The following is a 57,671-nucleotide window of genomic DNA, read 5'->3' on the forward strand; positions in this document are numbered from 1 at the left end:
TATTTACCGGGCACTGAAATATCAGACCCCGACCAGGCTTTCTAAAGGAATACCAAATTGCTTATGAAGGCGGCGAATCATTGGCAGTGTCAGGCTGCGAGTACCGCTAAATATTTCATAAACACGATTTGGCTTCCCGATCGCAGATTCCAGATCTTTAACACTTAACCCTTGCTGATCCATACGGAATTTTATAGCTTCGACAGGGGTTGGTGGCTCGATGGGATAATGTTTTTTTTCATACTCTTCAATGAGTAAACACATTATTTCAAAATAATCCCCTTCTGGCGTATCCAGAGCGGGTTCATTGTCGAACATCGGTTCAACTGCCTGCAGGGCAGCTTCATAATCCTGTTCTGTTCTGATTGGTTTAATGTTCATAATCTACTCCAGTTCAACCATTTCAGCGTCTATAGCGTCATATTGTCTGTGAGTGCCGATAAACTTAACGAACAGCCATCCTCGTTGATAAGCAATTGCTACGATTAATCGGTAGTTATTTCCCTTAATGTTGAATACCACGCGTCTGTTTTTCAAAATAGTGGCGCTGCGGTACTGTTCCTTTATCTCTGCCGGGGTTTTCCAGTCTGCTTTTGTGACTTCATCTACCCAGGCCTTTAGCGGTTGCTCTGCATCGGGATTCTCCGCCCAAAAATCCCTTAATGTCTTAACAGAGATTATTTTCATGGCGCTATGATAGTCCCATTATGGGACTAAGTAAAGAAATAAGTCCCATAATGGGACTGATATTCATACATCATAACAAACCTCATCAAGCCTCGTAATCAGGAGTTTCATCCGGCGGGAAAATCTGCACCCGTTGCACGCGGTGGTTTTCCACCTCCAGCGTTTTCAGCGTAAAGCCATCCACCACCACTTCTTCTCCCGCCTGTGGTACCCGTTGCAGATGCTCCATCAGCAAACCGGCAATGGTGTGGTATTCCCGTTTCTCATCAAGAGGGATGGGGACAAACTGCACTAGATCTTCCAGCGGCATATGGCCGTTTGCAGTCCAGCTACCATCGGCGTTTTTCTGAATATCATGGCGTGCGTCGATCTCTTCTGCCTCGTTAGGCAGATTCCCGGCGATGGTTTCGGTGACGTCGCTGAGGGTGACAATCCCTTCCACTGAACCAAACTCATCCACCACAAAAGCAAAGTGAGTACGGGCATTGCGGAACTGTTCCAGCGCAGGCAACAGCGGCAACGTCTCCGGGAAGACCAGCGGCTGGCGAATCAGTACCCGCAGGTTGAGCGGCTCACCGCGTAGCGATTGCTGTAACAGGTCGATGATATGCACCACGCCCAGCAGATCTTCGTCATCGTCATTGCTGGTGACTACCAGGCGAGTGTGCTGGTTTTTCTCCAGCAGGGCGCGGATCTCCGATTCTGGCGCGTTGAGGTCGATATGCTCAATATCATGGCGCGAGGTCATAATGCTGCTGACGGTGCGCTGGTTGAGATTCAGCACGCGCTCGATCATCAACCGCTCCTGTGGATTGAACAGTTGACTGTCGTTGTGATCGGCAATCAGCAAGGCGGTTTCGGCGTCCAGCTCCGCATCCTCTTTCTGCCCACTTAACAGACGCATGACCGCTTCTGTGGTGCGCGCGCGCAGCGACTGGTTCGCTGACAGGAAACGGCGACGGTTGAAAATCGCCAGCTGGTTCAGGGCTTCGATCATCACCGAGAAACCAATTGCGGCGTACAGATAACCTTTCGGAATGTGGAAGCCGAAGCCGTCAGCAATCAGGCTAAAGCCGATCATCAGCAGGAAGCTGAGACACAGAATGACAATGGTCGGATGGTTATTGACGAAGCGGGTGAGCGGTTTACTGGCCAGCAGCATCAGGCTGATGGCGATAATTACCGCCGCCATCATCACCGCAAGGTGGTCAACCATCCCGACCGCGGTGATGACCGAATCCAGCGAGAACACCGCATCCAGCACCACTATCTGCGTCACTACGGCCCAGAATTTCGCTCCCCGTCGCTGCGTCGGGTTCTCGCTGTCTTTCCCTTCGAGCCTTTCATTTAATTCGACGGTGGCTTTAAATAACAGGAACAGCCCGCCGAACAACATGATCAGATCTCGGGCGCTGAAGCTGAGGTCGCGAATACTGAACAACGGTTTCGTGAGGGTGACGAGCCAGGAGATAGACGCCAGCAACAGCAAACGCATCAGCATCGCCAGAATCAGCCCCGTCACGCGCGCGCGGTCACGCTGCCCGGGCGGAAGCTTTTCAGCAAGGATGGCGATAAACACCAGGTTATCAATACCCAATACCAGCTCGATGACAATCAGCGTCATCAGACCGGCCCAGATTGAGGGATCGGCGATCCATTCCATATACGGATTAATACCTTTCGTAACGTAAAAAAATGACACAAGGAGATCATGGATAAAGCGGAGTTGAAATGCAATCTTTACCTGAGATTTATCTCAATAAACGAATTCCGCCGGTACCAATATAACCTTATTGTTTCAGGTATTTATTATTACCTTTTTGTATCGTTAAGCTGAAATGATCTTAGCGAAAAAGAACACTCGCAATTTGTCAATATAAATAAAATCCTAAAAGTATAAAAATGAGCGATTAATATTAATCTTAAAAACTCCATTTAGGGAGGTTGTTACCTTGCCTGATATTGGCTTAGCTGCAACAATTCTTCCAGCATATCGTGAGTAATAATCTTTTGCCTCTTTCATTAGTGTCGTATGAAAGCCTGAAAATGATTTCACAATATGCCTCAGGAATATTCTCTGGTAAGCCCTGTGAAGCAGGGTTGTATCTATTAATTATCTGATTTAACAGTGGATTGGTAACTGAAAGCCAAGGGCGGTAGCGTGCCTGAAGGCGTGACAACCTGCTTCGATTATTCTGTCAATAGCCTGCGAGTAAATAATGTCTTTTTAGGATAGATACCAATTATATTGCGTTTCGATTAAATGCATTCTGCTTCAACTAAGAATGGAAAAAAGAACGTTATATTTTATTCGCACAGGATAATTTTCTGCCAAAGTGATAAATAATCAATGATGAAATCCAAACTAAAATTGATGCCATTATTGGTGTCGGTAACCTTCATGAGTGGTTGTACTGTCCTTCCCGGCAGCAATATGTCTACCTTCGGTAAAGATGTGATCAAACAGCAAGATGCTGATTTTGACATTGACCGAATGGTGAATGTTTATCCGCTGACCCCGCGACTGATTGACCAATTACGTCCACGGCCGAATGTGGCGCAACCCAATATGTCGCTGGATCAGGAGTTAAACAATTACCAGTATCGGGTAGGGCCGGGCGATGTGCTTAACGTGACGGTCTGGGATCACCCGGAACTCACGACCCCGGCAGGCCAGTACCGCAGCTCAAGCGACACGGGTAACTGGGTACAGCCAGACGGAACGATTTTCTATCCGTATGTCGGCAAAGTGCAGGTGGCCGGGAAAACGCTCGCCGAAATTCGTTCGCAGGTGACGTCGCGTCTGGCGGCCTATATCAACGACCCGCAGGTCGACGTTAACGTCGCCGCGTTCCGCTCGCAGAAAGCCTACGTTTCCGGGCAGGTGAATAAATCCGGGCAACAGGCGATCACTAACGTACCGCTGACCGTACTGGATGCCATCAACGCCGCGGGTGGTCTGACGGAAGACGCCGACTGGCGCAATGTGGTGCTCACTCATAATGGCCGCGAACAGCGCATTTCGCTGCAGGCGCTGATGCAAAACGGCGACCTCAGCCAGAACCGTCTGCTCTATCCGGGCGACATTCTGTTCGTGCCGCGTAATGACGATCTGAAAGTCTTCGTGATGGGTGAAGTGAAGAAACAAAGCACCCTCAAAATGGACTTCAGTGGCATGACCCTGACCGAAGCGCTGGGCCAGGCGGAAGGCATCGACATGACGACGTCCAACGCCAGCGGCATCTTCGTGATCCGTCCGTTGCAGCAGGACAAGAACGGCAAGATTGCTAACGTTTACCAGCTCGATATGTCCGATGCGACATCGCTGGTTATGGCGACCAACTTCGTGTTGCAGCCGTATGACGTGGTGTATGTCACAACCGCACCAGTTGCCCGCTGGAACCGTCTGATCAGCCAATTGCTGCCAACCATCAGTGGCGTTCGCTACATGACGGATACAGCAAAAGACATCCATACGTGGTAATGCGCATGTTTAACAAAATACTGGTCGTTTGTGTGGGGAACATCTGCCGTTCCCCCACCGCGGAACGTCTGCTGAAAGCCTATCACCCCTCGCTGACCGTGGAGTCGGCGGGTCTGGGGGCGTTGGTGGGAAAAGGCGCGGACGACGCCGCCGTGAGTGTTGCCGCTGCCCACAATATCTCGCTTGAGGGGCACCGCGCGCGGCAGATTTCCGGGCGGATGTGCCGGGACTATGACCTGATCCTGGCGATGGAAAAACGGCACATAACGCGCCTGTGCGACATGGCTCCGGAGATGCGCGGCAAAGTCATGCTGTTCGGTCACTGGGATGACGAACGCGAAATCCCCGATCCGTATCGCAAGAGCCGTGACGCCTTCGAAGCGGTTTACTCGTTACTTGATCAGTCTGCCCGACAGTGGGCACAGGCACTCAAAGCTCAGCAGGGATAACAATGACAGAAAAAGTAAAACACGCTGCCCCGCAGGCCTCGGGCAATGATGAAATTGATATCGGACGCCTGATAGGCACGATTATTGAGGCGAAGTGGTGGGTTCTGGGTACGACAGCGCTGTTTGGGCTGGCGGCGGTGGTTTATACACTGTTTGCCACCCCCATCTACAGCGCCGACGCGCTGGTACAGATAGAACAGAACGCCGGTAGTTCGCTGGTGCAGGATATTAACTCAGCACTCAACAGCAAACCGCCCGCCTCGGAAGCGGAAATTCAGCTGATTCGTTCGCGTCTGGTGCTGGGCAAAACGGTCGATGATCTGAACCTTGATATCAGCGTCACCAAGAATACCTTTCCGATCTTCGGCGCAGGCTGGGATCGCCTGATGGGGCGGCAGAACGATACAGTACATGTGGAAACGTTCACGCTGCCTGCGGGCATGAAAGAGCAGGTATTTACGCTGGAAGTTCTGGGGCCAAAACAGTATCTGCTGACCAGTGACGGGGGCTTCAGCGCCCGCGGTGAAGTCGGTCAACCGCTCAGTAAAGCGGGGGTCACGCTGCTGGTAAGCAGCATTAATGCGGAAACCGGCGGTGAATTTACCGTCACCAAATTCTCCACGCTGGGGATGATCAACAATCTGCAAAACAACCTGACTGTCACTGAGACCGGGAAAGATACCGGCGTTCTGAGCCTGAACTTCGTCGGCGAAGACCGTGAGCAGATTCGCACGATCCTGGACAGCATCACCCGCAACTATCTTGAGCAGAACGTCGAGCGTAAGTCAGAAGAAGCCGGGAAAAGTCTCGCGTTCCTCGCCCGACAACTACCGGAAGTCCGAAGCCACCTGGATGTCGCTGAGAACAAACTCAACGCCTACCGTCAGGAAAAAGACTCCGTTGACCTACCGCTGGAAGCGAAATCAGTGCTTGATTCGATGGTAAACATCGACGCGCAACTGAATGAGCTGACCTTTAAAGAGGCGGAGATTTCCAAACTCTACACCAAACGTCACCCTGCTTACCGGACGCTGCTGGAAAAACGCCAGGCGCTGGAAGAAGAGAAGGCCAACCTGAATCAGCGTGTGACGGCGATGCCGAAAACGCAGCAGGAGATTGTGCGGTTGACGCGTGACGTCGAGTCTGGGCAGCAGGTCTATATGCAACTGTTGAATAAACAGCAGGAGCTGAAGATTCAGGAAGCGAGCACCGTGGGCGATGTCCGCATCGTTGACCACGCCATCACCCAGCCTGGTGTGCTGAAGCCGAAAAAGGCGCTGATTATTCTCGGCGGCCTGATCCTGGGCCTGATGTTGTCCATCGTTGGAGTACTGCTGCGCGCCTTGCTCAACCGTGGTATCGAAAGCCCGCAGGCGCTGGAAGAGCAGGGGATCAGCGTTTACGCCAGCATCCCGCTGTCGGAATGGCAGAAGTCGCATGACAGCGTCAAAACCATTCGCGGCGTTAAGCGTTACAAGCAGAGCCAATTGCTGGCGGTGGGTAATCCGACGGATCTGGCGATTGAAGCGATTCGCAGCCTGCGCACCAGCCTGCACTTCGCCATGATGCAGGCGAAAAATAACGTCCTGATGCTGACCGGGGTGAGCCCGTCAATCGGTAAAACCTTTGTCTGCGCCAACCTGGCAGCGGTGATAAGCCAGACCAACAAGCGTGTGCTGCTGATCGACTGCGATATGCGCAAAGGCTATACCCACGAGTTGCTCGGCACCACCAACGTTAACGGCCTGTCGGAAATTCTGGTGGGCAAAGCGGACATCGTCGGCTGCGCCAAAAAGACCGCTATCAACAATTTTGATCTGGTGCCACGAGGCCAGGTGCCGCCGAACCCGTCTGAACTGCTGATGAGTGAGCGCTTCGCAGAACTGGTCAAGTGGGCAAGCAGCAACTATGACCTTGTGCTGATCGATACTCCGCCGATTCTGGCTGTCACCGATGCCGCCGTGGTCGGTCGCCTGGCTGGTACTACGCTGATGGTCGCGCGCTATGCGGTAAACACCCTGAAAGAGGTGGAAACCAGCCTCGGTCGTTTCGAGCAGAACGGCATCGAAGTGCGCGGGGTGATCCTCAACTCCATCTTCCGCCGGGCCACGGGCTATCAGGATTACGGTTACTACGAGTACGAATATAAGTCTGACAACAAATAAGTTTTCCCTTCTCCCTGACCCTCGCCCCTGAGGATGAGGGCAGGGCGAAGGGTCAGATACTTACCGGGGAACATAATGACCAATCATCGTCCGCTTATTTCAATCTATATGCCGACATGGAACCGGCAACAGCTGGCCATTCGCGCGATTAAATCTGTTCTTCGTCAGGATTATCCGCACTGGGAACTGATGATAGTGGATGACTGCTCCGCCTCGTTCGAACAGCTGGCGCAGTTTGTCGCCGAACTGAACGATCCACGCGTGAACTACACCCGTAACGATTTTAACTCAGGCGCCTGCGCGGTGCGCAATCAGGCCATTTTGCAGGCAAAAGGGCAGTACATCACCGGCATCGATGATGATGATGAATGGACGCCAAACCGCCTGTCAGTCTTTCTGGAACACAAGCACCAACTGACGACCCACGCGTTTTTGTATGCCGATGATTATGTTTGCGAGGGCGAAGTCTACTCTCAGCCCGCCAGCCTGCCGCTGTACCCGAAGTCGCCGTATTCCCGCAAGCTGTTTTATAAACGCAATATTATCGGCAACCAGGTCTTTAGCTGGGCGTGGCGCTTCAAAGAGTCGCTTTTCGATACGCAACTGAAAGCCGCACAGGACTATGACATTTTCCTGCGCATGGTGGTGGCGTATGGCGAACCATGGAAAGTAGAAGAGGCAACGCAGATCCTGCACATCAATCACGGCGAAATGCAGATCACCTCATCACCGAAAAAGTTTTCCGGTTACTTCCATTTCTATCGCAAACACAAAGATAAATTCGACCGGGCCAGCAAAAAATATCAGCTGTTTACGCTCTATCAGATCCGCAACAAGCGCATGAAGTGGCGCACGCTGTTGACGCTCTTTTCGCTGCGTAACGGTAAACGTCTGGCTGACGGGCTGCGGGGGAAATAATGCTACTGGAAGATTGCCGCGCAAACAGCTGGAGTTTGCGCCCCTGCTGCATGGTACTGGCCTATCGTGTAGCTCATTTCTGCTCGGTGTGGCGCAAGAAAAATATCATCAACAATATCTGGGCCGCGCCGGTGCTGGTGCTGTACCGCATCATCACCGAGTGCCTTTTTGGTTATGAGATTCAGGCCGCCGCGACAATTGGCCGTCGCTTCACCATTCACCATGGCTATGCCGTGGTCATTAATAAAAATGTGGTGGCGGGCGACGACTTTACCGTGCGCCATGGTGTGACCATTGGCAACCGTGGTGCAGACAGCCTGGCCTGCCCGGTGATCGGCAACAGCGTCGAGTTAGGCGCTAACGTCATCATTCTTGGTGCTATCACTATTGGTAACAACGTCACTGTCGGTGCGGGCAGCGTGGTGCTGGATGACGTGCCGGACAATGCGCTGGTGGTGGGCGAAAAAGCGCGAGTGAAGGTCATTAAATGAATATCTTACAGTTTAACGTGCGTCTCGCCGAGGGCGGGGCGGCGGGCGTGGCGCTGGATTTGCACCAGCGCGCATTGCAAAAGGGACTGCATTCACAGTTTGTCTACGGTTACGGCAAAGGCGGTAAGAAAAGCGTCAGCCATGATAATTATCCGCAGGTAATCAAGCAGACGGCGCGCATCACTTCGATGGCCAATCTGGCGCTGTTCCGCCTGTTCAACCGCGACCTGTTCGGCAACCTCAACAACCTGTATCGCACAGTGACCCGCACCCGCGGGCCGGTAGTCCTTCATTTTCATGTTCTGCACAGCTACTGGCTGAATCTCGACGACGTGGTCAGCTTTTGCCAGAAAGTGAAAGCGCATAAAGATGATGTGACGTTTGTCTGGACATTGCACGATCACTGGAGCGTGACCGGGCGCTGCGCGTTTCTCGATGGCTGTGATGGCTGGAAAAGGGGCTGCCAGAAATGCCCGACGCTGAGCAATTACCCGCCGGTGAAAATCGACCGTGCGCATCAACTGGTCGAAGGTAAGCGCCAGTTGTTTCGCCACATGCTGGCCCTTGGTTGCCAGTTTATTTCACCCAGCCAGCACGTCGCGGACGCCTTTAACAGCCTGTACGGTGAAGGGCGTTGCCGAATCATCAATAACGGCATCGACGTAGCGACCGAAGCGATTCTTGCAGAACTGACGCCGCTGACGACAACGGCAGGCAAACCGAAAATCGCGGTGGTGGCGCATGATCTGCGTTACGACGGCAAAACCAATCAACAACTGGTGCGTGACATCATCGCGCTGGGCGAGACCGTGGAAGTCCACACCTTTGGCAAGTTTTCGCCCTTTGAAGGGAAAAACGTTATCAACCACGGTTTTCTCACCGACAAGCGCCAGTTGATGAATGAACTGAATCAGCTCGATGCCTTGCTGTTCAGCTCCCGCGTGGATAACTACCCGTTAATTCTCTGCGAAGCGTTGTCGATTGGCGTACCGGTGATCGCCACGCACAGTGAGGCGGCACAGGAAGTGTTACAGAAATCGGGCGGCCGGACGTTTGACAATGACGAGGTGTTACAGCTGGTGACGCTGCCGAAAGCGGAACTGGCGCAGGCGGTGTTTGGCGATTCGCTGCAGGCGTTTCGCGACCGCAGCCGCAAGGCTTACAGTGGACAACAGATGCTGGAGGAATATGTCTCGTTCTATCAGAGTCTGTAGCTATCTGCTGCTGCCGTTAATCTATCTGCTGGTTAACGTCAAACTGGCGCAGCTGGGCGAGAGTTTTCCGATTACCATCGTGACCTTTCTGCCCGTGCTGCTGCTGTTGTATGTCGAACGCCTGAATCTGAAAAAACTGATGATTGCGCTGGGCGCTGGTGCCGGACTGACAGCATTCAACTACCTGTTCGGCCAGTCGCTGGATGCCAGCAAATATGTCACCTCGACCATGCTGTTCATCTACATCGTGATCATCATCGGTATGATGTGGAGCATCCGTTTCAAAACGATTTCGCCACATAACTACCGCAAAATTCTGCGTTTCTTTTATCTGGTGGTGGGGCTGGTGGTGATGCTGGCCGCCGCGGAGATGGCGCAGATCATACTCAGCGGCGGCAGTAGTTTAATGGAGTCGATTTCGAAATATCTTATTTACAGTAACAGCTATGTTCTGAACTTTATCAAATTTGGTGGTAAGCGAACCACCGCACTTTATTTCGAACCGGCATTTTTTGCTCTGGCACTAATCTCAATTTGGCTCAGCATCAAACAGTTTGGTATCAAAACCCCAAAGACCGATGCTATGATTCTCGCAGGGATAGTTCTTTCAGGATCGTTTTCAGGAGTGATGACATTTATCCTGTTTTACCTGCTGGAGTGGGCATTCCAGTATCTGAATAAAGAGGCGATTCGTAAGAAATTGCCGCTGGCGATTATCTCATTGGCTGTTTTTTTGCTGGGGGTGATTTTCGCATTCCCGTATATTTCAACACGACTCGGCGATTTGGGCACTGAAGGTTCATCATCTTACTACCGAATTATCGGTCCGTTGGTGATGGTGGGCTATTCCCTGACCCATATTGATGGTGTGGTACGTTTTGGTTCTCTTTACGAATATGTTGCATCATTCGGAATCTTTAACGGTGCTGATGTTGGTAAAACAATAGATAATGGCTTGTATCTGTTAATTATCTATTTTTCCTGGTTCGCGGTATTACTGACAGCATGGTATCTGGTTAAGGTTGCAAAAATGACGATTAACGCCTTTGGTAATAACCAGAATTTTGGCGTGCAGTTGTACCTTTTTACACCAGTGTCACTGTTTTTTACCGGCTCAATATTTAGCCCGGAATATGCGTTTTTAATTGTGTGTCCCTTTATTCTGCGCAAGGCGTTGAATATTGTGCACAAAGTATGAGGTGGAAACGAATATGCTGCTGAGCATTATTACCGTGGCGTTTCGCAATTATGACGGGGTCGTGAAAACGAAAGCGTCACTGGCGCACCTGGCGCGCGAAACCGACCTCGATTTCGAATGGATTGTGGTGGATGGCGGCTCGACCGACGGCACCGCAGAGTATCTGGAAAACCTTAACGGGGAATACAACTTACGCTACGTCAGCGAACGCGACAACGGCCTGTATGATGCCATGAATAAAGGCATCGCCATGGCGCAGGGTAAATTCGCGATTTTCCTCAATTCCGGCGATGTTTTTCATGAAGATATTGGCCATTTCGTTCGCCAGCTGGCAGACAAAAAAGAAGATGCCATGTATATCGGCGATGCGCTGTTAGATTTTGGCGATGGCACGAAAATTCGTCGTGGCGCAAAACCTGGCTGGTATATTTATCACAGCCTGCCGGCCAGCCATCAGGCTATCTTTTTCCCGGTGACGGGACTAAAAAATCACCCCTACGATCTGCAATATCGCGTTTCATCGGATTACGCGCTGGCCGCCCGTATGTATAAATCGGGTTATCCATTTAAGCGTGTTAAAGGTCTGGTTTCCGAATTCTCGATGGGCGGCGTGTCTACCTCGAATAATCTTGAATTATGTCAGGATGCAAAAAACGTGCAGCGCAAAATATTGCGGGTGCCAGGCTTCTGGGCAGAATTGTCTTATTTAATGCGGTTGCGTACCACCGGTAAAACCAAAGCGTTATATAACAAAATATAAATATCGGGAAAACTTATGCAAGAGTTAAGCGGCTTCTCCGTGCCGAAAGGGTTCCGGGGCGGGAATGGTATTAAGGTGCAACTGTGGTGGGCTGTTCAGGCTACTTTATTTGCCTGGTCGCCACAAATACTTTACCGCTGGCGCGCTTTCCTGCTTCGTTTATTTGGCGCAAAAATCGGAAAAAACGTAGTCATTCGGCCGTCGGTAAAAATCACCTATCCATGGAAATTAACCCTTGGTGATTATGCCTGGGTCGGCGATGACGCGGTTTTATATACCCTTGGCGAGATAACGATTGGTGCTAATTCTGTCATCTCGCAGAAATGTTATTTGTGTACCGGCAGTCACGATTATTCCAGCGCGCATTTTGATATTAACGCGACGCCGGTTGTGATTGGCGAAAAATGCTGGCTGGCGACGGATGTGTTTGTCGCGCCGGGCGTGACGATTGGTGATGGCACCGTCGTTGGCGCACGCAGCAGCGTATTTAAATCGCTACCGGCAAATGCGATTTGCCGTGGCAACCCCGCAGTGGTGACGCGCGAACGCGTGGTAACAACTCAACCCTGATAAAACAGAGGAATATAATTATGTCAAAAGTCGCTCTCATCACCGGCGTAACCGGACAGGATGGCTCGTATCTGGCAGAACTGCTGCTGGAAAAAGGGTATGAAGTTCATGGGATTAAACGTCGTGCTTCTTCGTTCAATACCGAACGCGTTGATCACATTTATCAGGATCCGCATACCAGCAACCCGAAATTCCACCTGCATTACGGCGATCTGACGGATACCTCCAACCTGACCCGCATCCTGCAGGAAGTGCAGCCGGACGAAGTGTACAACCTGGGCGCCATGAGCCACGTTGCAGTCTCTTTTGAATCCCCGGAATACACCGCCGATGTGGATGCGATGGGCACGCTGCGTCTGCTGGAGGCTATCCGCTTCCTCGGCCTGGAAAAGAAAACCCGCTTCTATCAGGCTTCCACGTCTGAACTGTACGGTCTGGTGCAGGAAATCCCGCAGAAAGAGACCACGCCGTTCTACCCGCGCTCTCCGTATGCCGTCGCGAAACTGTATGCTTACTGGATCACCGTTAACTATCGCGAATCCTACGGCATGTATGCCTGCAACGGCATTCTATTCAACCACGAATCGCCGCGCCGTGGCGAAACCTTCGTGACCCGCAAAATTACCCGCGCGATTGCCAACATCGCTCAGGGGCTGGAGAAGTGCCTGTACCTCGGCAACATGGATTCTCTGCGTGACTGGGGCCATGCGAAAGACTACGTCAAAATGCAGTGGATGATGCTGCAACAGGATCAACCGGAAGATTTCGTCATTGCCACCGGCGTGCAGTATTCCGTACGTCAGTTCGTGGAAATGGCGGCAGCGCAACTCGGTATCAAACTGCGCTTTGAAGGCACTGGCGTGGACGAAAAAGGCATCGTGGTTTCTGTCACCGGTCACGACGCACCGGGTGTCAAACCGGGTGATGTGATGGTGGCGGTGGATCCGCGTTACTTCCGTCCGGCGGAAGTGGAAACCCTGCTCGGCGACCCGACCAAAGCGCACGAAAAACTGGGCTGGAAACCGGAAACAACCCTGCAGGAAATGGTTTCTGAAATGGTGGCAAAAGATCTGGAAGCGGCGAAGAAACATTCTCTGCTCAAATCCCACGGCTACGAGGTCGCCATCGCGCTGGAGTCCTGATCCATGACCAGAAAACGTATTTTTGTGGCGGGCCACCGGGGAATGGTGGGCTCGGCCATCGCCCGGCAGCTTGAGCAACGCGATGACGTGGAACTGGTTCTGCGCACCCGCGATGAGCTCAACCTGCTCGACAGTAACGCAGTGAATGCGTTCTTTGAAACGGAACGCATTGATCAGGTGTATCTGGCGGCGGCGAAAGTGGGCGGCATTGTCGCCAATAACACCTACCCGGCGGATTTCATCTTCGAGAACATGATGATTGAGAGCAACATCATTCACGCCGCGCATGTGCACAACGCGGATAAGCTGTTGTTCCTCGGCTCCTCCTGCATTTACCCGAAACTGGCGAAACAGCCGATTCCGGAAAGCGAACTGCTGCAGGGCACGCTGGAAGCGACCAACGAGCCTTATGCGATTGCCAAAATCGCCGGGATCAAGCTGTGTGAATCTTACAACCGCCAGTACGGTCGTGATTATCGTTCCGTTATGCCGACCAACCTGTACGGGCCGAACGATAACTTTCACCCGAGCAACTCGCATGTGATCCCGGCGCTGCTGCGCCGCTTCCACGAAGCCACGCAGGAGAATGCGCCGGATGTGGTGGTGTGGGGTAGCGGTACGCCGATGCGTGAGTTCCTCCATGTTGATGACATGGCGGCGGCGAGCATCCACGTAATGGAGCTCGACAGCGAGGTGTGGAAAGAGAATACCCAGCCGATGCTGTCGCACATTAACGTCGGTACCGGCGTTGACTGCACCATTCGCGAATTGGCACAGACCATCGCGACGGTGGTGGGCTACAAAGGCCGCATCGTGTTTGATGCCACGAAACCGGACGGTACGCCACGCAAGCTGCTGGACGTATCGCGGCTGCATCAACTGGGCTGGTATCACGAAATCACCCTTGAGGCAGGGCTGGCCAGTACGTACCAGTGGTTCCTCGAAAACCAGCAGCGTTTCCGGGGGTAACCATGTTTCTTAAGCACGAAGATTTTGCCACCGTGGTGCGTTCAACGCCGCTCATCTCTATAGATTTGATCGTCGAGAACGCGCGTGGACAATTTCTGCTCGGGAAACGCAATAACCGTCCGGCACAGGGCTACTGGTTCGTGCCGGGCGGGCGCGTGCAGAAGGACGAGACGCTCGCTGACGCCTTTGCCCGTCTGACCGGGGCGGAACTGGGCCTGCGCCTGCCGATGTCGGCAGGGGAGTTTTACGGTGTCTGGCAGCACTTCTATGACGACAACTTTTCCGGTACCGATTTCACCACTCACTATGTAGTGCTCGGTTTCCGCCTGAAAGTGGACGCAGACGCGCTGAATTTACCGGTCGAACAGCATAACGACTACCGCTGGCTGACGTCAGCGGAACTGCTGGCCGCCGATAACGTGCACGACAACAGCCGCGCCTACTTCCTCGTTGAGAAGCGCGCAGAGGTGCCGGGACTATGAAGATTCTGGTTTACGGCATTAATTATTCTCCCGAGTTGACCGGCATCGGTAAATACACCGGGGAGATGGTCGACTGGATGGCCCGCCAGGGCCACGAGGTACGGGTGATCACTGCCCCGCCTTACTACCCGGAATGGAAGGTCGGCGAGCGTTATTCCGCCTGGCGTTATCGTCGGGAAGAGGGTGTAGCCACCGTCTGGCGCTGCCCGCTGTATGTGCCGAGACAGCCTTCCACGCTGAAACGATTATTGCATCTCGGCAGTTTTGCCCTCAGCAGCTTTTTCCCGCTGATGGCCCAGCGACGCTGGAAACCGGACCGCATCATTGGCGTGGTGCCGACGCTGTTCTGCACGCCGGGCATGCGCCTGCTGGCGAAACTCTCCGGCGCGCGCACGGTACTGCATATTCAGGATTATGAAGTTGACGCGATGCTCGGCCTCGGCATGGCCGGAAAAGGCAATGGTGGCAAAGTGGCGAAACTGGCCAGCGCGTTTGAACGCAGTGGCCTGCACAACGTCGACAACGTCTCCACGATTTCACGTTCGATGATGAACAAAGCGCAGGAGAAAGGCGTTCCTGCGGAGAAAGTGATTTTCTTCCCCAACTGGTCCGAAGTGGCGCGCTTTCGCGACGTCAGTGCGACGCAGGTGGCGGTATTGCGCGAACAGTTGGGGTTACCCGCCGATCAAAAAATCATTCTTTATTCCGGCAACATCGGGGAAAAACAGGGGCTGGAGAGCGTCATTGATGCGGCTTCGCAACTGCAACACCAGCCATGGCTGTTCGTGATTGTCGGGCAGGGCGGCGGGAAAGCGCGTCTGGAAAAGCTGGCGGCAGAACGCGGCTTAAATAACGTCCGCTTTTTCCCGTTGCAACCGTATGAAGCGCTGCCTGCGCTACTGAAAATGGGCGATTGCCATCTGGTTATCCAGAAACGCGGTGCCGCTGATGCGGTGCTGCCCTCGAAGCTGACGAACATTCTCGCGGTCGGCGGCAATGCGGTGATCACCGCTGAAGCGGAAACTGAACTGGGCCAGTTGTGCAATGCCATTCCCGGGATCGCGGTTTGCGTCGAGCCGGAGTCCGTTCCGGCGCTGGTGACAGGAATTGAAAGCGCACTGGCGCTGCCGAAAGATAACCGGCTGGCGCACGAGTACGCTGAGCGCACGCTCGAAAAAGAGAACGTGCTGAGCCAATTTATTGCTGATATTCGGGGTTAAACAATGAGTCAGTCACAGTTATTTCCCGTCGTGATGGCCGGTGGCTCCGGCAGCCGTTTATGGCCGCTGTCCCGTGTGCTTTATCCCAAACAGTTCCTCTGCCTGAAAGGGGAGCTGACCATGCTTCAGGCGACGATTAATCGTCTCAACGGCGTGGAATGCGAAAGCCCGGTGGTGATCTGCAACGAGCAGCATCGCTTCATCGTGGCCGAGCAGTTGCGTCAGCTCAACAAGCTGACGGAAAACATCATTCTCGAACCGGCAGGGCGCAATACTGCTCCGGCCATTGCGCTGGCAGCGCTGGCGGCTAAACGCAGTTGCCCGGACAACGATCCGCTGATGCTGGTGCTGGCGGCGGATCATGTCATTCAGAATGAAGACGCCTTCCGCGCTGCAGTGCGCGACGCGATGCCCTACGCTGAAAGCGGCAAACTGGTGACCTTCGGTATCGTGCCGGATCTGCCGGAAACCGGCTACGGCTACATTCGCCGTGGCGAAGTCTGCCCGGGCGAAAAAGACGCGGTGGCATTTGAGGTGGCGCAGTTTGTCGAAAAACCGAATCTTGAAACTGCTCAGGCGTACGTTTCCAGCGGCGAATATTACTGGAACAGCGGCATGTTCCTGTTCCGTGCCGGACGCTATCTCGAAGAGCTGAAAAAATACCGCCCGGATATTCTCGAGGCCTGCGAAAACGCGATGAACGTGACGGACCCGGATCTCGACTTTATTCGCGTTAACGAAGCGGCGTTCCTCGCCTGCCCGGAAGAGTCTATCGATTATGCGGTGATGGAACGTACAGCGGACGCGGTGGTTATGCCAATGGACGCAGGCTGGAGCGATGTCGGCTCGTGGTCCTCACTGTGGGAAATCAGCGCCCATACCGCCGAAGGCAATGTGCACCATGGTGATGTGATCAGCCACAAGACCGAAAACAGCTATGTGTATGCGGAATCGGGGCTGGTGACCACTGTCGGGGTGAAAGACCTGGTGGTGGTACAGACCAAAGATGCGGTGCTGATCGCGGATCGCAATGCGGTGCAGGACGTGAAAAAAGTGGTGGAGCAGATCAAAGCCGATGGACGCCATGAGCACCACATTCACCGGGAAGTGTATCGCCCGTGGGGAAAATACGACTCCATTGATTCCGGCGAGCGCTATCAGGTGAAGCGCATTACCGTGAAACCGGGTGAGGGACTCTCATTGCAGATGCATCACCACCGTGCGGAGCACTGGATTGTGGTGGCCGGGACCGCCAAAGTCACTATCAATAATGAAATCAAATTGTTGGGAGAAAACGAGTCGGTCTATATCCCGCTCGGTGCCACCCACTGTCTGGAAAACCCCGGGAAGATCCCACTCGACCTGATTGAAGTCCGCTCCGGCGCGTACCTCGAAGAGGATGACGTCGTGCGATTTGCGGATCGGTACGGACGCGTATAGCACGCATTACCTTGCCCGGTGGCGCTGCGCTTACCGGGCCTACGGACTGGCGCATCGCTATCCGGCGATGAAAATAACTCAATAAAAAATGACCTGCGAGGGTCAGGGCTCACTGTTGCCTGAAAAAGGGTAAAACCATGACAAAATTGACCTGTTTTAAAGCCTACGATATTCGCGGCAAGCTGGGTGAAGAGCTGAATGAAGATATCGCGTGGCGCATTGGCCGCGCGTATGGCGAATACCTGAAACCGAAAACCATCGTCCTCGGCGGCGATGTACGTCTGACCAGCGAAGCGCTGAAGCTGGCGCTGGCGAAAGGTCTGCGCGACGCAGGCGTTGATGTGCTGGATATCGGTCTGTCCGGCACCGAAGAAATTTACTTTGCCACGTTCCACCTCGGCGTGGATGGCGGCATCGAAGTGACCGCCAGCCATAACCCGATGGACTACAACGGCATGAAACTGGTGCGCGAAGGCGCGCGCCCCATCAGCGGCGACACCGGCCTGCGCGACGTACAGCGTCTGGCAGAAGCCAATGATTTCCCGCCCGTAGATGAAAAGAAACGCGGCAGTTACCAGAAGATCGACCTGCGTGATGCCTACATTGACCACCTGCTTGGCTACATCAACACCAAAAACCTGACGCCGCTGAAGCTGGTGATTAACTCCGGCAACGGCGCGGCAGGCCCGGTGATTGACGCCCTCGAAGCCCGCTTCCAGTCCCACAACGTTCCGGTGACCTTCATCAAGGTCCACAACACGCCTGACGGCAATTTCCCTAACGGTATTCCGAACCCGCTGCTGCCGGAGTGTCGCGCCGATACCCGCAACGCGGTGATTGAACATGGCGCAGACATGGGTATCGCCTTTGATGGCGATTTTGACCGCTGTTTCCTGTTCGATGAAAACGGTCAGTTCATTGAAGGCTATTACATTGTCGGCCTGCTGGCAGAAGCGTTTCTCGAGAAAAACCCTGGCGCGAAAATCATCCATGATCCGCGTCTGTCCTGGAACACCGTCGATGTGGTGAGTGCCGCAGGCGGTACACCGGTGATGTCCAAAACCGGCCACGCGTTTATCAAAGAGCGCATGCGTCAGGAAGACGCCATCTACGGCGGCGAAATGAGCGCCCATCACTATTTCCGTGATTTTGCCTACTGCGACAGCGGGATGATCCCGTGGCTGCTGGTGACGGAGCTGTTGTGCCTGAAGGGGCAGTCGCTCGGCGAACTGGTCCGTGACCGCATGGCGGCGTTCCCGGCGAGCGGGGAAATCAACAGCACGCTGGCAGAGCCTGCGGCGGCGATTGCCCGGGTCGAACAGCACTTTGCTCAGGATGCGCTGGAAATTGACCGTACCGACGGCATCAGCGTGGCGTATGCCGACTGGCGTTTCAACCTGCGTTCATCGAACACCGAACCGGTGGTGCGGCTGAACGTGGAATCACGCGGCAATCCGGCGCTGATGGAAGCGCGAACGAAGGACATTCTGGCGCTGTTGAAACAGTAAATCCTTCCCCTCCCGGACGGGAGGGGAATCTCTGAACAGGAACAACGATGACGACTCTAAGAAAGCGCGAGCGAGCCAAAACGAATGCATCGTTAATCTCAATGGTGCAGCGATTCTCTGACATCACCATCATGGTCGGTGGCCTGTGGGTGGTCTGTAAGGGAGCGGCACTGCCCTTTCTGTATATGCATTTGCTGATGGCGTTGATTACCCTGGTGGTCTTTCAGATGATCGGCGGAATGACCGATTTTTATCGCTCATGGCGTGGTGTACGCATCTCAACAGAACTGCTGTTACTGCTGCAAAACTGGACGCTGAGTCTGGTGTTCAGCGCCGGGTTGCTGGCGTTTAATGATGACTTCAACAACAGCTTTGGCATCTGGCTGGCGTGGTATTTGCTCAGCACCACCGGCATGGTGGTGAGCCGGGCGTTTATCCGCTCCGGTGCGGGCTGGTTGCGCAATCAGGGTTACAACACGCGTCGCGTGGCAATGGCCGGTGATTTACCGGTCGGGCAGGCGTTACTCGACAGCTTCCGCAATCAGCCGTGGTTAGGTTATGAAGTGATCGGCACCTATCACGATCCCAAACCGGGCGGTGTGGGCGCTGACTGGGCCGGGAATACGCAGCAACTGCTCGAAGATGCCCGCGCGGGCAAGATCCATAACGTCTATATCGCCATGCCGATGCGTGACGAAGCCTGCATCAAAAAACTGGTTCGCGATCTCGCCGATACCACCTGTTCGGTGATCCTGATCCCGGATGTCTTTACCTTCAACATCCTTCATTCCCGCGTAGAAGAAGTGAACGGCGTGCCTGTGGTACCGCTGTACGACACGCCGCTGTCGGGCACCAACCGGGTGCTGAAGCGCCTGGAGGATATCGTCCTTTCCGCTTTTATTCTGCTGCTGATCTCCCCGGTATTGTGCGCGATTGCCCTCGCCGTGAAGCTGAGTTCGCCAGGCCCGATCATCTTTCGCCAGACCCGTTACGGGATGGATGGCAAGCCGATCATGGTGTGGAAATTTCGCTCCATGCGGGTAATGGAAAACGACAAGGTGGTGACCCAGGCGACGCAGAACGATCCGCGGGTCACGAAGGTGGGAAACTTCCTGCGCCGCACCTCGCTCGATGAGCTGCCGCAGTTCGTCAACGTGCTGACGGGAGGGATGTCGATTGTCGGCCCGCGTCCGCATGCGGTGGCGCATAACGAACAGTATCGTCAGCTGATTCTGGGCTACATGCTGCGTCATAAAGTCAAACCGGGGATCACCGGCTGGGCGCAAATCAACGGCTGGCGCGGTGAGACCGACACGCTGGAGAAAATGGAAAAACGCATTGAGTTCGATCTCGAGTACATCCGCGAATGGAGCCTCTGGTTCGATATCAAAATTGTTTTTCTGACGGTGTTCAAAGGCTTTGTTAACAAAGCGGCGTATTGAGGTAGCGGCATGAGCCTGAGAGAAAAAACCATCAGCGGCGCGAAATGGTCGGCAATGGCGACAATCGTCATTATCGGCCTCGGCCTGGTGCAGATGACCGTGCTGGCGCGGATCATCGATAACCACCAGTTTGGTCTGCTGACGGTGTCGCTGGTGATCATCGCCCTGGCCGATACGCTGTCGGATTTCGGCATCGCCAATTCCATTATTCAGCGCAAGGAGATCAGCCATCTGGAACTCACTACGCTGTACTGGCTGAACGTCGGGCTGGGGATTGTGGTCTTTGTCGCCGTCTTTTTGCTGAGCGACCTGATCGCTGATGTGCTGAATAACCCGGACCTGGCACCGCTGATGCGCACGCTGTCGTTCGCGTTTGTGGTCATTCCGCACGGGCAGCAGTTCCGCGCGCTGATGCAAAAAGAGCTGGAGTTCAACAAAATCGGCATGATTGAGACCTCCGCTGTGCTGGCGGGGTTCACCTTTACGGTCGTTGCCGCACATTTCTGGCCGATGGCGATGACCGCCATTCTGGGGTATCTGGTCAATAGCGCGGTGCGTACGCTGCTGTTCGGCTGGTTCGGTCGTAAGATTTATCGCCCGGGGTTGCATTTTTCGCTGGCGTCAGTCTCCTCCAACCTGCGCTTCGGCGCCTGGCTGACCGCGGATAGCATTATCAATTACGTCAATACCAATCTCTCCACCCTTGTGCTGGCGCGTATTCTCGGCGCCAGCGTGGCGGGCGGTTATAACCTGGCTTACAACGTGGCGGTGGTGCCGCCGATGAAGCTCAACCCGATCATCACCCGTGTGCTGTTCCCGGCGTTCGCCAAAATACAGGATGACACCGAAAAGCTGCGCGTGAATTTTTACAAGCTGTTGTCGGTGGTGGGCATTATCAATTTCCCGGCGCTGCTGGGGCTGATGGTGGTCAGTAACAATTTTGTACCGCTGGTGTTTGGTGAGAAGTGGGCGGGCATTATTCCTATCCTGCAACTGCTGTGCATCGTCGGGTTGCTGCGCTCGGTGGGTAACCCGATCGGCTCGTTGCTGATGGCGAAAGCGCGTGTCGATATCAGTTTCAAATTCAACGTCTTTAAAACGTTTCTGTTCATTCCCGCCATCGTCATTGGCGGCCACCTTGCCGGCGCACTGGGCGTCACGCTTGGTTTCCTGTTGGTGCAAATCATCAACACCGTGCTCAGCTATTTCGTGATGATAAAACCCGTGCTCGGCTCCAGTTACCGGGAGTACATCCTGAGTCTGTGGCTGCCGTTTTACCTCTCGCTGCCGACGCTTATGGTCAGTTACGCGCTGGGCATTCTGCTCAACGGTCACTTGCCGTTGCCGCTGTTGCTGGCAGTGCAGATTGCTGCAGGGGCGCTGGCGTTCCTGGTGATGATAGTACTGTCGCGTAATGCGCTGGTGGTGGAGATGAAACGCCAGTTGTGCCGCAACGAAAAAATGAAAACTCTGCTGCGCGCAGGGTGAAAAGAACCCCCTTTTCAGAGGTCACTATGAAATTATTGATTCTTGGCAACCACACCTGCGGCAACCGTGGTGATAGCGCCATTCTTCGTGGGCTGCTCGATGCGATCAACACGCTCGAGCCTGATGCGGATGTGGATGTAATGAGCCGCTACCCGGTGAGCTCGTCCTGGCTGCTTGACCGCCCGGTGATGGGCGATCCGCTCTATTCGCAGATGAAACAGCACAACAATGCCGCCGGCGTGATGGGGCGGGTGAAAAAACTGCTTCGTCGCCGTTATCAGCACCAGGTGTTGCTCTCGCGGGTGACCGACAGCGGCAAGCTGCGCAATATCGCCATCGCCCAGGGGTTTACCGATTTTGTTCGCCTGCTGTCCGGCTACGACGCCATCATTCAGGTCGGTGGTTCATTTTTTGTTGATCTCTATGGCGTACCGCAGTTCGAGCATGCGCTCTGTACCTTCATGGCGAAAAAGCCGCTGTACATGGTAGGCCACAGCGTCGGGCCGTTCCAGCAGCCGCAGTTTAACCAGCTGGCGAACTATGTTTTTGGTCATTGCGATGCGCTGATCCTACGGGAATCCGTGAGCCTCAATATGATGAAACGCAGCGACATCGATACCTCTAAAGTTGAGCAGGGCGTTGATACCGCCTGGCTGGTGGATCACCATGAGTCGGATTTCATTGCCAGTTACGCGGTGCAGCACTGGTTGCAGGTGATTGCACAGAAGAAAACGGTCGCTGTTACCTTGCGCGAGCTGGCGCCATTCGATAAGCGTCTCGGCACCACCCAGCAAGCGTATGAAAAAGCGTTTGCTGACGTGGTGAACCGTATTATTGATGATGGCTATCAGGTGGTGGCGCTGTCGACCTGCACCGGTATCGACAGCTATAACAAAGATGACCGCATGGTGGCGCTGAATCTGCGCAAATATCTGCGCGACCCGTCGAAATACCATGTGGTGATGGACGAGCTGAACGATCTGGAGATGGGCAAAATCCTTGGTGCCAGCGAACTGACTGTCGGCACGCGCCTGCACTCAGCGATCATCTCGATGAACTTCGGCACACCTGCCATCGCAATTAATTATGAGCACAAATCAGCGGGCATCATGCAGCAACTGGGGATGCCGGAAATGGCGGTGGATATCCGTCATCTGCTGGATGGCAGCCTGGGGGCGATGGTCAGCGATACGCTCGGTCAGCTTCCGGCAGTTAACGAACGTCTGGCGCAGGCGGTTACTGCTGAACGCGCGACAGGCATGAAAATGGTGCAGTCGGTACTGGCACGAATCGGGGAGGTGAAATGAAGGTCGGGTTCTTCTTACTGAAATTTCCGCTTTCGTCGGAGACCTTCGTCCTCAACCAGATCGTGGCATTTATTGAGATGGGCTATGAGGTGGAGATTGTCGCGCTGCAAAAAGGCGACCTGACCAATACCCATGCGGCTTACACGAAATATCAGCTGGCGGAGAAAACCCGCTGGCTGCTGGACGAGCCAGAAGGCAGAGCGGCGAAACTGAAATACCGGGCGCTGCATACCGCGCGCGGCCTGACGCGCCCGGCGACCTGGAAAGCGCTGAACGTCCGGCAATATGGCGATGAGGCGCGCAATCTGATCCTTTCCGCCATTTGCGGCATGATGCCGGAGCCTGTCCGCGCAGATGTGTTTATCGCCCACTTTGGCCCGGCGGGCGTGACCGCCGCCAAACTGCGTGAGCTGGGGGTGATTCAGGGCAAAATCGCCACCGTCTTCCACGGCATTGATATTTCCAGCCGCGAGGTGCTCAACCATTACACACCGGAATATCAGCAACTGTTTCGCCGTGGCGACCTGATGCTGCCGATAAGCGATCTCTGGTCACACCGCCTGCAGACCATGGGCTGCCCGGCAAAAAAAATCGCCGTCTCACGCATGGGTGTGGACATGGACCGCTTTGCGCTGCGTCCGCTGAAAACCCCCGGCGATACCCTGCAGATCATCTCCGTTGCACGTCTGACCGAGAAAAAAGGGTTGCATGTGGCCATTGAAGCCTGTCGCCAGTTGAAAGAGCAGGGGGTGAATTTTCACTATCGCATCCTGGGCATTGGTCCGTGGGAGCGCCGCCTGCGGACGCTGATCGAGCAGTATCAACTGGAAGATGTCGTAGAAATGCCGGGCTTTAAGCCGAGCCATGAAGTCAAAGCGATGCTGGACGAGGCGGATGTGTTCCTGCTGCCGTCGGTCACTGGCGCTGACGGCGATATGGAGGGCATTCCCGTTGCGCTGATGGAAGCGATGGCGGTGGGCATTCCGGTAGTCTCTACGCTTCACAGCGGTATTCCTGAGCTTATTGATGCCAATGAGTCCGGCTGGCTGGTGCCGGAAAACGATGCCAGCGCGCTGGCTGAACGTCTGCGTGAGTTTTGCGCCATCGACCCTGATGCACTGCAACCGGTAGTGCAACGCGCCCGCCAGAAGGTCGAAACTGAATTTAACCAGCAGGTGATTAACCAACAACTGGCGAGCCTGCTGTACGCGCTTTAAAACCAGCCCGCCTGGCGGGCTGGTGCATATCAGAGAGGAACTATGCCTGATAACCGACTTACACTTTCCCGCCGTCGTTTTCTCTCGGCAGGCACTGCTCTTGCCGCTCTCCCGTTACTGCATTTTCCCGCCGCGCGCGCCGCTGGCGGTGGTGCGTCCGTTGATATCCGCGATTACGTTTCAAACAATGACTGGATCCGCGCCTTCCGGGAGGCGTTTGCCGCAGCGGATGTGGTTGAGGTTCCGGCGGGCGTCGTGTGCGATAACATCAACACCGGCATCATCATGCCGCCGGGCAAAACGCTGCAGGTGCGGGGATCGCTGAAAGGCAACGGGCGAGGGCGCTTTGCTTTGCAGGAGGGCTGCAACATCATCGGCAAAGACGGCGGAAGCCTCTACAACATCGCGCTCGATGTGCGCGGCTCTGACTGTACGATTCAGGGCCTCGCGATGAGTGGCTACGGCCCGGTGATGCAGATTTACATCGGCGGTAAAAAGCCTGCGGTGATGCGCAACCTGCTCATCGACAATCTGACCGTGACCAAAGCCAATTACGCCATTCTGCGACAGGGTTTCCATAACCAGATGGACGGCGTAAAAATTACCAACTGCCGCTTCAGTGACCTGCAGGGGGACGCCATCGAATGGAATGTCGCGATTAACGATAAGAACATCCTCATTTCCGATCATGTCATCGACAACATTAATTGCACCAACGGCAAAATCAACTGGGGCATCGGGATCGGTCTTGCCGGCAGCACCTACGACAATACTTACCCCGAACACCAGGCAGTAAAAAACTTTGTTGTCGCCAATATTACCGGCAGTAATTGCCGCCAGCTGGTGCATGTCGAAAATGGCAAACACTTTATTATCCGTAATGTGAAAGCGAAAAACATTCTGCCATCGTTCAGTAAACAGGCGGGTATAGATAATGCCACGGTGGCGATTTATGGTTGTGATAATTTCGCCATTGATAATGTCGATATGGTCAATAGCGCCGGAATGCTAATTGGTTATGGCGTTATCAAAGGTAATTATCTTTCAATTCCGCAGAATTTTCGCCTGAATAATATCCATATGGATAACAGTCGACTGGCATATAAAGTCCGTGGTATTCAGATCTCCTCCGGCAATGCCCGGTCGTTCGTTTCCATCACCAATCTTGATATGAAGCGTGCGTCACTGGAGCTGCACAATAAGCCGCAGCATATTTTTATGCGTAATATCAATGTCATGCAGGACGCCGAGCGCGGCCCGGCACTCAAGATCAATTTCGACATGCGCAAAGATGTGCGGGGCAAGTTTATGGCGCGCGAGGACACGCTGCTGTCGCTGGCAAACATCACGGCGGTTAACGAAAAAGGGCAGCGTTCGGTGGATATCGACCGGGTTGATCAGCATGTAGTGAACGTGGACAGATTGAATTTTGCACTGCCTGGGAAATGATTTGCGAACAATCCTGGAAGCTTAGGCCATTTCTCAGATTTGCACTGAAGAATAAGCCGTTTTCTAAGGAGTAGAATAGAAAAATTCATACTGGCTTAACGCGGTTTTAAGACTATAATTATTCAACCATTTACAGGTGGACATGCGATGATGAATTTGAAAGCAGTAATTCCGGTAGCCGGTCTGGGCATGCATATGCTGCCAGCCACTAAAGCCATTCCAAAAGAGATGCTGCCGATCGTTGACAAGCCGATGATCCAATACATCGTCGACGAAATTGTTGCTGCAGGGATCAAAGAAATCGTTCTGGTGACTCACGCGTCGAAAAACGCCGTTGAGAACCACTTCGACACCTCTTATGAACTTGAATCACTGCTTGAGCAGCGTGTGAAGCGCCAGTTGCTCGCTGAAGTACAATCTATCTGCCCGCCCGGTGTGACGATCATGAACGTCCGTCAGGGGCAACAGCTGGGTCTGGGGCACTCTATTCTGTGCGCGCACCCGCTTGTTGGTAATAACCCGTTTGTTGTCGTGCTTCCGGATATCATTATTGATGAAGCCACCGCAGACCCGCTGCGTTACAACCTGGCAGCAATGGTCGCACGCTTCGAAGAGACCGGTCGTAGCCAGGTACTGGCGAAACACATGCCGAGAGATCTCAATGAATATTCTGTGATCCAAACCAAAGAGCCGCTGGAAATCGAAGGCAAAGTCAGCCGTATTATTGAGTTTGTTGAAAAGCCGGATGAACCGCAAACGCTGGATTCTGACCTGATGGCTGTGGGCCGCTATGTGCTTTCGGCTGATATCTGGGCTGAACTTGAGCGTACCGAACCCGGCGCCTGGGGCCGTATTCAGTTAACGGACGCCATCGCTGAACTGTCGAAAAAACAGCCGGTGGATGCGATGCTGATGACGGGCCAGTCTTATGATTGCGGTAAGAAACTGGGCTACATGCAGGCGTTCGTTCAGTACGGGCTGCGTAACCTGAAGGAAGGGGCGAAGTTCCGTAAAGGCATTGAGAAGTTGCTGGCGAAGTAAGCTACTCCCGACATTAACAGGAAATGTTGATGGTTAGAACAGACGGCAGAGGGATTATGGTATGCTAAGGCAAATCATAATGACCACTGCCGTTTTTGCATTGGAAACAATGGGTTACATCGGTTATTGTCGCAGCTATCGAAAGTAATGAACCCGATCTCCTATTGTTTTGAGTTTGGTTTAAGCACACAATAATCACTTCGGTTGGCTGGCGGCTTTGCACAAGCGAAGGGATAAGTAATATCTGAGCAGAAAAATGGATTTGTGTGCAGTGCACTGGTAGCTGTTGAGCCAGGGGCGGTAGCGTACATATTAATCTTTGGGCTGTCGCATGAGAGCAGGGACGTCATTTCAATCATTGCTGGTAACATTAGTATGATCATAAACAATAATAATAATGTTATTTTTCTTGCCAGAGATGATTATTCCATTCTTTAAATACAAACAGGTTTTTAAATGAGCGAAATATTACCTTTGATCGGACGTCAGCATGCGCTATTTACTAGCGATGTCTTAGCAAAAGAAGAAGAGTTAAAGAAGATTGTTTCTGATTCGCGCTTTTTGGTTTTAGGTGGTGCAGGTTCGATTGGGCAGGCGGTAACTAAAGAAATATTTAAGCGAAACCCCAAAAAGTTACATGTTGTTGATATAAGTGAAAACAACATGGTTGAATTGGTTCGTGATATCAGAAGTTCATTTGGCTACATTGACGGCGATTTCCAGACATTTGCACTAGATATTGGATCGAAAGAGTACGATGCTTTTATTAAAGCAGATGGGCAATATGATTATGTCCTTAATCTTTCCGCATTAAAGCATGTACGCAGTGAGAAAGATCCATTTACTTTGATGCGTATGATTGAAGTGAATATACTAAATACAGAAAAAACCATCCAACAGTCCATTGCTGCTGGCGTTAAAAAATTCTTTTGCGTGTCAACAGATAAAGCTGCTAACCCTGTTAATATGATGGGTGCATCAAAGCGAATTATGGAAATGTTTTTGATGCGCAGAAGTAAAGAAATCAACATTTCGACTGCTCGCTTCGCTAACGTAGCATTTTCAGATGGTTCTCTGCTTCATGGGTTTAACCAACGTTTGCTAAAAAAACAACCCATTGTTGCACCAAATGATATCAAACGTTATTTTGTCACTCCTCAGGAATCAGGCGAACTATGCCTCATGTCCTGCATTTTCGGTGATAACCGCGATATCTTTTTTCCAAAGCTGAGCGAAGCTCTTCATTTAATTTCTTTCGCGGATATTGCTGTCCTGTACCTCAAGCAGCGCGGCTATGAACCTCATCTGTGCGAGACAGAAGATGAAGCTCGTGAACTCGCTAAAACACTACCTGAACAGGGCAAATGGCCTTGTTTGTTTACTTCAAGTGATACAACAGGTGAAAAAGATTTCGAAGAGTTTTTCACTGATAAAGAGACGCTGGATATGGAGCGCTTTATCAACCTGGGGATCATTAAAAATGAACCGCTATTTGATCCGGCACTTTTAGCTCATTTTGAAGAGCGAATTGAAGCTATGCAAACATCGCTGGAGTGGAATAAAGACGATATTGTAAAACTGTTTTTTGAAATGATCCCTGACTTCGGACATAAAGAAACAGGCAAATACCTCGATAGTAAAATGTAAGCAAGGCATCTCGAATGAATATCACTTCAATTATCGATTTTGTTCGCGACGTATACAAAACGGATGAGTTTATTCCTTTGCATGCGCCTGTTTTTAGTGGAAATGAAAAAGCATACGTGCTTGATACTCTGGAAAGTACCTTTGTCTCGAGCGTCGGCAAATATGTTGACGATTTTGAGCGCAAAATGGAGTCTTACACGGGCACGGCAAGAGCCGTTGCGACAGTAAATGGCACTGCAGCGCTTAGTGCCGCGCTTTATCTTGCTGGTGTTAAGCGGGGCGATCTGGTTGTCACTCAGGCGCTGACTTTTGTCGCTACTTGCAACGCGCTGTATCATCTCGGTGCGGAGCCGGTATTTATTGATGTTTCCCCGGTTAGTCTCGGACTTTGCCCGGTAGCGCTGGATAACTGGCTTTCTGAGAATACCGAATTAACAGAGCATGGCTGCGTACATCGTAAAACCCGACAGGTAGTCCGGGCCGCTGTACCGATGCATACTTTCGGCCATCCGGTTGAACTGGATGAACTCATCGCAGTGTGTAAGAAGTGGCATATTGTTCTTGTCGAAGATGCGGCAGAAAGCCTGGGCTCATTTTATAAGGGTAAACATACCGGTACGTTGGGTGAGTATGGCGCGCTAAGTTTTAACGGTAATAAAATCATTACTACTGGCGGTGGCGGAATGGTCTTTTGTCGTACGCCAGAAACCGGTGTACGCGCGAAACATGTCACGACTACCGCTAAAGTTCCGCATCCGTACGAGTTTTACCATGATGAACCGGGCTTTAACTATCGCATGCCGAATTTAAATGCTGCGTTGGGTTGTGGGCAAATGGAGCAAATTGGAATGTTTCTCGAGCAGAAACGCGCCCTGGCAGAGCGCTATGAGGCCTTCTTTGCAGGATCGGAGTTTACATTCGTAAAAGAGCCTGAATATGCGAAGTCCAATTACTGGCTAAACGCGGTCATTTGCGAAAACCTGGACTCCCGCGATGCCATCCTGGCACAAATGAATGAAGCGAAAGTGATGGTGCGGCCAATCTGGAAGCTTATGCATCGCTTGCCTATGTTTGAGCGGGCGATGCGAGATGATCTTAAACAATCAGAACGGATTGAAGCCCGTCTGGTTAATTTACCAAGCTCGCCTGTGGAATGGCACTCATGAAATCTATAAAGCGCAAAGTTGCGGTTTTCACCGGGACGCGGGCTGAATATGGATTGCTTTATTGGCTATTGAAAGATATCCAGGCCGATCAGGAACTGGAACTTCAGCTCCTGGTCAGCGGCATGCATCTCTCTCCAGAGTTTGGTAACACCTGGCAGCAGATAGAGAAAGATGGATTTTCAATCGATGAAAAAATTGAAATTCTACTCTCCTCTGACACCCCGGTTGGTACTGCAAAAAGCATTGGCCTGGGAGTATTAGGCTTTGCCGATGCGCTGTCGCGGTTACAGCCCGACGTAATTGTAATACTCGGTGACCGCTTCGAAGCGCTTGCTGCCGCACAAACTGCGATGATTCTACGTATACCCATTTTTCATCTTCATGGCGGTGAAATTACCGAAGGTGCCTATGATGATGCGATAAGGCATGCCATTACTAAGTTGAGTTATCTTCATGGTACATCGACAGACGAATATAAAAGGCGCGTGATCCAGCTAGGCGAAGACCCTTCTCGTGTGGAGAATGTTGGCGCGATTGGGCTGGATCATCTCATACGTGGGAAATTTATGTCAGTTGATGAATTATCAGCAGCTTTAGATTTTCCACTAACGAAACCCTATTTTCTCGTCACCTATCATCCGGTGACTCTGGGAGTAGAACCCGCAGAAGCGAGTTTTAAATGCCTGCTGGAAGCGCTTGATGAATTTCCGGAATACCAGGTGATCCTGACGTATCCTAATGCTGATGACGGTGGCAGAAAGATTATTCCATTACTGGAGTCTTATGCTGTAAAACAACCGGAACGCGTGCTCGCAATTCCATCACTAGGACATGCGCGCTACCTCAGTGCCGTCAAGCATGCTGTTGCAGTAGTCGGTAATTCGTCCAGCGGAATAATTGAAGTGCCAGCATTTGATGTCCCAACGGTAAATATTGGCGAACGCCAAAAAGGCCGCCTGGCAGCAAAAAGCGTACTGAATTGTGATGCAACGAAGCAATCGATCGCCGAAACGTTAAAAATAGCGGTTTCGCGTAGCTATAAAAAAAGTGACGAGAAAATTGTTAATCCTTACGGACAAGGAGATGCGAGTTCAAGGATCATCGAAATGATCAAGACTATGCAATTTATTCCCGGTAAGACTTTTTACGACATCAAGTGAAACTATATGACGCTTATCATTGCTGAAGCCGGTGTAAACCACAACGGCGACGAAAAACTGGCTTTTGAACTGGTTGATGCTGCTTATAAAGCTGGGGCAGATATTGTTAAATTTCAAACGTTCAAGGCGAAGAATTTGGTAACAGCGCAAGCAGTTCAGGCGGAATACCAGGTTGCCAATACCAAAAGACAGGAATCACAGCTTGAAATGCTAAGCCGTCTCGAACTCTCCTGGGATGTGCATCACAAGTTAATTGAGCATTGCAATCGGCTGGGGATAGAGTTTCTCTCCACTGCTTTTGACTCTGAAAGTCTGGCATTCCTTGTCAATGAACTGGGCATTAAAAGGCTGAAGTTGCCATCCGGCGAATTAACAAATGCTCCGCTTGTGTTAGAACACGCACGCACGGGGTGTGACATCATTGTCTCAACAGGTATGGCGACACTGTCTGAAATTGAGTCTGCGCTCGGCGTTATCGCATTTGGGTATACCGCATCAGAAGAATTGGTACCTAGCACAGAAGCGTTTCAACGGGCTTATGCGTCAGAAGCAGGGCAAAAGGCACTGAAAGAAAAAGTCGTTATCTTGCATTGTACTACCGAATACCCTGCGCCGATGGAAGAGATCAATCTCCGCGCAATGGATACGTTGCATCAGGCATTTAACTTGCCGGCGGGGTATTCTGATCATAGTGAAGGCATTACAATACCTATCGCTGCTGTTGCTCGTGGCGCGTTGGTGATTGAGAAACACTTCACACTTGATAAGACTATGGAAGGTCCCGATCATAAAGCTTCTCTGGAGCCTCATGAATTGAGCGCAATGATTACCGCTATTCGCCAGGTTGAGAAAGCGTTAGGTCATCCGATCAAAACTCCGACAGTATCTGAAATTAAGAATAAAAGTGTTGCAAGAAAGAGTCTTGTTGCGGCAAGAGCAATCGCGCCTGGTGAGAAGTTTACTTCTGAGAACCTCTCTATCAAACGACCAGGTACTGGAATGTCTCCATACCGTTACTGGGAAATACAAGGCAAAACAGCCAGCAGAGAGTACAAGGCCGGAGAATTAATCGGTGAATGATCGTCCGTCGACAAAACCAATTGTCGTCATTGGCGGTGGTGGACATGCCAGTGTAATTGTTGACATTCTCAAACAGCAAAAACGCGATATAGCGGCAATCATAAGCCCAGATGATGTCAGTGGAAGAAAGGTTTTTGATAATATCCATGTCCTTAAATGTGATGACGATATTTCATGTTTCCATCAAAATGATGTTGTATTAGTTAATGGAATCGGTGCTTTGCCTGGCTCAGCAATCAGAAGGAAGGTGAATGAATTCTTTAAAAATAAAGGCTATTCATTCGAAACACTGGTTGCTGATACAGCCTTTGTCTCTCCGTATGCAGTTCTCTTTGAGGGAGTGCAGATCTTTCCGGGGGCTATTGTTCAACCAGGTGTGATTATCCATTCCCATTCAGTAATTAATACTCGAGCAGTTATCGAGCATGACGTCGAGCTTGGTGAGTATAATTTTGTATCGCCTGGTGCTGTCGTTTGTGGGCAATGTAAAACGGGTGAAAATGTGTTCATCGGTGCTGGCGCAACAGTAATCCAGAATATCAATCTGGGCGCTAGTTCTGCCGTCATGGCGAATGCATTAGTGACCGAAAATCTTCTTCCGAATCAAAAAGTATATGCAGCGCGGGCTGTCATCAGGTAACACTGCAGAAGGTATAAAATGACTCAGCAATGGAAAAAAATATTAATTAAACCTAATAATACAATTCGAGAAGCGCTTGAGATTATAAATAATGAAGCATTACGTACAGCACTTGTCATCAATGAAGATAATAAACTAGTTGGCGTTGTAACAGATGGAGATATCCGTCGAGGATTGCTTAATAATCTTCCTTTGTCGGCTGAAATTCATCATGTAATGAATAATAATCCTGTAACGGTCTCTTCTGAAACCACCAGAAAAGAATTGAATAAGTTAATGGCCATACATGGTATCTTAGTTATACCGGTACTTAAGGACGGAATAGTTATTGGTCTGGAAACATTATCAGGATTGAAGGCTAATAAACATTATGAAAATCCTGTGTTTATTATGGCCGGTGGGTTTGGAACACGTTTGCGTCCATTGACGGACCACTGTCCGAAACCAATGCTCAAAATTGGTGATAAACCAATCCTTGAAATACTTCTTAATCAATTTGTAGAGGCTGGGTTTAAAAATATTTATATTTCAACCCATTATATGCCTGATCAAATTACAAGCTATTTCGGAAATGGAGAGTCCCATAATGCAAAGATTACCTATATTCATGAAAAGACGCCATTAGGAACCGGCGGGGCTCTGGGTCTGCTTCCAGAGGATACGCCTTCACTTCCATTAATTATGATTAATGGTGATGTACTAACGACGGTAGATTTTGAGCGTTTGCTAGAATTCCATAATAAATTTGCACCATCAGCCTCAATGTGTGTACGTGAGTATGATTACCAAATTCCGTATGGAGTGATCTATGGTGATGGTCATCGAATCATATCCATGCAGGAAAAACCAGTGCAGCGTTATTTTGTTAATGCTGGTATTTATGTGGTCAGCCCTGAAGTATTTAAAAATGTGCCACATCAAGAAAAAATTGATATGCCAACACTTTTGGAGCAAGAAATAGCTCAAGGGAAAGAAGTTATTATGTTTCCTATCCATGTATATTGGTTGGACATTGGCAGGATGGATGATTTCAACAAGGCACAAATTGATATAAAAGGACTGATATAGTGTCAATGACAATAGCTGTTATCCCGGCACGTGGTGGAAGTAAGCGGTTGCCCAAGAAGAACATAAAAATGCTTGCGGGTAAGCCACTAATAAAATGGACAATAGATGCTGCACTGGAATATGGTGAGTTCGACATGGTGATTGTAAGCACTGACTCACAAGAAATTGCAGACATTGCCGCCTTAGCTGGCGCAACTATCCCTTTTTTACGCCCAGCAGAATTAGCCACCGATACAGCAACAACAAATGATGTTATTACAAATATTGTCGATTGGGTTGAAAATCATCATGGTAAGGTTGATAGGGTGGCTCTTCTACAGCCGACGTCTCCATTGAGAGATGCAAGTGACATCAGAAATGCATTATCTCTATATGATGAACGTAGCGCATTATCAGTCATCTCGGTATGTGAATTAGAACATCCATTACAATACTGTAATAAATTATCTGATGATTTATCTATGAATGGTTTTCTTCCAGAAATCATGAATAAAAGAAGTCAAGAATTGGAGACTTATTTTCGTTTAAATGGTGCGATATATATTTTTGATAGACGATTTGTTGGTTCTCTCGAAAAGATATACTCAGAGGGATCTTTTGCGTATATTATGAAAAAAGAGAATTCAGTAGATATAGATGACGCATTTGATTTTGTTATGGCTGAAACTTTAATTGACTTGAAGAAAAATATAATTTAGCACATCAATCAGACTAATGTTATTATAGTTAATTCACTATGGTGTATTATTAATGTGATTTTAATCTTTTAGAATTGAATGTCTTTTTACAGAAGGGAATAGAAGCTAAACATTTTTTAGATAAATAATTATAATCATGTTCGGCTGGTGAGATATGGTTAAAGAAAATAACAAATTTACTTTTCTTGTAATACTCCTTTTTTTTACTCATGGTTTTTTATATTTCTTTACTGGTGATATTTATAATGAAGAAAACCCTATTAAATTAGTGAAATATTGTTTATTGCTTTTATTTGCTTTGAGTATAGGAAAATCGTTGAATTTTTTTCATACCAATGAAATCTTGTTGTTTCTTTTTTTGGTGAATTTCATTCTTACAATTATAATTTATTATTCCTCGAATGTAGCATTGTTTTCAACATTGATGTTTATATTTCCATTACTTTTTTTCTTTATGCATAGAAAGATTAACTATGAAAAGTTTATAATAATTATAAAAACGACTCTTTGGTTAGCTTTTGCTTTTTCAATTTTCGAATTTTTCCTCTACCAAGATTTAAGTTCTCGATTCAGTAATACTGGCTTCAGAAGCATATCTATTTTTGTCAATCCCAATAACTTTGGCATATTTGTTGCGTTAAGTTTGTCTTTAATTGTTGATTATTCTTTAAGAACTCAATCTACAAGAGTGCTAATTTATTGGTGTATATCTGCACTCTGTATTGCTTTAAGTGGATCAATGACAGCAGCAGGAATTTATCTCTTTCTATTAATGGTGCGAGCATTAAAAATTTTAAACAACTCTTTGCATACGATGAAAATAAAAAAATGTATATAGTTTTTTTGTTATTATCATCATTATCCTTGTTATATTTTCCGTGATCAATTTAGATGGCATTTTAAGGAAAACAGATTCTGTTGGCATGGATAATGTGACTGCTCGTTTAGAATATCTGACGAATTTTTTTTCATCAGTGTCAGAAAGTATTTTTTATCCACAATTATCTTCCACTACCTTATATGCTGATAATGCATTCATTTATTCATGGATCACTATTGGCTTCATCGGGGCTTTACTTTATTTCATTTTGATTTTGTCGATGATCTTTATCAGTGTAATGAATAAAGAAAAAAGACAATATCTTTTGTTTTTCTTGTCTGTTGCCTTGGCTACAATGACTACCAACATATTTAATATATGGCCTATAGCATACATGATATGGGGGTGTGTTGGCTATAATTTAATGCCTGAAAATAATAGGTTTGAAAAAATAACATATGAATAGTAAAAAAGATTTTGAGATCATTAAAAAAATCTCTTGAGAACGAAATGTGTGTTGATTCCTATCTTATTAAATCATTCGGTCTCAAAACAAAATGGGTATCTTATTTCAAAGTTGCTCGTTTTAGGGACAAAATACCTACTTATGCTGCTATATGTATTTCCCTAATGGCACCCTTCTTTTTTTTAATGCAAATAATTAGAAGCCTTCAAAATGGTAGAAACCAGTCTGTGGTTACAGGAAATAATTCGCACTGCCTTTTTCTTTCTTTTACTCATTCTCCGAAAATTATTGAATTATACAATAAGTATGGGCATGATCAGCCTTTTAAGCAATGCATATCAGGTCGTTTGCTTTTTTTTATCCAAGAAATGACTACATACGAAATTGCCAAGTCATTTTTCATATCCTTAGAATATTCAGTTCGTTTTCTTCTTTCGGTTCATCCTCGTTATTTTTTGCATGTGACAAGTATATTCGAGTTAGTAGCTTTTAATAATTATCTTGAGAACCTGTCCAGAAATAATATTAATGAGGTAACACTTACAAATCATTATGATCGTTGGATTACTCTTATATGTGAAAAAGGTCACTTCAATGTAAATATCATTCAGCACGGACTGGTTGTAACAGATTTTCTACCAAAGCAAAAGCTTCAGAACGTAAAATCGGTCAGAGGGTTTAATGAAGAGCAACTTGATATATTTTGTACAAATATTTCTGCCAGACCAGAATTTACTAGATTATTACAGAAAACTAATTTAAATATTTCCAAAGATGACCGATGTGAAGTTTTAATTATTAGTAATCCATTTCACCTGACAGAAGAATTAGAGATATATCAGGAGCTAAAAAAACATTCTATCGATGTAAAATTTAGACCACATCCTTTATATATAAATAATGAAGTGCTAAAAATAGTTGAAGCGAATGATCTATGTCAGGGAACTCGTTACCCAAATCCAAGTTATTGTTTGTGCAAGAGCTCCACTTTAGGTTATGAATATCAGTCACTGGGTTATAAATTGATCTCCTGGAATGAAGAGATTGATATGAAATCTATATTGGTTTTATTAAAAAAATGAAGCGGTTTTTACTTTATGGATTAGCATCAGGATTCAATCGTGGTGGAATGTTTCTTATTTTGCCATTGCTTTCAACATTTTTGAGTATTGCTGATTATGGTCGTTTTTCGATATATATCGTTCTTGTACAACTATTAGTTCCGTTTATTAGCCTGAATATCGTTTCAATAATTGGGCGTGAAATTTTTGAAAAGTACAGAGTAACCGTTTTTTTCACTGTTGCCTTTGTTAGATTTGCAAGTGCATCTATCCTGCTCTGCGTTTTGGGATACATCCTCTTTCAAAGCGTTACCTTGCTTATTATTATCTATGCATTAATGGAAGCTATATTTTTAATAATATCAACTTTCGTTAGGTTTAAGGATTCTGCTGAAAATTATTTTTATATTTGCATTGGTAAAATGATTTTGTTAGTTATACTACTCGCAATTATTTTTTTCACCTATCGAGCATATCTTTCAAAAGTTGATGTCCTTCTTATAATCTTCGCTTTGTCAAATTTAACTATAGTGCTTCCATTTTCCAAATTCCTAATGGCTATTAAAATAAGGAATAGACAATTATTTGGAACGTTGAATAAGCAAAGGGTAATTATATTTTTTGCTGTCGGCATATTGCCTCATACTCTCGCTCAGTGGGTCACTTCAGGTGCTGACAGATTTTTTGTTAAGTACTACGGTGGTGACATTCAGTTAGGTTATTATTCATATGGCTATGCAATTGCTGCTGTGTATATGGTCGTTAATAGTGCATTAGCTCTAGGAATGCCGCAATTGTGCGTCCAAAAATTTACGAGTTACAATAGTGATGTTTTTTTTAATCGATATAAATATCTGGTAACCGCATCATGGCTTGCATTTTTCACAATAGTGAATATCGGTCTATTCACAATAAAAACTAAATATAATGTTACTGAGTTGTATTGGGTGATATATTTCGTTTTGGTTGGGTTGTATTTCTTATCATATTATTATTACTATTCATCATATTTATTTTATGCAAGAAAATCAAAGCAGCTTTCGGGGATAACAATTGTTACAGCACTTTTAAATATCGTGCTTATTTTGTTCTTGACTCCAATATTAGGGATAAATGGGACAGCAATAAGTACTGCAGGTTCGTATGGGATATATGCATGTTTGACTTACTATTATGCTTCCAAACATTATCAGATTAGGGGGGTGACGTTCCCGATAATTTTCATGACATCCTTTACGATACTGCTTTTCATTATAGATTATTTTACTGTGCAATTATAACTAATCGGTGTTATTTATGTTTAAAAACAAAGTGTTATTAATTACTGGCGGAACGGGTTCTTTCGGTAATGCAGTTTTGAATCGTTTTTTAGAGACAGATATTAAAGAAATTCGGATTTTCTCTCGTGATGAGAAAAAACAAGATGACATGAGGAAAAAATATAATAATCCGAAGCTGAAGTTTTACATTGGTGACGTTCGTGATTATTCAAGTGTTCTCAATGCTAGCCGTGGTGTTGACTTCATCTACCATGCAGCTGCCCTTAAGCAAGTCCCATCTTGTGAGTTCCATCCGATGGAAGCTGTCAAAACAAACGTTCTCGGTACTGAGAATGTGCTGGAAGCTGCAATTGCAAACGAAGTGAAGCGGGTTGTTTGTTTAAGCACAGACAAAGCAGTTTATCCAATCAATGCCATGGGGATTTCTAAGGCAATGATGGAGAAGGTGATGGTCGCAAAATCTCGTAACATTGATAGCAATAAAACAGTCATTTGTGGTACTCGTTATGGGAATGTCATGGCATCTCGCGGTTCAGTTATTCCTTTGTTTGTTGATCTAATAAAAACTGGCAAAGCGCTAACTATTACAGACCCAAATATGACTCGTTTCATGATGACCCTCGAGGATGCCGTCGACCTGGTCCTGTATGCGTTTGAGCATGGTAACAACGGGGATATCTTCGTACAAAAAGCACCAGCAGCAACGATTGAAACGTTAGCTATTGCGCTTAAAGAACTCCTTAATGTTGAAGATCATCCAGTTAACGTCATCGGTACTCGCCATGGTGAAAAATTATACGAAGCACTATTGAGTCGTGAAGAGATGATCGCCGCAATCGATATGGGTGATTATTATCGTGTCCCACCAGATTTGCGTGATTTAAACTATGGGAAATATGTTGAGCAAGGTGATAGTCGTATCTCAGTTGTAGAGGATTATAACTCTCATAATACACAGCGATTGGATGTGGAAGGCATGAAAGCGATGCTCCTTAAACTTCCGTTTATTCGTGCACTACGTGCAGGCGAAAATTACGATCTGGACTCTTAATATGAAAATCCTGATTACTGGAGCTGATGGCTTTATTGGTCGTAACTTATGCTTACGTCTTCAGGAAGCAGGGTATAATGACCTTGTTAAGATTGATCGTGATTCCAGTCTGGCTGAACTTGAAACTGGGTTACTAGAAGCAGAGTTTGTTTATCATCTTGCGGGCATCAATCGTCCTAAAAATATTGAAGAATTTACTGAAGGCAACAGCAATCTGACACGGCAGATTGTTGATTTTCTGTTGGCGAAGAATAAAAGCATACCCATGATGATGAGTTCTTCGATACAAGCCGAATTAGATAACGCCTATGGGCAGAGTAAAGCTGCGGCAGAAAAACAGATTGAAAGATATGCATCTGTAAGTGGTGCAACGTGCTTTATTTATCGATATCCAAATGTTTTCGGCAAATGGTGTAAACCTAATTATAACTCTTTCGTTGCAACATTCTGCCATAATATCGCTAACAATATAGATATCACTATTAATGACCCATCCGCCGTGGTAAATCTTGTTTACATAGACGATGTTTGCGCAGATGCGATTAAGCTTCTCACCGGAACCATTGAAGGCGGATACAAGAAGGTTGTACCTGTTTATTCAACAACCGTAGGCGAAGTCGCGGAGTTGATTTATCGCTTCAAAGAAAGTCGCTCCACGCTTGTAACGGAAAATGTAGGGGAAGGATTTACTCGGGCATTATATTCAACATGGTTAAGTTATCTGCCTACCGAAAAGTTTACCTATACGGTTCCATCTTACGGTGATGATCGGGGGATCTTCTGTGAGATGCTAAAAACTCACGCGGCGGGGCAGTTTTCATTTTTTACCGCGCACCCTGGTATCACCCGTGGTGGGCATTATCATCATACGAAAAATGAGAAATTTCTGGTTATACGCGGGCAAGCCTGTTTCAAATTTGAACATGTAATTACCGGCGAGCGTTATGAATTGAATGTATCTTCCGATGAGTTCAGGATCGTTGAGACGGTGCCAGGTTGGACCCATGACGTCACGAACATTGGGAATGATGAACTAATTGTCATGCTTTGGGCAAACGAGATTTTTAATCGTAATGAGCCTGATACGATTGCGAGACCTCTGTAATGAAGAAACTTAAAATTATGTCCGTCGTTGGGACGCGTCCTGAAATTATCCGTTTGTCACGCGTTTTGGCTAAACTTGATGAGTACTGTGAGCATATCATTGTCCATACTGGGCAAAACTATGATTATGAATTGAATGAGGTTTTTTTTAACGACCTCGGCGTGCGCAAACCTGATTATTTTTTAAATGCAGCCGGTAAAAACGCAGCTGAGACGATTGGCCAGGTTATCATTAAAGTTGATAGTGTGTTAGAAACAGAGAAGCCTGAAGCTATGCTGGTGCTAGGCGATACAAACTCATGTATCTCCGCTATACCCGCTAAACGTCGAAAAATTCCTATCTTCCATATGGAAGCTGGCAACCGTTGTTTCGATCAGCGCGTTCCTGAAGAAACTAACCGACGCATTGTTGATCATACCGCTGATATTAATATGACTTACAGCGATATTGCTCGTGAATATTTGTTAGCTGAAGGAATCCCTGCAGACAGAATCATCAAAACCGGTAGTCCAATGTTTGAGGTGCTCTCATACTATATGCCTCAAATTGATAGCTCGGATGTACTGTCGCGATTGAACTTACGACCAGGTGAATTTTTTGTTGTGAGCGCTCATCGTGAAGAGAATGTCGATTCTCCGAAACAACTGATCAAGCTTGCAACCATTTTAAACACTATTGCTGAGAAATATAATTTACCTGTTATCGTATCCACTCATCCGCGTACACGTAATCGTATTAATGAGCAGGGAATTGCGTTCCATTCTAATATCAATCTGCTGAAGCCGTTAGGTTTCCATGATTATAATCATCTTCAGAAAAACTCGCGTGCTGTACTCTCTGATAGTGGTACAATCACGGAAGAATCATCGATCATGAATTTCCCCGCAGTAAATATTCGAGAAGCGCATGAAAGGCCTGAGGGTTTTGAAGAAGCTTCGGTAATGATGGTGGGGCTCGAGTGTGATCGTGTGCTTCAGGCATTAGATATTCTGGCAACTCAGCCACGTGGTGAGACGCGTCTTCTTCGCCAGGTCAGTGATTACAGCATGCCAAATGTATCAGATAAAGTCGTCAGAATAGTTCACTCATATACAGACTACGTTAAGAGAGTCGTCTGGAAAGAATATTGATGAAACTTGCGCTTATCATAGATGATTATCTGCCCAACAGTACGCGTATTGCGGCAAAAATGTTTCACGAGTTGGCTATAGAATTTATTCGTCGTGGACATGATGTTACTGTAATTATCCCTGATACGACCTTACAGGAAGATGTGTCATTTGACACTTTTCAGGGGGTCAAAACGTGGCGTTTTAAGAGTGGAGCGCTCAAGGATGTGTCTAAAATCCAGCGTGCAATCAATGAAACTTGTTTGTCATTTCGGGCCTGGAAATCATTTAAAAATCACATAGCAAAAGATACTTTTGATGGTGTGATCTATTACTCCCCTTCAATTTTTTGGGGGCATCTCGTTAAGAAAATCAAAGCCCGTTGTAACTGCCCTGCGTATCTCATTTTGCGGGATATGTTCCCACAATGGGTTGTCGACGCAGGTATGTTAAAGGCGGGTTCTCCCATCGAACGGTATTTTCGGCTTTTCGAGAAATTATCTTATCGTCAGGCAAACCGTATAGGTCTAATGTCTGAAAAAAATCTTGAGGTATTCAGGATAACGAACAAAGGATATCCTTGTGAGGTTTTACGTAACTGGGCCTCGCTGACCCCAACGGTTCCGCCCCAGGATTATTTGCCACTGCGTAAGCGTCTGGGTCTCGAAGATAAAGTGATTTTCTTTTATGGCGGGAATATCGGTCATGCCCAGGATATGGCGAATTTGATGCGCCTTGCACGAAGCATGGTGGAGTATCCAAACGCTCATTTTCTGTTTATTGGTCAGGGTGATGAAGTTGAATTAATCAATGAGTTAGCAACTGAATGGGCTTTGACAAATTTCACTTATTTACCCTCTGTTAATCAAGATGAATTTAAATTCATCTTATCAGAAATGGATGTAGGCTTGTTTTCACTTTCGGCCAGACATTGTTCCCACAATTTCCCTGGTAAGTTATTAGGCTACATGGTGCAGTCTCTACCCATACTGGGCAGTGTGAATGTCGGCAATGATTTGCTCGACATCGTCAATCAGAATAATGCCGGATGCATTCATATTAATGGCGAGGATGACAAACTTCTCCGTTCTGCACTGTTAATGCTTCAGGATAGTGATATGCGACGCAAGCTTGGTAACAGCGCAAATGACCTGCTGAAAGAACAGTTCTCAGTTGAGTCCGCGGCGAAAACGATAGAAATGAGGCTGGAGGCATGTAATGCGGTTAATTGATAGCGCTCAGCTCGAAGCATTATATGAACAAGCAAAGCGATCAGAACGTCTACGCTCACATCTTTTGTTGCATAACTCGCATCAGGATAAAGTGCAGCGGCTGCTCATTGCTTTGATCAAAGGCAGTTATGTTGAACCTCATTATCATGAACTTTCGCACCAGTGGGAGATGTTCATTGTCATGCAAGGTCAACTCCAGGTCTGCCTCCATGGCGATGATGGCGAGATTGTTCAGAAATTTATTGCTGGAGAGGATACCGGCATAAGTGTTGTAGAGTTTGCGCCTGGAGATATACATAGTGTTGAATGCCTGTCCCCACAGGCTCTCATGATGGAAGTGAAAGAAGGACCTTTTGATCCTTCCTTCGCGAAAGCGTTTGTTTAGCTGGCCATAAGTGCATCTTCCGCTAACAGTATAAGCATTTCCTGAGTTAACATCTAAGCCACATTTCAAGCCGCGCACGCGTCGCGGTGACCACACCTGACAGGAGTTTTGTAATGTCCAAACAGCAGATCGGCGTCGTTGGTATGGCGGTGATGGGGCGCAACCTGGCGCTCAACATTGAGAGCCGTGGTTATACCGTCTCCATTTTCAACCGCTCCCGCGAAAAAACTGAAGAAGTTGTTGCCGAAAACCCGGGCAAAAAACTGGTTCCTTATTACTCCGTTCAGGAGTTCGTTGAGTCTCTCGAAACGCCACGCCGCATCCTGCTGATGGTGAAAGCGGGCGCGGGTACTGATGCTGCTATCGATTCCCTGAAACCGTACCTTGATAAAGGCGACATCATCATTGATGGCGGCAATACCTTCTTCCAGGACACCATTCGTCGTAACCGTGAACTGTCTGCAGAAGGCTTCAACTTCATCGGTACCGGTGTTTCCGGTGGTGAAGAAGGGGCGCTGAAAGGTCCTTCCATCATGCCTGGCGGCCAGAAAGAAGCATATGAACTGGTTGCGCCAATCCTGACCAAAATCGCAGCTGTGGCTGAAGATGGCGAGCCTTGTGTGACCTATATCGGTCCTGATGGTGCGGGTCACTATGTGAAAATGGTTCACAACGGTATTGAATATGGCGACATGCAGCTGATTGCCGAAGCCTATTCTCTGCTGAAAGGCGGCCTCAATCTTTCCAATGACGAGCTGGCAAAGGTCTTCTCCGAGTGGAACGAAGGCGAGCTGAACAGCTACCTCATCGACATCACCAAAGACATCTTCAACAAAAAAGATGAAGAGGGTAAATACCTGGTTGATGTGATCCTTGATGAAGCTGCAAACAAAGGTACCGGTAAATGGACCAGCCAGAGCTCGCTGGATCTCGGCGAACCGTTGTCACTGATTACCGAATCCGTCTTTGCACGTTATATCTCTTCACTGAAAACGCAGCGCGTTGCCGCTTCCAAAGTGCTGTCTGGCCCGCAGGCCAAACCGGCAGGGGATAAAGCCGAGTTCGTTGAGAAAGTGCGTCGCGCGCTGTACCTCGGTAAAATCGTCTCTTACGCGCAGGGCTTCTCTCAGCTGCGTGCTGCGTCCGACGAGCACAACTGGGATCTGAACTACGGTGAGATTGCCAAAATCTTCCGTGCCGGTTGCATCATCCGTGCTCAGTTCCTACAGAAAATCACCGATGCCTACGCTGAGAATAAAGGCATTGCCAACCTGCTGTTAGCGCCTTACTTCAAAAAAGTGGCGGATGATTACCAGCAGGCGCTGCGTGATGTTGTCGCGTACGCTGTACAAAATGGTATTCCGGTGCCGACCTTCTCCGCTGCGGTGGCTTACTATGACAGCTACCGCTCTGCGGTTCTGCCTGCGAACCTGATTCAGGCACAGCGTGACTACTTTGGTGCACACACTTACAAGCGCACTGATAAAGACGGTGTGTTCCACACCGGGTGGCTGGATTAATCTGATTTAGCCGTTGCTCTGAATGAAGCCCGAAGCTTGTCTTCGGGCTTTTTTATGCCTGCTATGGCTGACTTTTCGCATGACAGGATTCATCAACCACGACTCAATGTCTTGTCTGGTAAGGGATTCAGCGCCTTGACAGTCCGTTGACTGAAGAGGTAAAACCCCACTCAGTCCTTAATTATCGTGACGGCCAGCGTGCCGTCGCCACGGTTAAACTCACATAAGTTGCAATCGAATGAAAATAACTATCTCCGGTACTGGTTACGTTGGCTTGTCAAACGGCATCCTGATCGCGCAACACCATGAAGTTGTCGCACTGGACATCGTGCAGGCGAAAGTGGATATGCTGAACAAGAAGCAATCTCCCATTATTGATAAAGAAATTGAAGATTATCTCGCTAATAAACCGCTGAATTTTCGTGCAACGACCGATAAACACGATGCTTACCGTAATGCCGACTATGTGATTATCGCCACGCCAACCGATTACGATCCGAAAACGAACTATTTCAACACCTCTTCCGTAGAAGCAGTGATCCGCGATGTTATCGAGATCAACCCGAAGGCAGTGATGGTGATTAAATCCACCATTCCGGTGGGCTTTACTAACTCCATCAATGAACAATACGGGATCGACAACGTCTTTTTCTCACCGGAATTCCTGCGTGAAGGCCGGGCGTTGTACGACAATCTGCATCCGTCACGCATTGTCATCGGTGAGCGTTCTAAGCGCGCTGAGCGCTTTGCGGCATTGTTACAGGAAGGGGCAATTAAGAAAGATATCCCGACGCTGTTTACCGATTCCACCGAAGCGGAAGCCATCAAGCTGTTTGCTAACACCTACCTGGCGATGCGTGTTGCGTACTTCAACGAGCTGGACAGCTACGCAGAAAGTCTGGGGCTGAGTTCTCGTCAGATCATCGAAGGTGTGTGTCTGGATCCGCGTATTGGTAATCACTACAACAACCCGTCATTTGGTTATGGTGGTTACTGTCTGCCGAAAGACACCAAACAGCTGCTGGCGAACTATGACCAGGTACCGAACAACCTCATCTCGGCCATCGTTGATGCTAACCGCACGCGTAAAGATTTTATTGCTGACTCTATTCTGGCGCGTAAGCCGAAGGTAGTGGGGGTGTATCGCCTGATCATGAAGAGTGGCTCTGATAACTTCCGTGCCTCTTCTATTCAGGGGATCATGAAGCGTATCAAGGCCAAAGGCGTAGAGGTTATTGTCTACGAACCGGTCATGAAAGAGGATGAATTCTTCCGCTCTCGTGTCGTGCGTGATCTTGATGCGTTCAAGAAAGAAGCGGATGTGATTGTTTCCAACCGGATGTCAGAAGAGCTGGCAGATGTGGCGGATAAAGTGTATACCCGCGATCTGTTTGGCAACGATTGATACTACCCCCCGGCCACCATGTGGTCGGGGGATACAGGTTCAGACTTTGTAAAACTCGCGATACCAGTCAACGAAGTTTTTCACCCCGTCTTTGACAGATGTCTGTGGCTTAAAGCCAATCACCTCATACAGCGCTTTAGTATCGGCGCTGGTATTCAGAACGTCACCCGGCTGAATCGGCATCATGTTTTTATCCGCTTCAATACCTAACGCCTCTTCCAGCGCCGTAATGTAATCCATCAGTTCCACCGGTGAGCTGTTACCGATGTTATAGATGCGATAAGGCGCGGAGCTGGTTGCCGGCGATCCCGTCTCGACGGTCCATTCCGGGTTGGCTTCAGGAATCACATCCTGCAGACGAATAATGGCTTCGGCGATGTCATCGATATAGGTGAAATCACGCTTCATCTTGCCGTAGTTGTAAACGTCGATGCTCTTGCCTTCAATCATCGCTTTGGTGAATTTAAACAACGCCATATCCGGGCGTCCCCACGGGCCATACACCGTGAAAAAGCGCAAGCCTGTGGTTGGCAGACCGTAGAGGTGCGAGTAGGTGTGCGACATCAGCTCGTTGGCCTTCTTGGTTGCGGCATACAGCGATACCGGGTGATCAACGGAGTCATCGGTGGAGAACGGCATTTTGCGGTTCAGGCCATAGACCGAACTGGACGAGGCATACAGCAGATGCTGAACCTGGTGATGTCGGCAACCTTCGAGAATGTTCAGATGCCCGATCAGGTTTGACTCAGCATAGGCATGCGGGTTTTCCAGCGAATAACGCACACCGGCTTGCGCGGCAAGGTGGATAACACGATCAAACTTCTCACTGGCAAACAGGGCTTCCATGGCAGCGCGGTCCGCCAGATCGATTTTATGGAAGCTGAACTGCGGGGAGACGAGTCGGTCAAGGCGCGCCTGCTTCAGACTCACATCATAGTAATCATTGAGATTATCGATTCCCACTACCTGATGTCCCGCTTTCAGCAATCGTTCGCTGACGTGAAAACCGATAAAACCAGCGGCTCCTGTTACCAGATATTTCATAGCATTCCCTCAAAACACACGCTCAGGAAGACATTCTCGCCTTCAACTGTTACGAAAGGCAAAATAATACCCGTCAAAGGTGAAAAAAGATAATCATAATCTACAATTATCATAGCCACCGAAACCGGTAAATTCCTCGAAAATCAGGATAAATTCCGATAGCAATCGGCAGGTTAATCCGTAAACTAAATCACTTTGTGGGTATTCCATCTTTGTCCTGTATAAGGTTCGTATGACACAAGACAACAATAATGGATCTGACGCGCGCCGTGTCGATTCCGAACAGATTGATTTAATTGACATAGTAGTACAGCTTTGGCGTGGAAAAGTGACGATCGGCATCTGTATCATCGTTGCCATTCTTGTCGCCGCAGGTTACCTGTTTATAGCGAAAGAAAAATGGACATCTACTGCTATTATTTCACAACCCGATACGGCACAAATTGCCACTTACAGTAACGCCTTAAATATTCTGTATGGCACTACTGCACCGAATGTTAGTGATTTACAGACGCGGGTTGTTGACCGTTTTAATTCGGCGTTTTCCGCGTTAGCCGAATCACTGAATAACCAGGAAAAACCGGAAAAACTGACGATTGAGCCAGTGGTCAAAACCGAAAAGGTTCCGCTGCAGATTACCTACCAGGGGCAGACTGCTGAAGGCGCGCAGCAGCAACTGGCAAAGTACATTCAGCAAGTTGATGAGCAAATCGCAAAAGAAATCGACGTTGACCTTAAGGACAACATTGCGCTGCAAATTGATACCCTCGGCGATTCACTGAAAACCCAGGAGAAGGTGGCGCAGGAGCAGAAAGATCTGCGTATTAAGCAGATTCAGGAAGCGCTGAAGTTTGCTGAGCAGGCAAACATTACTAAACCGCAGGTGCAGCAGACGCAGGATGTCACGCAGGACACCATGTTCCTGCTGGGTAGCGATGCGCTGAACTCGATGATTCAGAATGAATCCACGCGACCGCTGGTCTTCTCGCCTGCGTACTTCCAGACCAAACAGACGTTGCTGGACATCCAGAACCTGAAAATCGATCCCACCACCATTCATGCATACCGTTATGTCATGAAACCGGATTTGCCGGTTTACCGCGACAGCCCGAAACGCGCGTTAACGCTGGTGCTGGCAGTTCTGCTGGGCGGGATGATCGGTGCCGGTGTGGTGCTGGGGCGTAATGCCATACGCAGCTATCGACCGAAGCAGTAACTGAGATAAAAAAACGGGCAGTAATGCCCGTTTTTTTATGCCTGATCTATTTGTGCCGCTTCCTTAAGTTTTCAATCACCGTGGTCAAATCCAGATCCTGATCCTGCAGCAGCACCAGCAGGTGATACATCAAATCCGATGCTTCGTTAGTCAGCTCATCGCGATCATGCACTGTCGCCGCCAGCGCGGTTTCAACGCCTTCTTCGCCCACCTTCTGCGCAATGCGCTTGGTACCGCTGGCATACAGTTTCGCGGTGTATGAACTGGCCGGGTCGGCGGTTTTACGTTCTGCCAGCAGTTGCTCGAGCTGATAGAGAAACAGCCACTGGTGACTGGTCTCGCCGAAGCAGCTGGAGGTGCCTTTATGGCAGGTGGGGCCAACCGGGTTCGCCAGCACCAGCAGCGTGTCATTATCGCAATCCGGCGTAATGCTGACCACATTTAACACGTTGCCGGAGGTTTCTCCTTTGGTCCACAAACGCTGCTTCGTGCGGGAGAAAAAGGTGACTTTGCCCGTCTCCTGCGTTTTCGCCAGCGCATCCTGGTTCATATAACCAAGCATCAATACTTCGCCGGAAATCGCGTGTTGAATGATGGCGGGCATCAGTCCGTCGGTTTTTTGCCAGTCCAGTTGTTCAGTTAACATACCCTGATCTCCACGCCCTGTGCTGCCAGGTACGTTTTTAATTCACCAATATTAATGATCTGCTTATGGAACACGGAGGCGGCCAGCGCGCCGTCAACGTTTGCCACGCGGAACGCATCAAGGAAGTGTTCCATCGTGCCCGCGCCACCGGAGGCGATCAGCGGGACGTGGCATACCTCACGCACTTTTTTCAGTTGCTCAAGGTCGTAACCGTTACGCACGCCGTCCTGATTCATCATGTTGAGAACGATTTCCCCGGCACCGCGCCGTTGTACTTCCTGCACCCAGTCGAGGGTTTCCCATTGCGTCACGCGGGTGCGGCTTTCATCGCCGGTATATTGATTGACGTGATATTTGCCGCTGTCAGCGTCAAACCAGGTATCAATGCCCACGACAATACACTGCACGCCAAAACGATCCGCCAGACGGGTAATCAGCTCCGGTTCTGCGAGAGCAGGGGAGTTGACCGAGATTTTATCAGCACCGAAAGACAGAATCTTCGCTGCGTCCTCCACCGACTTAATCCCCCCCGCGACGCAAAACGGAATGTCGATCACTTCCGCCACCCGCGCCACCCAGCTCTTATCCACCACGCGACCATCGCTGGACGCGGTGATGTCATAGAACACCAGTTCGTCGGCGCCTTCGTCGGCGTAGCGCTGCGCCAGCGGCACGATATCGCCGATGATTTCGTGATTGCGGAACTGCACGCCTTTTACGACCTGCCCGTCACGCACGTCAAGACAGGGGATTATCCGTTTTGCCAGCATTGAATCGCCTCCGTGACGTTAAATTTACCTTCCAGCAGCGCACGTCCGACAATCACGCCACGCACGCCGGTGCCGCGCAGTGCAGCGATGTCGTCCAGTCCACCGATACCGCCTGATGACTGAAACGCCACCTGCGGATAACGGGCGCAGACTTCTTCATACAGCGAGACGTTTGAGCCTGCCAGCGTGCCGTCGCGGGAGATGTCGGTGCACAGTACATGTTTCAGCCCAACCGGCAGATAGGCGTCGACCAGCGCTTCCAGCGTCACGCCGGAGTTTTCCTGCCAGCCGCTGACAGCGACTTGTTTATTGCCCTGATCATCGATGCGTACATCCAGCGCCAGCACCAGTTTTTCCGCCCCGAAGCGGGTAAACCAGCCTTTTAGCTGTTCTGGCGATTTCACCGCTGTCGAGCCAATCACCACGCGTGACACGCCCGCATCCAGCAGCGCTGCGACGTCATCTTCAGTACGCACGCCGCCGCCGACCTGTACCGGGACAGTAACGCCCGCGACCAGCGTTTTAATCAGCGGGATCTGCCGTTTCGCCGGATCTTTCGCGCCGGTCAGGTCAACCAGATGCAGCACTTCGGCACCCTGAGCGGCATAGTCCTGCAAACGCGGCAGCGGGTCGGTACCATAGTCGCGCTGCTGGCCGTAATCGCCCTGATGGAGACGCACCACCGTGCCGTCAATTAAATCTAAAGCCGGAATTATCATCACATCTCCAGAAAGTTTTTCAGCAACTGAGCACCTGCTTTACCGGAACGCTCAGGGTGGAACTGGACGCCAAAGAAATTGTCTTTTTGTACCGCGGCGGTGAAGGCATCGCCATAATCACAGCGGGCGATGGTGTACGGGTTGACCGCCATCGCGTAGCTGTGAACAAAATAGAAGTACGCACCGTCGTCGATGTTACGAAACAGCGGATTACCGGCCTTCGCGTAAACGCGGTTCCAGCCCATATGCGGCAGCGGCAGGCCGCGGTCGATCATCTTCGGTACGTCCTCGCCGATAATGCCGAGCATATCGACGCCGTGCGACTCTTCACTGCGACGGCCAAGCAACTGCATGCCAAGGCATATCCCCAGCACCGGCTGAGTACAGGCTTTAATGAGTTCGATAAGTTCCCGTTCGCGCAACTGGTCCATTGCCGCCTGTGCGGTGCCAACGCCGGGCAGAAACAGCTTATCGGCGCGCAGAACCACCTCCGGTGCGCGGCTGACCACCGGCTCATAGCCGTGACGACTCACCGCAGACTTCACCGAGTTCAGATTGGCGCAACCGGTATCCAGAATCACCACGTTCATCACAGCACTCCTTTCGATGACGGCAGCGCATCGCCCTCGACGCGAATCGCCTGGCGCAGGGTACGACCAAACGCTTTGAACAGACTCTCCACGCGGTGGTGATCATTCTTGCCTTTGGTTTTCAGGTGCAGTGTTACGCCCATGGTATAGGAGAGAGAACGGAAGAAGTGTTCGACCATTTCGGTGCTTAAATCCCCCACGCGCTGGTAAGTGAATTCCGCGCGGTATTCGAGGTGCGGACGACCGGAGATATCCAGCGCGCAGCGCGCCAGGCACTCGTCCATCGGCAGGACAAAGCCGAAGCGGTTGATGCCGCGTTTGTCGCCCAGCGCCAGTTTTAGTGCTTCGCCGAGTGCCAGCCCGGTATCTTCCACCGTGTGGTGGTCGTCGATATAAAGATCGCCTTTCACGGCAATCTCCATGCGGAACCCGCCGTGAGTCGCAATCTGATCGAGCATGTGATCGAAGAAACCCACGCCAGTGTTGATCTTGCTGCCGCCTTCACGATCCAGCCATATTTTGACATCAATCTGCGTTTCGCGGGTGGTACGTTCAACATGGGCGTAACGGTCGCGCTTCGTCAGTTGCGCGCCAATCGCCTGCCAGTTCAGTGTATCGCGGTTATAGAGCAGGCCGGTGATGCCCATATTGTCCGCAAGCGTCACATCGGTGGCGCGGTCGCCAATCACGTAGCTGTTCGCGGCGTCCATCACGCCTGCCTCCAGCCAGCGGGTGACCAACTGTGTTTTCGGCTTGCGGCAGTCGCAGTTATCCGCAGGCAGGTGCGGGCAGATCAGCACATCTTCAAACACCACGCCCTGCGAGGTGAGGATCTGCATCATCAGGTTATGCGGACCGTCAAAATCGGCCTGCGGGAAGCTGGTCGTTCCCAGACCGTCCTGGTTGGTGATCATCACCAGCTTAAAGCCCGCTTTCTGCAATGCCAGCAGCGTCGGAATGACGTCCGGCTCGAAGGCCAGCTTATCGAATCTGTCGACCTGAAAATCGCTCGGCGGCTCGGCAATCAACGTGCCGTCACGGTCAATAAAGAGAAACTTCTGGGTCATACATTCTCCGCTCTTAAGGCATCAATGACGCGCTGGCTCTCAGCACGGGTACCAATCGTGATACGCAGACAGCCGCTCAGTGTGGGTTGGCGGTTCTGGTCTCGTAAAATAATGCCCTGATCCCACAGGGATTTAAATACTGCGCTGGAGGCGGTGATGCGAACCAGAATGTAGTTGGTTTCCGAATCGAAAACCTGCTCAACGCACGGGATGTCGCGCAACTGGCTTATCAGATACTGGCGCTCGTCGATGATCTGCGTCACGCGCTGGCGCATGGCGACAATTCCATCCGGGCTCAATGCCTGTGCCGCGATATCCGCTACCGGTGTGGAGAGCGGGTAGGGGGCGATGACCTTCATCAGCAGAGCGATCACGTCGTCGCTGGCAAGCGTAAAACCGCAGCGCAGCCCGGCGAGGGCAAAGGCTTTCGACAGCGTACGCAGCACCACCAGGTGCGGATATTCTTCCAGCCAGTTGACCAGCGTCGCCTGTGGGCAGAATTCAATATAGGCTTCGTCAGCCACCACCAGCGCTTTACCACGTGTCATTTCCAGCAGGTCACGCATATCCTGCGGGTTGATGATTTGCCCGGTCGGGTTGTTCGGGCTGCAGACGTAGACCAGTTTTACGCCATCCAGTTTTTCTGCAATTGCCGGTAAATCAAGCTGCCAGCCTTCTTTGGCCTGAACGGTTCGATACTCAACGCCAAACGTTTCCGCACTGACGCTGTACATGCCGTAAGTTGGTGGGCAGAACAAAATCGCATCTTTACCCGGCTCGCAAAACGCACGGATCAACAGCTCAATGCCTTCATCTGCGCCGCGGCTGACCAGCACCTGTTCCGGTTTCACACCAGCGTAGCGGGCATAGTTGTCGATCACTGCTTTCGGCTGGCATTCCGGGTAACGGTTCAGCGTCTGCTGCGTCAGGCCAAAGGGCACCGCGGTGGGAAATTCGTTGGCGTTCAGCCAGACGTCGCCTTTACCGCCAAGACGGCGGGCAGACTGATACGGCGTCAGATTGCGGACGTTCTCGCGGGCTAAATCTTCAATGCTCATGCTTGCTCCTTGAGGGCTGCAACACGCAGCGTAACGGCATTTTTGTGGGCAGTCAGACGCTCGGCAGTCGCCAGAATTTCAATGGTGCTGGCGAGGCTCGCGAAACCGTCACGGGAAAGCTCCTGCACAGTCATGCGTTTCTGGAAATCGGCGAGGCCAAGGCTCGAACAGGTGGCGGTGTAACCATAGGTCGGCAATACGTGGTTGGTGCCGGAGGCGTAGTCACCCGCTGACTCCGGCGACCAGTCACCGAGAAATACCGAACCGGCGCTGGTGATGCCATCAACCAGTTCGCGCGCGTTGCGGGTCTGGATAATCAGGTGCTCAGGGCCGTACTGATTCGAAATGTCCACACACTGGGCGATATCGTTCGCCACGATCAGGCGGCTGGCAGAGAGTGCCTGGCGGGCGGTTTCTTCGCGCGGCAGGTCGGTTAACTGGCGAGCAACAGCGTCGGCCACGCGGCGTGCCATGTCGGCATCCGGCGTCAGCAGGATCACCTGCGAATCCGGGCCGTGCTCCGCCTGTGACAGTAAATCAGACGCGACAAAATCCGGGGTGGCGCCGCTGTCGGCAATCACCAGCACTTCGGACGGGCCGGCAGGCATGTCGATCGCCGCACCATCAAGACGCTGGCTGACCTGGCGCTTGGCTTCGGTGACAAAAGCGTTACCCGGGCCAAAGATTTTATCAACAGACGGGACGGTTTCAGTCCCGAAAGCCAGAGCGGCAATCGCCTGCGCGCCACCAACGTTAAACACCTCCTGCACGCCGCAGAGCTGTGCCGCGTAGAGAATTTCATCGGCAATCGGCGGCGGCGAACACAGCACCACGCGTTTACAACCGGCGATACGCGCCGGTGTCGCCAGCATCAGAACCGTTGAAAACAGGGGTGCAGAGCCGCCAGGAATGTACAAGCCAACGGATGCCAGCGGGCGGGTCATCTGCTGGCAGCGCACCCCTGGCAGCGTTTCAACGTCGATAGTCTGTAACTGCTGCGCGGTGTGGAAAGTGTCGATATTTTTAACCGCCACTGTCATCGCCTGTTTCAGCTCCACGCTCAGGCGGTCGCCTGCCGCCGCCATCTCTTCGGGCGTTACCTTCAGCGACACGACATCGGTTTTATCAAAGCGGGCGCTGTATTCACGCAGCGCAGCGTCGCCGCGCGTTTTTACATTTTCGAGGATCTCCATCACGCTGCGGGTAATGGTCTCAGACGCGGACATCGCCGGGCGCATCAGCAGTTCACGCTGTTGCTCGGGGCTGCACTGGTTCCAGTCGATAATTGTGTTGAAGCTCATGGTGGTTACTCCATCATCTTCTCAATCGGCAGTACCAGAATCGAGCTGGCACCGAGCACTTTCAGCTTTTCCATCGTCTCCCAGAACAGGGTTTCGCTGCTGACCATGTGCATCGCCACGCGCTGTTGGTCTCCGGCCAGCGGCAGAATGGTCGGGCGCTCGGCGCCAGGCAGCAGGGAAATGACTTCTTCCAGACGTTCAGTTGGCGCGTGCAGCATGATGTATTTGGATTCGCGGGCCTGAATCACGCCCTGAATACGGGTCAGGAGTTTGTCGATCAACTGCTGTTTGGCGTCGTCCATGTCACCGTCTCGCTGGATCAGACAGGCTTTTGAGCGGTAAATCACTTCCACTTCACGCAAGCCGTTGGCTTCCAGCGTCGCCCCGGTGGAGACCAGGTCGCAAATGGCGTCCGCCAGTCCGGCACGCGGCGCAACTTCCACCGAACCATTTAACAGACAGGATTTAAAAGAGATGCCTTTCTGGTCGAGGTAACGCTTCAGCAGGTGAGGGTAGGAGGTGGCGATACGTTTGCCGTCGAGAGAGGCGGGGCCGTCCCAGACATCATCAACTTCCGTCGCCAGCGACAGGCGACAGCCGCCGAAATCAAGACGGCGCAACGTGAAGTAACGCGGATCTTCGCCCTGCGCGCGGCGGCTCAGCAGCTCTTCTTCCAGCACGTTCTCACCAATAATGCCGAGGTCCACCACACCATCCATGACCAGACCGGGGATGTCGTCGTCGCGTACGCGCAGAATATCGATGGGCATATTTTCAGCCAGCGCAATCAGACGCTGGGTGTGGAGATTAATTTTGATGCCGCAGCGGGCCAGTAATTCGCGTGAGTCTTCACTCAGACGCCCTGATTTCTGAATAGCTATGCGTAAACGGCTGTTATCTGACATTGTTATTTCCTCTGTATACCTGTCTGAAAGCGAACCAAAAAAAAAGCCCCCGGAAGATGATCTTCCGGGGGCTCTCTCTTGCGTTCATGCACCACTGGAAGATCTGAATGTCTTCCAGCACACATCGCCTGAAAGACTAGTCAGGATGATGGTGATGATGGTGGTGTTTAAATTGAACGCTCATAAAATTCTCATTGAATGCTTATTCACACTATGCCTTTTAACCTAAACCACTTTTGTCTCCGAAAGCAAGGGCTTTTTTCCATTGTTTATTGAATTCATATTGATGCTATGAATTGTCAGTTTCGGTGGGCTGGCGTAGCCTTAATACAGGAGACCAAATGAGTCAGGAGATAACGCATGAAAAAAGTCGCGATTGTCGGATTAGGGTGGCTGGGCATGCCGCTGGCGCTGTCGTTAACGGCGCACGGCTGGCAGGTCACGGGCAGTAAAACCACCCGGGATGGCGTGGAGGCGGCGAGGATGTGCGGGATCGACAGCTATCCCTTACGGCTGGAACCTCAACTGGTCTGTGAAACGGAGGATCTGGATGCGCTCATGAATGTGGACGCGCTGGTGATCACCCTTCCGGCGCGTCGCAGCGGTCCGGGCGAGGAATTTTACCTTCAGGCGGTGCAGGAAATTGTGGATTCTGCGCTGGCTTACCATATCCCGCGGATCCTCTTTATCAGTTCCACCTCGGTATATGGTAATGCGACGGGTACCATTAAAGAGAGCACGCCACGTGAGCCTGTTACTGCCAGCGGCCGGGTGCTGAAAGAGCTGGAAGACTGGCTGCATCATCTGCCGGGGACATCGGTGGATATTCTGCGGCTGGCCGGACTGGTGGGGCCGGGGCGGCATCCAGGGCGTTTTTTCGCTGGAAAACAGGCACCGGATGGCGAGCATGGCGTCAATCTGGTGCATCTGGAGGATGTGATTTCCGCCATTACACTGCTGTTACAGGCTCCCAAGGGGGGACACATCTATAATATATGTGCGCCGAAACATCCTTCGCGCGCGGTGTTTTATCCGCAGATGGCGAGGGAACTGGGGCTGGAGCCGCCTTCCTTTGTTGCCGGAGACAGTAAAGAGAAGGGGAAAATCATTGATGGCAGCCGGATTTGCAATGAACTCGGTTTTGAATATCAGTACCCTGATCCGCTGGTAATGCCGATGGAGTGACATACTGGCGGCCAAATCGCGCCACGCAAAGGAGCGACGATGAAGCCACTGCTGGATGTCCTCATCATTCTTGATGCGCTTGAAAAAGAGGGGAGCTTTGCTGCGGCATCGGCAAAGCTCTACAAGACGCCCTCGGCGCTCAGCTATACCGTTCATAAACTGGAAAGCGACCTCAATATTCAACTGCTCGACCGTAGCGGACACCGCGCCACGTTCACTCGCACCGGTAAACTGCTGCTGGAGAAAGGGCGCGAGGTGCTGCACAACGTGCGCGAGCTGGAACAGCAGGCTATCAAGCTTAACGAAGGCTGGGAGAATGAACTCATTATTGGCGTTGACGATACGTTCCCTTTCTCCCTGCTGGCGCCACTGATTGAAACTTTCTATCAGAGTCACAGCGTCACCCGGCTGAAATTTATCAATGGTGTACTGGGAAGCTCGTGGGACGCGCTGATCCGTGGACGGGCGGACATCGTCATCGGCGCACTGCGTGATCCGCCGCCGCACAGCGGTTTCGCTTTCGCAACACTTGGTGAACTGGAACATGTTTTTGTCGTCGCGCCGCATCACGGGCTGGCGCAGGAGAACGAGCCGCTCAGCCGACGCACCATCAAACGTTTCCGCGCCATTGTCGTGGGCGACAGCGCCTCGCCGGAATGCCCAGCATTCAGGCAACTGTTAGAAGATCAGGACGCCATCACGGTCTTTGATTTTAAAACTAAACTGGAATTACAAATCAGTGGTCTGGGATGTGGATTTGTGCCGCGTTATATGGCACAACGTTTTCTTGATAGCGGCGCGCTGGTAGAGAAAAAGGTCGCCTCCTGGTCGGCGTTTGATCCGGTCTGGATTGGCTGGAACGAACAGACGTCAGGGCTTGCCAGTGCGTGGTGGCGGGAGGCTATTTTAGCAAATAGTGCCATAGCTGCGGTCTATCATAAAATGAGTGTTTAAAATTCAACCGTTTATTGAAAAGTTTTTTTTGACGGCGCTCGCATTCGCTTGTTTTTAACAATCGTTGGGGGCACAATACGCCGCCTGCAAAATCAGAGACTAACCGACGTTTTTTTAACTCGTCGGTTATTTTTTTGCATAGCGTTTCGTCATTTAAAACCAAGAGGCCGGGCTTCGTACCGGATAGATACTTACCAAAAACCGACAGTTGTTGTCGCTGAGGATTCCAGAACAATGGGGCAATTTTTTGCTTACGCGACGGCATTCGCCGTAAAGGGGGATGACCATGTCGCATAACGTTACTCCAAACACCTCTCGCGTGGAATTACGTAAAACGCTTACGCTGGTTCCGGTTGTCATGATGGGCCTTGCCTATATGCAGCCGATGACGCTGTTCGATACATTTGGTATCGTTTCAGGCCTCACTGATGGTCATGTTGCGACGGCTTACGCCTTTGCGCTGGTCGCCATTCTCTTTACTGCGCTGAGCTACGGTAAACTGGTTCGCCGTTTCCCGTCTGCTGGCTCGGCGTATACCTACGCCCAGAAATCCATTAGCCCGACCGTAGGCTTTATGGTGGGCTGGTCGTCGCTGCTGGACTACCTGTTCATGCCGATGATCAACATCCTGCTGGCGAAAATTTACTTTGAAGCACTGGTGCCTTCCGTACCGTCGTGGATC

General features: G+C 50.1%; 56 protein-coding genes and 1 other annotated feature (1 of these 57 running past the window's edge). Of the genes, 43 read left to right on the plus strand and 13 right to left on the minus strand.

Annotation, left to right across the window (positions count from 1 at the left end):
• Positions 1–21: 21 nt before the first annotated feature.
• The 3 genes from GTGU_RS22255 to GTGU_RS22265 all read right to left on the minus strand — a co-directional run bounded on the left by GTGU_RS22255 (position 22) and on the right by GTGU_RS22265 (position 2,350).
• Positions 22–381, minus strand: a complete 360-nt coding sequence (locus GTGU_RS22255) for a helix-turn-helix domain-containing protein (protein WP_038162837.1) — start codon at positions 379–381, stop codon at positions 22–24.
• Between the two features lie 3 nt (positions 382–384).
• Positions 385–687, minus strand: coding sequence for a type II toxin-antitoxin system HigB family toxin (locus GTGU_RS22260; RefSeq protein WP_038162841.1), 303 nt, complete (start codon positions 685–687; stop codon positions 385–387).
• An 85-nt stretch (positions 688–772) separates the two neighbouring features.
• Complete coding sequence (locus GTGU_RS22265; RefSeq protein WP_038163010.1) at positions 773–2,350, minus strand: TerC family protein; 1,578 nt, start codon at positions 2,348–2,350, stop codon at positions 773–775.
• A gap of 687 nt (positions 2,351–3,037) precedes the next feature.
• On the opposite strand from GTGU_RS22265, the gene GTGU_RS22270 reads away from it, so the two are divergent.
• The 38 genes from GTGU_RS22270 (at position 3,038) to ugd (ending at position 45,534) form a co-directional block, all read left to right on the plus strand.
• Entirely contained in the window at positions 3,038–4,171 is a 1,134-nt protein-coding gene (locus GTGU_RS22270) for a polysaccharide export protein (RefSeq protein ID WP_038162844.1), read from the plus strand.
• A 5-nt stretch (positions 4,172–4,176) separates the two neighbouring features.
• On the plus strand, positions 4,177–4,620 hold the full coding sequence (gene wzb / locus GTGU_RS22275; protein WP_038163012.1) for a low molecular weight protein-tyrosine-phosphatase Wzb: 444 nt from the start codon (positions 4,177–4,179) through the stop codon (positions 4,618–4,620).
• A 2-nt stretch (positions 4,621–4,622) separates the two neighbouring features.
• A complete protein-coding gene (gene wzc, locus GTGU_RS22280) occupies positions 4,623–6,785 on the plus strand; it encodes a tyrosine-protein kinase Wzc (RefSeq protein ID WP_038162847.1) in 2,163 nt (720 codons plus the stop codon).
• A gap of 75 nt (positions 6,786–6,860) precedes the next feature.
• Positions 6,861–7,703 carry a colanic acid biosynthesis glycosyltransferase WcaA gene (gene wcaA, locus GTGU_RS22285; protein WP_038162850.1) on the plus strand — a complete coding sequence of 281 codons (843 nt, stop codon included), beginning with the start codon at positions 6,861–6,863 and terminating at the stop codon, positions 7,701–7,703.
• Positions 7,703–8,194, plus strand: a complete 492-nt coding sequence (wcaB, locus tag GTGU_RS22290) for a colanic acid biosynthesis acetyltransferase WcaB (protein ID WP_038162853.1) — start codon at positions 7,703–7,705, stop codon at positions 8,192–8,194. Before wcaA ends, wcaB begins: the two co-directional genes overlap by 1 nt.
• Positions 8,191–9,408, plus strand: a complete 1,218-nt coding sequence (gene wcaC, locus GTGU_RS22295; RefSeq protein WP_038162856.1) for a colanic acid biosynthesis glycosyltransferase WcaC — start codon at positions 8,191–8,193, stop codon at positions 9,406–9,408. The genes wcaB and wcaC overlap by 4 nt, the downstream gene beginning before the upstream one ends.
• Complete coding sequence (wcaD, locus tag GTGU_RS22300; RefSeq protein ID WP_038162858.1) at positions 9,383–10,606, plus strand: colanic acid polymerase WcaD; 1,224 nt, start codon at positions 9,383–9,385, stop codon at positions 10,604–10,606. The genes wcaC and wcaD overlap by 26 nt, the downstream gene beginning before the upstream one ends.
• Before the next feature lie 13 nt (positions 10,607–10,619).
• A complete protein-coding gene (gene wcaE, locus GTGU_RS22305; protein ID WP_038162861.1) occupies positions 10,620–11,366 on the plus strand; it encodes a colanic acid biosynthesis glycosyltransferase WcaE in 747 nt (248 codons plus the stop codon).
• Between the two features lie 15 nt (positions 11,367–11,381).
• Positions 11,382–11,936 (plus strand): colanic acid biosynthesis acetyltransferase WcaF, encoded by a 555-nt coding sequence (wcaF, locus tag GTGU_RS22310; RefSeq protein WP_038162864.1) that lies wholly within the window; start codon positions 11,382–11,384, stop codon positions 11,934–11,936.
• 20 nt (positions 11,937–11,956) lie between these two features.
• Positions 11,957–13,078 (plus strand): GDP-mannose 4,6-dehydratase, encoded by a 1,122-nt coding sequence (gene gmd / locus GTGU_RS22315; RefSeq protein WP_038162867.1) that lies wholly within the window; start codon positions 11,957–11,959, stop codon positions 13,076–13,078.
• Positions 13,079–13,081: 3 nt separating this feature from the next.
• A complete protein-coding gene (fcl, locus tag GTGU_RS22320) occupies positions 13,082–14,047 on the plus strand; it encodes a GDP-L-fucose synthase (protein ID WP_038162870.1) in 966 nt (321 codons plus the stop codon).
• Between the two features lie 2 nt (positions 14,048–14,049).
• Positions 14,050–14,529, plus strand: coding sequence for a GDP-mannose mannosyl hydrolase (locus tag GTGU_RS22325; RefSeq protein WP_038162871.1), 480 nt, complete (start codon positions 14,050–14,052; stop codon positions 14,527–14,529).
• Entirely contained in the window at positions 14,526–15,749 is a 1,224-nt protein-coding gene (gene wcaI / locus GTGU_RS22330; protein WP_038162873.1) for a colanic acid biosynthesis fucosyltransferase WcaI, read from the plus strand. The genes GTGU_RS22325 and wcaI overlap by 4 nt, the downstream gene beginning before the upstream one ends.
• A 3-nt stretch (positions 15,750–15,752) precedes the next feature.
• The gene (gene cpsB, locus GTGU_RS22335; protein ID WP_038162876.1) at positions 15,753–17,189 is read left to right on the plus strand and encodes a mannose-1-phosphate guanyltransferase; all 1,437 of its coding nucleotides are present in this window, start codon (positions 15,753–15,755) and stop codon (positions 17,187–17,189) included.
• Positions 17,190–17,326: 137 nt separating this feature from the next.
• Entirely contained in the window at positions 17,327–18,697 is a 1,371-nt protein-coding gene (gene cpsG / locus GTGU_RS22340) for a colanic acid biosynthesis phosphomannomutase CpsG (RefSeq protein WP_038162879.1), read from the plus strand.
• 47 nt (positions 18,698–18,744) lie between these two features.
• Positions 18,745–20,139 carry an undecaprenyl-phosphate glucose phosphotransferase gene (gene wcaJ / locus GTGU_RS22345; protein ID WP_038162882.1) on the plus strand — a complete coding sequence of 465 codons (1,395 nt, stop codon included), beginning with the start codon at positions 18,745–18,747 and terminating at the stop codon, positions 20,137–20,139.
• Between the two features lie 9 nt (positions 20,140–20,148).
• Complete coding sequence (gene wzxC, locus GTGU_RS22350) at positions 20,149–21,627, plus strand: colanic acid undecaprenyl disphosphate flippase WzxC (protein ID WP_038162885.1); 1,479 nt, start codon at positions 20,149–20,151, stop codon at positions 21,625–21,627.
• 26 nt (positions 21,628–21,653) lie between these two features.
• The gene (gene wcaK / locus GTGU_RS22355; RefSeq protein WP_038162889.1) at positions 21,654–22,934 is read left to right on the plus strand and encodes a colanic acid biosynthesis pyruvyl transferase WcaK; all 1,281 of its coding nucleotides are present in this window, start codon (positions 21,654–21,656) and stop codon (positions 22,932–22,934) included.
• A complete protein-coding gene (wcaL, locus tag GTGU_RS22360) occupies positions 22,931–24,151 on the plus strand; it encodes a colanic acid biosynthesis glycosyltransferase WcaL (protein ID WP_038162892.1) in 1,221 nt (406 codons plus the stop codon). Before wcaK ends, wcaL begins: the two co-directional genes overlap by 4 nt.
• Positions 24,152–24,193: 42 nt before the next feature.
• Positions 24,194–25,600, plus strand: a complete 1,407-nt coding sequence (gene wcaM / locus GTGU_RS22365) for a colanic acid biosynthesis protein WcaM (protein WP_038162896.1) — start codon at positions 24,194–24,196, stop codon at positions 25,598–25,600.
• Positions 25,601–25,747: 147 nt separating this feature from the next.
• Positions 25,748–26,641 carry a UTP--glucose-1-phosphate uridylyltransferase GalF gene (gene galF / locus GTGU_RS22370; protein WP_038162899.1) on the plus strand — a complete coding sequence of 298 codons (894 nt, stop codon included), beginning with the start codon at positions 25,748–25,750 and terminating at the stop codon, positions 26,639–26,641.
• Positions 26,642–27,097: 456 nt separating this feature from the next.
• Positions 27,098–28,288 (plus strand): UDP-N-acetylglucosamine 4,6-dehydratase, encoded by a 1,191-nt coding sequence (locus GTGU_RS22375; protein ID WP_038162902.1) that lies wholly within the window; start codon positions 27,098–27,100, stop codon positions 28,286–28,288.
• Between the two features lie 14 nt (positions 28,289–28,302).
• The gene (locus tag GTGU_RS22380; protein ID WP_038162904.1) at positions 28,303–29,454 is read left to right on the plus strand and encodes a LegC family aminotransferase; all 1,152 of its coding nucleotides are present in this window, start codon (positions 28,303–28,305) and stop codon (positions 29,452–29,454) included.
• Positions 29,451–30,614, plus strand: coding sequence for a UDP-N-acetylglucosamine 2-epimerase (neuC, locus tag GTGU_RS22385; RefSeq protein ID WP_038162907.1), 1,164 nt, complete (start codon positions 29,451–29,453; stop codon positions 30,612–30,614). Before GTGU_RS22380 ends, neuC begins: the two co-directional genes overlap by 4 nt.
• 6 nt (positions 30,615–30,620) lie before the next feature.
• The gene (gene neuB / locus GTGU_RS22390) at positions 30,621–31,694 is read left to right on the plus strand and encodes an N-acetylneuraminate synthase (protein WP_038162910.1); all 1,074 of its coding nucleotides are present in this window, start codon (positions 30,621–30,623) and stop codon (positions 31,692–31,694) included.
• A complete protein-coding gene (locus tag GTGU_RS22395; RefSeq protein ID WP_038162913.1) occupies positions 31,687–32,334 on the plus strand; it encodes an acetyltransferase in 648 nt (215 codons plus the stop codon). Before neuB ends, GTGU_RS22395 begins: the two co-directional genes overlap by 8 nt.
• An 18-nt stretch (positions 32,335–32,352) precedes the next feature.
• Complete coding sequence (locus GTGU_RS22400) at positions 32,353–33,402, plus strand: nucleotidyltransferase family protein (protein ID WP_038162916.1); 1,050 nt, start codon at positions 32,353–32,355, stop codon at positions 33,400–33,402.
• Between the two features lie 5 nt (positions 33,403–33,407).
• Positions 33,408–34,100 (plus strand): acylneuraminate cytidylyltransferase family protein, encoded by a 693-nt coding sequence (locus GTGU_RS22405; RefSeq protein ID WP_038163014.1) that lies wholly within the window; start codon positions 33,408–33,410, stop codon positions 34,098–34,100.
• Positions 34,101–34,254: 154 nt separating this feature from the next.
• Positions 34,255–34,938 carry a hypothetical protein gene (locus GTGU_RS22410; protein WP_038162918.1) on the plus strand — a complete coding sequence of 228 codons (684 nt, stop codon included), beginning with the start codon at positions 34,255–34,257 and terminating at the stop codon, positions 34,936–34,938.
• Between the two features lie 492 nt (positions 34,939–35,430).
• The gene (locus GTGU_RS22420; protein ID WP_038162924.1) at positions 35,431–36,468 is read left to right on the plus strand and encodes a hypothetical protein; all 1,038 of its coding nucleotides are present in this window, start codon (positions 35,431–35,433) and stop codon (positions 36,466–36,468) included.
• The gene (locus tag GTGU_RS22425) at positions 36,465–37,727 is read left to right on the plus strand and encodes a lipopolysaccharide biosynthesis protein (RefSeq protein ID WP_038162927.1); all 1,263 of its coding nucleotides are present in this window, start codon (positions 36,465–36,467) and stop codon (positions 37,725–37,727) included. Before GTGU_RS22420 ends, GTGU_RS22425 begins: the two co-directional genes overlap by 4 nt.
• A gap of 16 nt (positions 37,728–37,743) precedes the next feature.
• Positions 37,744–38,778 (plus strand): UDP-N-acetylglucosamine 4,6-dehydratase/5-epimerase, encoded by a 1,035-nt coding sequence (fnlA, locus tag GTGU_RS22430; RefSeq protein ID WP_038162931.1) that lies wholly within the window; start codon positions 37,744–37,746, stop codon positions 38,776–38,778.
• A 1-nt stretch (position 38,779) separates the two neighbouring features.
• The gene (wbjC, locus tag GTGU_RS22435) at positions 38,780–39,883 is read left to right on the plus strand and encodes a UDP-2-acetamido-2,6-beta-L-arabino-hexul-4-ose reductase (protein WP_038162934.1); all 1,104 of its coding nucleotides are present in this window, start codon (positions 38,780–38,782) and stop codon (positions 39,881–39,883) included.
• A complete protein-coding gene (gene wecB, locus GTGU_RS22440; protein WP_038162938.1) occupies positions 39,883–41,013 on the plus strand; it encodes a non-hydrolyzing UDP-N-acetylglucosamine 2-epimerase in 1,131 nt (376 codons plus the stop codon). Before wbjC ends, wecB begins: the two co-directional genes overlap by 1 nt.
• Positions 41,013–42,224 carry a glycosyltransferase family 4 protein gene (locus tag GTGU_RS22445; RefSeq protein WP_038162940.1) on the plus strand — a complete coding sequence of 404 codons (1,212 nt, stop codon included), beginning with the start codon at positions 41,013–41,015 and terminating at the stop codon, positions 42,222–42,224. Before wecB ends, GTGU_RS22445 begins: the two co-directional genes overlap by 1 nt.
• Positions 42,211–42,609 (plus strand): WbuC family cupin fold metalloprotein, encoded by a 399-nt coding sequence (locus tag GTGU_RS25175; protein ID WP_072012049.1) that lies wholly within the window; start codon positions 42,211–42,213, stop codon positions 42,607–42,609. Before GTGU_RS22445 ends, GTGU_RS25175 begins: the two co-directional genes overlap by 14 nt.
• 113 nt (positions 42,610–42,722) lie before the next feature.
• Positions 42,723–44,129 (plus strand): NADP-dependent phosphogluconate dehydrogenase, encoded by a 1,407-nt coding sequence (gene gndA, locus GTGU_RS22455; RefSeq protein WP_038162946.1) that lies wholly within the window; start codon positions 42,723–42,725, stop codon positions 44,127–44,129.
• Positions 44,130–44,367: 238 nt separating this feature from the next.
• The gene (gene ugd, locus GTGU_RS22460) at positions 44,368–45,534 is read left to right on the plus strand and encodes a UDP-glucose 6-dehydrogenase (protein ID WP_038162948.1); all 1,167 of its coding nucleotides are present in this window, start codon (positions 44,368–44,370) and stop codon (positions 45,532–45,534) included.
• Positions 45,535–45,573: 39 nt separating this feature from the next.
• Here the strand turns inward: ugd and GTGU_RS22465 are convergent, their stop codons facing one another.
• Complete coding sequence (locus GTGU_RS22465) at positions 45,574–46,578, minus strand: NAD-dependent epimerase (protein ID WP_038162951.1); 1,005 nt, start codon at positions 46,576–46,578, stop codon at positions 45,574–45,576.
• Positions 46,579–46,810: 232 nt separating this feature from the next.
• Between GTGU_RS22465 and wzzB the strand changes: the two genes are divergently transcribed.
• Entirely contained in the window at positions 46,811–47,794 is a 984-nt protein-coding gene (wzzB, locus tag GTGU_RS22470) for an LPS O-antigen chain length determinant protein WzzB (protein ID WP_038162954.1), read from the plus strand.
• Positions 47,795–47,840: 46 nt separating this feature from the next.
• On the opposite strand, the gene hisIE is transcribed toward wzzB, so the two are convergent.
• The 9 genes from hisIE to hisL all read right to left on the minus strand — a co-directional run bounded on the left by hisIE (position 47,841) and on the right by hisL (position 55,034).
• Positions 47,841–48,440: a bifunctional phosphoribosyl-AMP cyclohydrolase/phosphoribosyl-ATP diphosphatase HisIE gene (hisIE, locus tag GTGU_RS22475; protein WP_038162957.1), complete on the minus strand. Its 600-nt coding sequence runs from the start codon at positions 48,438–48,440 to the stop codon at positions 47,841–47,843.
• Positions 48,434–49,210 (minus strand): imidazole glycerol phosphate synthase subunit HisF, encoded by a 777-nt coding sequence (gene hisF / locus GTGU_RS22480; RefSeq protein WP_038162960.1) that lies wholly within the window; start codon positions 49,208–49,210, stop codon positions 48,434–48,436. Before hisF ends, hisIE begins: the two co-directional genes overlap by 7 nt.
• The gene (gene hisA, locus GTGU_RS22485; protein ID WP_038162967.1) at positions 49,192–49,929 is read right to left on the minus strand and encodes a 1-(5-phosphoribosyl)-5-[(5-phosphoribosylamino)methylideneamino]imidazole-4-carboxamide isomerase; all 738 of its coding nucleotides are present in this window, start codon (positions 49,927–49,929) and stop codon (positions 49,192–49,194) included. The genes hisF and hisA overlap by 19 nt, the downstream gene beginning before the upstream one ends.
• Positions 49,929–50,519, minus strand: a complete 591-nt coding sequence (gene hisH / locus GTGU_RS22490) for an imidazole glycerol phosphate synthase subunit HisH (protein WP_038162970.1) — start codon at positions 50,517–50,519, stop codon at positions 49,929–49,931. The genes hisA and hisH overlap by 1 nt, the downstream gene beginning before the upstream one ends.
• Entirely contained in the window at positions 50,519–51,586 is a 1,068-nt protein-coding gene (hisB, locus tag GTGU_RS22495; RefSeq protein ID WP_038162973.1) for a bifunctional histidinol-phosphatase/imidazoleglycerol-phosphate dehydratase HisB, read from the minus strand. The genes hisH and hisB overlap by 1 nt, the downstream gene beginning before the upstream one ends.
• Positions 51,583–52,644 (minus strand): histidinol-phosphate transaminase, encoded by a 1,062-nt coding sequence (gene hisC, locus GTGU_RS22500; protein WP_038162974.1) that lies wholly within the window; start codon positions 52,642–52,644, stop codon positions 51,583–51,585. Before hisC ends, hisB begins: the two co-directional genes overlap by 4 nt.
• Positions 52,641–53,945 (minus strand): histidinol dehydrogenase, encoded by a 1,305-nt coding sequence (gene hisD, locus GTGU_RS22505; RefSeq protein WP_038162975.1) that lies wholly within the window; start codon positions 53,943–53,945, stop codon positions 52,641–52,643. Before hisD ends, hisC begins: the two co-directional genes overlap by 4 nt.
• Before the next feature lie 5 nt (positions 53,946–53,950).
• Positions 53,951–54,850 carry an ATP phosphoribosyltransferase gene (hisG, locus tag GTGU_RS22510; RefSeq protein ID WP_038162976.1) on the minus strand — a complete coding sequence of 300 codons (900 nt, stop codon included), beginning with the start codon at positions 54,848–54,850 and terminating at the stop codon, positions 53,951–53,953.
• A 37-nt stretch (positions 54,851–54,887) separates the two neighbouring features.
• Positions 54,888–55,011: a sequence feature (His leader region), on the minus strand.
• A complete protein-coding gene (hisL, locus tag GTGU_RS26855) occupies positions 54,987–55,034 on the minus strand; it encodes a his operon leader peptide (protein ID WP_124965863.1) in 48 nt (15 codons plus the stop codon). Its footprint overlaps the feature before it by 25 nt.
• A 176-nt stretch (positions 55,035–55,210) precedes the next feature.
• Between hisL and GTGU_RS22515 the strand changes: the two genes are divergently transcribed.
• From GTGU_RS22515 to GTGU_RS22525, 4 genes are all read left to right on the plus strand, one after another.
• On the plus strand, positions 55,211–56,035 hold the full coding sequence (locus GTGU_RS22515) for an SDR family oxidoreductase (RefSeq protein ID WP_038162977.1): 825 nt from the start codon (positions 55,211–55,213) through the stop codon (positions 56,033–56,035).
• A gap of 39 nt (positions 56,036–56,074) precedes the next feature.
• Positions 56,075–56,989, plus strand: a complete 915-nt coding sequence (locus GTGU_RS22520; protein ID WP_038162978.1) for a LysR substrate-binding domain-containing protein — start codon at positions 56,075–56,077, stop codon at positions 56,987–56,989.
• A gap of 234 nt (positions 56,990–57,223) precedes the next feature.
• Positions 57,224–57,286 (plus strand): membrane protein YoeI, encoded by a 63-nt coding sequence (gene yoeI, locus GTGU_RS27110; RefSeq protein ID WP_407830030.1) that lies wholly within the window; start codon positions 57,224–57,226, stop codon positions 57,284–57,286.
• Positions 57,276–57,671: the beginning of an APC family permease gene (locus GTGU_RS22525; RefSeq protein WP_038162981.1), read on the plus strand. The gene runs 963 nt beyond the window's last position; only the first 396 of its 1,359 coding nucleotides appear in the window; its start codon is at positions 57,276–57,278; the stop codon falls past the right edge of the window. Before yoeI ends, GTGU_RS22525 begins: the two co-directional genes overlap by 11 nt.

The organism is Trabulsiella guamensis ATCC 49490 (genome assembly GCF_000734965.1).
In the GTDB taxonomy this organism is placed as follows: domain Bacteria; phylum Pseudomonadota; class Gammaproteobacteria; order Enterobacterales; family Enterobacteriaceae; genus Trabulsiella; species Trabulsiella guamensis.

Coding starts and splice junctions, on each gene's coding strand:
- GTGU_RS22270 (WP_038162844.1), top strand. CDS start 3,038: ATGATGAAATCCAAACTAAAATTGATGCCATTATTGGTGTCGGTAACC.
- wcaL (WP_038162892.1), top strand. CDS start 22,931: ATGAAGGTCGGGTTCTTCTTACTGAAATTTCCGCTTTCGTCGGAGACC.
- wzc (WP_038162847.1), top strand. CDS start 4,623: ATGACAGAAAAAGTAAAACACGCTGCCCCGCAGGCCTCGGGCAATGAT.
- wcaA (WP_038162850.1), top strand. CDS start 6,861: ATGACCAATCATCGTCCGCTTATTTCAATCTATATGCCGACATGGAAC.
- hisB (WP_038162973.1), bottom strand. CDS start 51,586: ATGACCCAGAAGTTTCTCTTTATTGACCGTGACGGCACGTTGATTGCC.
- hisA (WP_038162967.1), bottom strand. CDS start 49,929: ATGATAATTCCGGCTTTAGATTTAATTGACGGCACGGTGGTGCGTCTC.
- galF (WP_038162899.1), top strand. CDS start 25,748: ATGATGAATTTGAAAGCAGTAATTCCGGTAGCCGGTCTGGGCATGCAT.
- GTGU_RS25175 (WP_072012049.1), top strand. CDS start 42,211: ATGCGGTTAATTGATAGCGCTCAGCTCGAAGCATTATATGAACAAGCA.
- GTGU_RS22445 (WP_038162940.1), top strand. CDS start 41,013: ATGAAACTTGCGCTTATCATAGATGATTATCTGCCCAACAGTACGCGT.
- hisD (WP_038162975.1), bottom strand. CDS start 53,945: ATGAGCTTCAACACAATTATCGACTGGAACCAGTGCAGCCCCGAGCAA.
- GTGU_RS22380 (WP_038162904.1), top strand. CDS start 28,303: ATGAATATCACTTCAATTATCGATTTTGTTCGCGACGTATACAAAACG.
- cpsG (WP_038162879.1), top strand. CDS start 17,327: ATGACAAAATTGACCTGTTTTAAAGCCTACGATATTCGCGGCAAGCTG.
- wcaC (WP_038162856.1), top strand. CDS start 8,191: ATGAATATCTTACAGTTTAACGTGCGTCTCGCCGAGGGCGGGGCGGCG.
- wzxC (WP_038162885.1), top strand. CDS start 20,149: ATGAGCCTGAGAGAAAAAACCATCAGCGGCGCGAAATGGTCGGCAATG.
- hisG (WP_038162976.1), bottom strand. CDS start 54,850: ATGTCAGATAACAGCCGTTTACGCATAGCTATTCAGAAATCAGGGCGT.
- hisC (WP_038162974.1), bottom strand. CDS start 52,644: ATGAGCATTGAAGATTTAGCCCGCGAGAACGTCCGCAATCTGACGCCG.
- wzzB (WP_038162954.1), top strand. CDS start 46,811: ATGACACAAGACAACAATAATGGATCTGACGCGCGCCGTGTCGATTCC.
- cpsB (WP_038162876.1), top strand. CDS start 15,753: ATGAGTCAGTCACAGTTATTTCCCGTCGTGATGGCCGGTGGCTCCGGC.
- GTGU_RS22515 (WP_038162977.1), top strand. CDS start 55,211: ATGAAAAAAGTCGCGATTGTCGGATTAGGGTGGCTGGGCATGCCGCTG.
- ugd (WP_038162948.1), top strand. CDS start 44,368: ATGAAAATAACTATCTCCGGTACTGGTTACGTTGGCTTGTCAAACGGC.
- wcaI (WP_038162873.1), top strand. CDS start 14,526: ATGAAGATTCTGGTTTACGGCATTAATTATTCTCCCGAGTTGACCGGC.
- GTGU_RS22260 (WP_038162841.1), bottom strand. CDS start 687: ATGAAAATAATCTCTGTTAAGACATTAAGGGATTTTTGGGCGGAGAAT.
- neuC (WP_038162907.1), top strand. CDS start 29,451: ATGAAATCTATAAAGCGCAAAGTTGCGGTTTTCACCGGGACGCGGGCT.
- GTGU_RS22425 (WP_038162927.1), top strand. CDS start 36,465: ATGAAGCGGTTTTTACTTTATGGATTAGCATCAGGATTCAATCGTGGT.
- wzb (WP_038163012.1), top strand. CDS start 4,177: ATGTTTAACAAAATACTGGTCGTTTGTGTGGGGAACATCTGCCGTTCC.
- wcaJ (WP_038162882.1), top strand. CDS start 18,745: ATGACGACTCTAAGAAAGCGCGAGCGAGCCAAAACGAATGCATCGTTA.
- hisIE (WP_038162957.1), bottom strand. CDS start 48,440: ATGTTAACTGAACAACTGGACTGGCAAAAAACCGACGGACTGATGCCC.
- GTGU_RS22325 (WP_038162871.1), top strand. CDS start 14,050: ATGTTTCTTAAGCACGAAGATTTTGCCACCGTGGTGCGTTCAACGCCG.
- gndA (WP_038162946.1), top strand. CDS start 42,723: ATGTCCAAACAGCAGATCGGCGTCGTTGGTATGGCGGTGATGGGGCGC.
- wcaE (WP_038162861.1), top strand. CDS start 10,620: ATGCTGCTGAGCATTATTACCGTGGCGTTTCGCAATTATGACGGGGTC.
- GTGU_RS22420 (WP_038162924.1), top strand. CDS start 35,431: ATGTGTGTTGATTCCTATCTTATTAAATCATTCGGTCTCAAAACAAAA.
- hisH (WP_038162970.1), bottom strand. CDS start 50,519: ATGAACGTGGTGATTCTGGATACCGGTTGCGCCAATCTGAACTCGGTG.
- fcl (WP_038162870.1), top strand. CDS start 13,082: ATGACCAGAAAACGTATTTTTGTGGCGGGCCACCGGGGAATGGTGGGC.
- GTGU_RS22255 (WP_038162837.1), bottom strand. CDS start 381: ATGAACATTAAACCAATCAGAACAGAACAGGATTATGAAGCTGCCCTG.
- wcaB (WP_038162853.1), top strand. CDS start 7,703: ATGCTACTGGAAGATTGCCGCGCAAACAGCTGGAGTTTGCGCCCCTGC.
- gmd (WP_038162867.1), top strand. CDS start 11,957: ATGTCAAAAGTCGCTCTCATCACCGGCGTAACCGGACAGGATGGCTCG.
- fnlA (WP_038162931.1), top strand. CDS start 37,744: ATGTTTAAAAACAAAGTGTTATTAATTACTGGCGGAACGGGTTCTTTC.
- wbjC (WP_038162934.1), top strand. CDS start 38,780: ATGAAAATCCTGATTACTGGAGCTGATGGCTTTATTGGTCGTAACTTA.
- GTGU_RS22400 (WP_038162916.1), top strand. CDS start 32,353: ATGACTCAGCAATGGAAAAAAATATTAATTAAACCTAATAATACAATT.
- GTGU_RS22410 (WP_038162918.1), top strand. CDS start 34,255: ATGGTTAAAGAAAATAACAAATTTACTTTTCTTGTAATACTCCTTTTT.
- hisF (WP_038162960.1), bottom strand. CDS start 49,210: ATGCTGGCAAAACGGATAATCCCCTGTCTTGACGTGCGTGACGGGCAG.
- GTGU_RS22405 (WP_038163014.1), top strand. CDS start 33,408: ATGACAATAGCTGTTATCCCGGCACGTGGTGGAAGTAAGCGGTTGCCC.
- GTGU_RS22465 (WP_038162951.1), bottom strand. CDS start 46,578: ATGAAATATCTGGTAACAGGAGCCGCTGGTTTTATCGGTTTTCACGTC.
- wcaM (WP_038162896.1), top strand. CDS start 24,194: ATGCCTGATAACCGACTTACACTTTCCCGCCGTCGTTTTCTCTCGGCA.
- wecB (WP_038162938.1), top strand. CDS start 39,883: ATGAAGAAACTTAAAATTATGTCCGTCGTTGGGACGCGTCCTGAAATT.
- neuB (WP_038162910.1), top strand. CDS start 30,621: ATGACGCTTATCATTGCTGAAGCCGGTGTAAACCACAACGGCGACGAA.
- wcaK (WP_038162889.1), top strand. CDS start 21,654: ATGAAATTATTGATTCTTGGCAACCACACCTGCGGCAACCGTGGTGAT.
- wcaF (WP_038162864.1), top strand. CDS start 11,382: ATGCAAGAGTTAAGCGGCTTCTCCGTGCCGAAAGGGTTCCGGGGCGGG.
- GTGU_RS22375 (WP_038162902.1), top strand. CDS start 27,098: ATGAGCGAAATATTACCTTTGATCGGACGTCAGCATGCGCTATTTACT.
- wcaD (WP_038162858.1), top strand. CDS start 9,383: ATGTCTCGTTCTATCAGAGTCTGTAGCTATCTGCTGCTGCCGTTAATC.
- GTGU_RS22520 (WP_038162978.1), top strand. CDS start 56,075: ATGAAGCCACTGCTGGATGTCCTCATCATTCTTGATGCGCTTGAAAAA.
- GTGU_RS22265 (WP_038163010.1), bottom strand. CDS start 2,350: ATGGAATGGATCGCCGATCCCTCAATCTGGGCCGGTCTGATGACGCTG.